The sequence below is a fragment of the Klebsiella scottii genome (assembly GCF_036561945.1).
Lineage (GTDB): Bacteria > Pseudomonadota > Gammaproteobacteria > Enterobacterales > Enterobacteriaceae > Klebsiella > Klebsiella scottii.
Map to the genome: position 1 here is coordinate 286,190 of NZ_JARXNI010000017.1, position 55,646 is coordinate 341,835.

59 protein-coding genes and 2 pseudogenes (2 of these 61 running past the window's edge) are annotated in these 55,646 nt (G+C 59.1%); 45 read left to right on the forward strand and 16 right to left on the reverse strand.

Annotated features, from left to right (window positions below; all coding sequences use genetic code 11):
* Positions 1-232 carry the 5' end (the start) of an N-acyl-D-amino-acid deacylase family protein gene (locus tag QFI97_RS01585; RefSeq protein ID WP_346430443.1) on the reverse strand. It extends 1,229 nt beyond the left edge of the window, so the window shows 232 of its 1,461 coding nt (coding positions 1-232); it begins with the start codon at positions 230-232; the stop codon falls past the left edge of the window.
* On the opposite strand from QFI97_RS01585, the pseudogene QFI97_RS01590 reads away from it, so the two are divergent.
* Together QFI97_RS01590 and QFI97_RS01595 are read left to right on the forward strand one after the other, a co-directional pair.
* Positions 201-354, forward strand: a pseudogene (locus QFI97_RS01590) (hypothetical protein). The gene QFI97_RS01585 and the pseudogene QFI97_RS01590 overlap by 32 nt on opposite strands.
* 79 nt (positions 355-433) lie before the next feature.
* The gene (locus QFI97_RS01595) at positions 434-1,654 is read left to right on the forward strand and encodes an amino acid deaminase (protein ID WP_346430444.1); all 1,221 of its coding nucleotides are present in this window, start codon (positions 434-436) and stop codon (positions 1,652-1,654) included.
* Between the two features lie 79 nt (positions 1,655-1,733).
* Here the strand turns inward: QFI97_RS01595 and QFI97_RS01600 are convergent, their stop codons facing one another.
* Positions 1,734-2,744, reverse strand: a complete 1,011-nt coding sequence (locus QFI97_RS01600) for an Ldh family oxidoreductase (RefSeq protein WP_346430445.1) — start codon at positions 2,742-2,744, stop codon at positions 1,734-1,736.
* A 79-nt stretch (positions 2,745-2,823) separates the two neighbouring features.
* Positions 2,824-3,273 carry a homoprotocatechuate degradation operon regulator HpaR gene (hpaR, locus tag QFI97_RS01605; protein WP_331834502.1) on the reverse strand — a complete coding sequence of 150 codons (450 nt, stop codon included), beginning with the start codon at positions 3,271-3,273 and terminating at the stop codon, positions 2,824-2,826.
* A 288-nt stretch (positions 3,274-3,561) separates the two neighbouring features.
* On the opposite strand from hpaR, the gene QFI97_RS01610 reads away from it, so the two are divergent.
* From QFI97_RS01610 to yjiA, 14 genes are all read left to right on the forward strand, one after another.
* On the forward strand, positions 3,562-4,194 hold the full coding sequence (locus QFI97_RS01610) for a fumarylacetoacetate hydrolase family protein (protein ID WP_331834501.1): 633 nt from the start codon (positions 3,562-3,564) through the stop codon (positions 4,192-4,194).
* Positions 4,191-4,955: a fumarylacetoacetate hydrolase family protein gene (locus QFI97_RS01615; RefSeq protein ID WP_331834500.1), complete on the forward strand. Its 765-nt coding sequence runs from the start codon at positions 4,191-4,193 to the stop codon at positions 4,953-4,955. Before QFI97_RS01610 ends, QFI97_RS01615 begins: the two co-directional genes overlap by 4 nt.
* Entirely contained in the window at positions 4,952-6,418 is a 1,467-nt protein-coding gene (gene hpaE, locus QFI97_RS01620; RefSeq protein WP_095103997.1) for a 5-carboxymethyl-2-hydroxymuconate semialdehyde dehydrogenase, read from the forward strand. The genes QFI97_RS01615 and hpaE overlap by 4 nt, the downstream gene beginning before the upstream one ends.
* Before the next feature lie 10 nt (positions 6,419-6,428).
* Entirely contained in the window at positions 6,429-7,286 is an 858-nt protein-coding gene (hpaD, locus tag QFI97_RS01625; protein ID WP_095103999.1) for a 3,4-dihydroxyphenylacetate 2,3-dioxygenase, read from the forward strand.
* Positions 7,287-7,296: 10 nt separating this feature from the next.
* Positions 7,297-7,677, forward strand: a complete 381-nt coding sequence (locus QFI97_RS01630) for a 5-carboxymethyl-2-hydroxymuconate Delta-isomerase (RefSeq protein WP_095104001.1) — start codon at positions 7,297-7,299, stop codon at positions 7,675-7,677.
* A 92-nt stretch (positions 7,678-7,769) separates the two neighbouring features.
* Positions 7,770-8,573, forward strand: coding sequence for a 2-oxo-hept-4-ene-1,7-dioate hydratase (hpaH, locus tag QFI97_RS01635; protein ID WP_346430446.1), 804 nt, complete (start codon positions 7,770-7,772; stop codon positions 8,571-8,573).
* Between the two features lie 13 nt (positions 8,574-8,586).
* Positions 8,587-9,375, forward strand: a complete 789-nt coding sequence (gene hpaI, locus QFI97_RS01640) for a 4-hydroxy-2-oxoheptanedioate aldolase (protein ID WP_346430447.1) — start codon at positions 8,587-8,589, stop codon at positions 9,373-9,375.
* 47 nt (positions 9,376-9,422) lie between these two features.
* A complete protein-coding gene (gene hpaX, locus QFI97_RS01645) occupies positions 9,423-10,799 on the forward strand; it encodes a 4-hydroxyphenylacetate permease (RefSeq protein ID WP_346430448.1) in 1,377 nt (458 codons plus the stop codon).
* Between the two features lie 9 nt (positions 10,800-10,808).
* A complete protein-coding gene (gene hpaA / locus QFI97_RS01650; RefSeq protein ID WP_346430449.1) occupies positions 10,809-11,699 on the forward strand; it encodes a 4-hydroxyphenylacetate catabolism regulatory protein HpaA in 891 nt (296 codons plus the stop codon).
* A gap of 299 nt (positions 11,700-11,998) precedes the next feature.
* Positions 11,999-13,561, forward strand: a complete 1,563-nt coding sequence (hpaB, locus tag QFI97_RS01655) for a 4-hydroxyphenylacetate 3-monooxygenase, oxygenase component (RefSeq protein ID WP_346430450.1) — start codon at positions 11,999-12,001, stop codon at positions 13,559-13,561.
* 19 nt (positions 13,562-13,580) lie between these two features.
* On the forward strand, positions 13,581-14,093 hold the full coding sequence (locus QFI97_RS01660) for a 4-hydroxyphenylacetate 3-monooxygenase reductase subunit (RefSeq protein ID WP_095104011.1): 513 nt from the start codon (positions 13,581-13,583) through the stop codon (positions 14,091-14,093).
* 263 nt (positions 14,094-14,356) lie between these two features.
* Positions 14,357-16,507, forward strand: a complete 2,151-nt coding sequence (locus QFI97_RS01665) for a carbon starvation CstA family protein (RefSeq protein WP_159237573.1) — start codon at positions 14,357-14,359, stop codon at positions 16,505-16,507.
* A 104-nt stretch (positions 16,508-16,611) separates the two neighbouring features.
* Complete coding sequence (locus QFI97_RS01670; protein WP_095104015.1) at positions 16,612-16,815, forward strand: YbdD/YjiX family protein; 204 nt, start codon at positions 16,612-16,614, stop codon at positions 16,813-16,815.
* Between the two features lie 11 nt (positions 16,816-16,826).
* On the forward strand, positions 16,827-17,783 hold the full coding sequence (gene yjiA / locus QFI97_RS01675) for a GTPase (RefSeq protein WP_041143902.1): 957 nt from the start codon (positions 16,827-16,829) through the stop codon (positions 17,781-17,783).
* Between the two features lie 48 nt (positions 17,784-17,831).
* Here the strand turns inward: yjiA and QFI97_RS01680 are convergent.
* Positions 17,832-17,942: pseudogene (locus QFI97_RS01680) on the reverse strand (type VI secretion system tube protein Hcp); the annotation flags it as partial.
* Positions 17,943-18,263: 321 nt separating this feature from the next.
* Here QFI97_RS01680 and QFI97_RS01685 point away from each other — a divergent pair.
* A complete protein-coding gene (locus tag QFI97_RS01685) occupies positions 18,264-18,809 on the forward strand; it encodes a YfaZ family outer membrane protein (RefSeq protein WP_032689621.1) in 546 nt (181 codons plus the stop codon).
* 63 nt (positions 18,810-18,872) lie between these two features.
* On the opposite strand, the gene QFI97_RS01690 is transcribed toward QFI97_RS01685, so the two are convergent.
* Both QFI97_RS01690 and QFI97_RS01695 read right to left on the reverse strand, forming a co-directional pair.
* Positions 18,873-20,243 (reverse strand): NAD-dependent succinate-semialdehyde dehydrogenase, encoded by a 1,371-nt coding sequence (locus QFI97_RS01690; protein ID WP_095104017.1) that lies wholly within the window; start codon positions 20,241-20,243, stop codon positions 18,873-18,875.
* A 212-nt stretch (positions 20,244-20,455) separates the two neighbouring features.
* Positions 20,456-21,385 carry an Rpn family recombination-promoting nuclease/putative transposase gene (locus tag QFI97_RS01695; RefSeq protein ID WP_346430451.1) on the reverse strand — a complete coding sequence of 310 codons (930 nt, stop codon included), beginning with the start codon at positions 21,383-21,385 and terminating at the stop codon, positions 20,456-20,458.
* A gap of 216 nt (positions 21,386-21,601) precedes the next feature.
* On the opposite strand from QFI97_RS01695, the gene QFI97_RS01700 reads away from it, so the two are divergent.
* Genes QFI97_RS01700 through QFI97_RS01710 form a run of 3 tightly spaced genes read left to right on the forward strand, consistent with a single transcriptional unit; the run spans position 21,602 to position 24,402 of the window.
* A complete protein-coding gene (locus QFI97_RS01700) occupies positions 21,602-22,417 on the forward strand; it encodes an AraC family transcriptional regulator (protein WP_331834495.1) in 816 nt (271 codons plus the stop codon).
* Positions 22,418-22,463: 46 nt separating this feature from the next.
* Entirely contained in the window at positions 22,464-23,126 is a 663-nt protein-coding gene (locus QFI97_RS01705; protein WP_095104023.1) for a LysE family translocator, read from the forward strand.
* Complete coding sequence (locus QFI97_RS01710) at positions 23,119-24,402, forward strand: DUF445 domain-containing protein (RefSeq protein ID WP_095104025.1); 1,284 nt, start codon at positions 23,119-23,121, stop codon at positions 24,400-24,402. Before QFI97_RS01705 ends, QFI97_RS01710 begins: the two co-directional genes overlap by 8 nt.
* A gap of 41 nt (positions 24,403-24,443) precedes the next feature.
* Here the strand turns inward: QFI97_RS01710 and metC are convergent, their stop codons facing one another.
* Positions 24,444-25,634: a cystathionine beta-lyase gene (gene metC, locus QFI97_RS01715; protein ID WP_346430452.1), complete on the reverse strand. Its 1,191-nt coding sequence runs from the start codon at positions 25,632-25,634 to the stop codon at positions 24,444-24,446.
* A gap of 37 nt (positions 25,635-25,671) precedes the next feature.
* Entirely contained in the window at positions 25,672-26,904 is a 1,233-nt protein-coding gene (locus tag QFI97_RS01720) for a dicarboxylate/amino acid:cation symporter (protein WP_331834491.1), read from the reverse strand.
* A gap of 223 nt (positions 26,905-27,127) precedes the next feature.
* Here QFI97_RS01720 and QFI97_RS01725 point away from each other — a divergent pair, with 223 nt between their 5' ends.
* The 5 genes from QFI97_RS01725 to QFI97_RS01745 all read left to right on the forward strand — a co-directional run bounded on the left by QFI97_RS01725 (position 27,128) and on the right by QFI97_RS01745 (position 30,615).
* On the forward strand, positions 27,128-28,054 hold the full coding sequence (locus tag QFI97_RS01725) for a LysR family transcriptional regulator (RefSeq protein ID WP_331834490.1): 927 nt from the start codon (positions 27,128-27,130) through the stop codon (positions 28,052-28,054).
* 38 nt (positions 28,055-28,092) lie between these two features.
* On the forward strand, positions 28,093-28,332 hold the full coding sequence (locus QFI97_RS01730) for a DUF2164 domain-containing protein (protein WP_095104033.1): 240 nt from the start codon (positions 28,093-28,095) through the stop codon (positions 28,330-28,332).
* A gap of 109 nt (positions 28,333-28,441) precedes the next feature.
* Positions 28,442-29,593, forward strand: coding sequence for a double-cubane-cluster-containing anaerobic reductase (locus tag QFI97_RS01735; protein WP_331834489.1), 1,152 nt, complete (start codon positions 28,442-28,444; stop codon positions 29,591-29,593).
* Positions 29,594-29,602: 9 nt separating this feature from the next.
* The gene (gene yjiL, locus QFI97_RS01740) at positions 29,603-30,370 is read left to right on the forward strand and encodes a putative 2-hydroxyacyl-CoA dehydratase activator YjiL (RefSeq protein ID WP_346430453.1); all 768 of its coding nucleotides are present in this window, start codon (positions 29,603-29,605) and stop codon (positions 30,368-30,370) included.
* On the forward strand, positions 30,367-30,615 hold the full coding sequence (locus tag QFI97_RS01745) for a putative Se/S carrier protein (protein ID WP_346430454.1): 249 nt from the start codon (positions 30,367-30,369) through the stop codon (positions 30,613-30,615). Before yjiL ends, QFI97_RS01745 begins: the two co-directional genes overlap by 4 nt.
* Before the next feature lie 2 nt (positions 30,616-30,617).
* Here the strand turns inward: QFI97_RS01745 and QFI97_RS01750 are convergent, their stop codons facing one another.
* The 4 genes from QFI97_RS01750 to QFI97_RS01765 all read right to left on the reverse strand — a co-directional run bounded on the left by QFI97_RS01750 (position 30,618) and on the right by QFI97_RS01765 (position 33,823).
* Positions 30,618-31,682, reverse strand: a complete 1,065-nt coding sequence (locus QFI97_RS01750; RefSeq protein ID WP_346430455.1) for a DUF2955 domain-containing protein — start codon at positions 31,680-31,682, stop codon at positions 30,618-30,620.
* Positions 31,672-32,739: an HlyD family secretion protein gene (locus QFI97_RS01755; protein ID WP_346430456.1), complete on the reverse strand. Its 1,068-nt coding sequence runs from the start codon at positions 32,737-32,739 to the stop codon at positions 31,672-31,674. Before QFI97_RS01755 ends, QFI97_RS01750 begins: the two co-directional genes overlap by 11 nt.
* A gap of 6 nt (positions 32,740-32,745) precedes the next feature.
* Entirely contained in the window at positions 32,746-33,210 is a 465-nt protein-coding gene (locus QFI97_RS01760; protein WP_331834486.1) for a MarR family winged helix-turn-helix transcriptional regulator, read from the reverse strand.
* A gap of 448 nt (positions 33,211-33,658) precedes the next feature.
* Positions 33,659-33,823 carry a DUF1127 domain-containing protein gene (locus QFI97_RS01765; RefSeq protein ID WP_095104047.1) on the reverse strand — a complete coding sequence of 55 codons (165 nt, stop codon included), beginning with the start codon at positions 33,821-33,823 and terminating at the stop codon, positions 33,659-33,661.
* Positions 33,824-34,000: 177 nt separating this feature from the next.
* On the opposite strand from QFI97_RS01765, the gene QFI97_RS01770 reads away from it, so the two are divergent.
* Positions 34,001-35,413 carry an aminotransferase-like domain-containing protein gene (locus tag QFI97_RS01770; protein WP_095104049.1) on the forward strand — a complete coding sequence of 471 codons (1,413 nt, stop codon included), beginning with the start codon at positions 34,001-34,003 and terminating at the stop codon, positions 35,411-35,413.
* A gap of 215 nt (positions 35,414-35,628) precedes the next feature.
* On the opposite strand, the gene QFI97_RS01775 is transcribed toward QFI97_RS01770, so the two are convergent.
* Together QFI97_RS01775 and QFI97_RS01780 are read right to left on the reverse strand one after the other, a co-directional pair.
* The gene (locus QFI97_RS01775) at positions 35,629-36,267 is read right to left on the reverse strand and encodes a hypothetical protein (protein WP_346430457.1); all 639 of its coding nucleotides are present in this window, start codon (positions 36,265-36,267) and stop codon (positions 35,629-35,631) included.
* A 51-nt stretch (positions 36,268-36,318) separates the two neighbouring features.
* Positions 36,319-36,627, reverse strand: a complete 309-nt coding sequence (locus QFI97_RS01780; protein ID WP_286141861.1) for an OmpA family protein — start codon at positions 36,625-36,627, stop codon at positions 36,319-36,321.
* 80 nt (positions 36,628-36,707) lie between these two features.
* On the opposite strand from QFI97_RS01780, the gene QFI97_RS01785 reads away from it, so the two are divergent.
* On the forward strand, positions 36,708-37,178 hold the full coding sequence (locus tag QFI97_RS01785) for a hypothetical protein (protein ID WP_223261815.1): 471 nt from the start codon (positions 36,708-36,710) through the stop codon (positions 37,176-37,178).
* A 118-nt stretch (positions 37,179-37,296) separates the two neighbouring features.
* On the opposite strand, the gene QFI97_RS01790 is transcribed toward QFI97_RS01785, so the two are convergent.
* The gene (locus QFI97_RS01790; protein ID WP_095104053.1) at positions 37,297-37,740 is read right to left on the reverse strand and encodes a FosA family fosfomycin resistance glutathione transferase; all 444 of its coding nucleotides are present in this window, start codon (positions 37,738-37,740) and stop codon (positions 37,297-37,299) included.
* Positions 37,734-38,642 (reverse strand): LysR family transcriptional regulator, encoded by a 909-nt coding sequence (locus QFI97_RS01795; protein WP_346430458.1) that lies wholly within the window; start codon positions 38,640-38,642, stop codon positions 37,734-37,736. The genes QFI97_RS01790 and QFI97_RS01795 overlap by 7 nt, the downstream gene beginning before the upstream one ends.
* Before the next feature lie 87 nt (positions 38,643-38,729).
* On the opposite strand from QFI97_RS01795, the gene QFI97_RS01800 reads away from it, so the two are divergent.
* The 18 genes from QFI97_RS01800 to cutC form a co-directional block, all read left to right on the forward strand.
* Entirely contained in the window at positions 38,730-39,512 is a 783-nt protein-coding gene (locus QFI97_RS01800; RefSeq protein WP_346430459.1) for an NAD(P)H-dependent oxidoreductase, read from the forward strand.
* 191 nt (positions 39,513-39,703) lie between these two features.
* Positions 39,704-42,505 carry a transcriptional regulator DagR gene (gene dagR, locus QFI97_RS01805; protein WP_346430473.1) on the forward strand — a complete coding sequence of 934 codons (2,802 nt, stop codon included), beginning with the start codon at positions 39,704-39,706 and terminating at the stop codon, positions 42,503-42,505.
* Positions 42,506-42,625: 120 nt separating this feature from the next.
* Positions 42,626-43,054 carry a PTS sugar transporter subunit IIA gene (locus tag QFI97_RS01810; protein ID WP_133600783.1) on the forward strand — a complete coding sequence of 143 codons (429 nt, stop codon included), beginning with the start codon at positions 42,626-42,628 and terminating at the stop codon, positions 43,052-43,054.
* Between the two features lie 10 nt (positions 43,055-43,064).
* Entirely contained in the window at positions 43,065-43,550 is a 486-nt protein-coding gene (locus QFI97_RS01815; RefSeq protein ID WP_004857506.1) for a PTS sugar transporter subunit IIB, read from the forward strand.
* Between the two features lie 24 nt (positions 43,551-43,574).
* Positions 43,575-44,324, forward strand: a complete 750-nt coding sequence (locus QFI97_RS01820; RefSeq protein WP_004857504.1) for a PTS mannose/fructose/sorbose/N-acetylgalactosamine transporter subunit IIC — start codon at positions 43,575-43,577, stop codon at positions 44,322-44,324.
* A complete protein-coding gene (locus tag QFI97_RS01825; protein WP_162098172.1) occupies positions 44,321-45,181 on the forward strand; it encodes a PTS system mannose/fructose/sorbose family transporter subunit IID in 861 nt (286 codons plus the stop codon). The genes QFI97_RS01820 and QFI97_RS01825 overlap by 4 nt, the downstream gene beginning before the upstream one ends.
* A 3-nt stretch (positions 45,182-45,184) precedes the next feature.
* Positions 45,185-46,294, forward strand: coding sequence for a D-glucosaminate-6-phosphate ammonia lyase (gene dgaE, locus QFI97_RS01830; RefSeq protein WP_346430460.1), 1,110 nt, complete (start codon positions 45,185-45,187; stop codon positions 46,292-46,294).
* Positions 46,281-47,027, forward strand: a complete 747-nt coding sequence (gene dagF / locus QFI97_RS01835; RefSeq protein ID WP_346430461.1) for a 2-dehydro-3-deoxy-phosphogluconate aldolase — start codon at positions 46,281-46,283, stop codon at positions 47,025-47,027. Before dgaE ends, dagF begins: the two co-directional genes overlap by 14 nt.
* 149 nt (positions 47,028-47,176) lie before the next feature.
* On the forward strand, positions 47,177-47,755 hold the full coding sequence (locus QFI97_RS01840) for a TetR/AcrR family transcriptional regulator (RefSeq protein ID WP_095104059.1): 579 nt from the start codon (positions 47,177-47,179) through the stop codon (positions 47,753-47,755).
* 44 nt (positions 47,756-47,799) lie between these two features.
* Positions 47,800-48,609 (forward strand): winged helix-turn-helix domain-containing protein, encoded by an 810-nt coding sequence (locus tag QFI97_RS01845; RefSeq protein WP_346430462.1) that lies wholly within the window; start codon positions 47,800-47,802, stop codon positions 48,607-48,609.
* Entirely contained in the window at positions 48,609-49,127 is a 519-nt protein-coding gene (locus QFI97_RS01850; RefSeq protein WP_346430463.1) for a FidL-like protein, read from the forward strand. Before QFI97_RS01845 ends, QFI97_RS01850 begins: the two co-directional genes overlap by 1 nt.
* Positions 49,128-49,552: 425 nt before the next feature.
* Positions 49,553-49,831, forward strand: coding sequence for a BMC domain-containing protein (locus tag QFI97_RS01855; protein WP_010634659.1), 279 nt, complete (start codon positions 49,553-49,555; stop codon positions 49,829-49,831).
* A 16-nt stretch (positions 49,832-49,847) separates the two neighbouring features.
* Positions 49,848-50,132, forward strand: coding sequence for a BMC domain-containing protein (locus QFI97_RS01860; RefSeq protein ID WP_041143877.1), 285 nt, complete (start codon positions 49,848-49,850; stop codon positions 50,130-50,132).
* Between the two features lie 14 nt (positions 50,133-50,146).
* A complete protein-coding gene (locus QFI97_RS01865; protein WP_015585230.1) occupies positions 50,147-50,425 on the forward strand; it encodes a BMC domain-containing protein in 279 nt (92 codons plus the stop codon).
* Positions 50,426-50,478: 53 nt separating this feature from the next.
* A complete protein-coding gene (locus QFI97_RS01870; protein WP_095104065.1) occupies positions 50,479-52,080 on the forward strand; it encodes an acetaldehyde dehydrogenase (acetylating) in 1,602 nt (533 codons plus the stop codon).
* A 26-nt stretch (positions 52,081-52,106) separates the two neighbouring features.
* Positions 52,107-52,364 (forward strand): EutN/CcmL family microcompartment protein, encoded by a 258-nt coding sequence (locus QFI97_RS01875; protein WP_095104067.1) that lies wholly within the window; start codon positions 52,107-52,109, stop codon positions 52,362-52,364.
* Positions 52,365-52,379: 15 nt separating this feature from the next.
* Positions 52,380-53,534, forward strand: coding sequence for a 1-propanol dehydrogenase PduQ (locus tag QFI97_RS01880; RefSeq protein ID WP_331834479.1), 1,155 nt, complete (start codon positions 52,380-52,382; stop codon positions 53,532-53,534).
* 25 nt (positions 53,535-53,559) lie between these two features.
* Positions 53,560-55,646, forward strand: the 5' portion of a protein-coding gene (gene cutC / locus QFI97_RS01885) for a choline trimethylamine-lyase (protein ID WP_346430464.1). 1,300 nt of this gene lie beyond the right edge of the window; only the first 2,087 of its 3,387 coding nucleotides appear in the window; it begins with the start codon at positions 53,560-53,562; the stop codon falls past the right edge of the window.

Below are 55,646 nucleotides of genomic sequence, written 5' to 3' on the forward strand. Positions count from 1 at the left end.
TGGGTAAATATTCCGGCATCCGGATGACGTTGATATCGTCATGGGTATGCACATCGATAAAGCCGGGCGCCAGCACGCGCCCCTGGCCTTCAATTTCGCGCTCTGCCGTCACCTGCAGCGCCGGAGCGATAGCCACAATGCGATCGCCCTTCACCGCCACGTCGGCGCGATACTGCGGCCCGCCGCTGCCGTCAATAACCGTGACGTTCTTAAAAAGCCAGTCAACCTTCATAGCAATTACTCCCTTTCGACTATGCCGACAAGTTAACCATTTACAAGGCGGAAAAACAGTGGAAAACTACGCAAAACCCAGATCGTTTTGTGATACTTTTATTCACAATGAATAATATTTAAGTATTAAAATAATATTTATCAAATAGTTATAACTGATACCCATTTAAAATCCGAAAGTAAAACCTGAAAGGATAGTGTTATGAAATACCACCACGCAACGCTTGTCCCGCATAAATCAGCGCCGATGACATCGCCGGCGAACCTGCTGGCGGAAGAGGTCTGCCTTCCCGCCGCGCTGCTGAAAAAAAGCGCGCTGGAAAACAATATCGCCTGGATGCAGCGCTACGCTGACGCCCGCGGCGTCTCGCTGGCGCCGCACGGCAAAACGACGATGACGCCGTGGATTTTTCAGGCCCAGCAGCGGGCCGGCGCCTGGGGAATCGGGGTCGGCAGCGCCTGGCAGGCGGCTGCGGCGATGGCCAGCGGCGTCCAGCGCGTATTGATGGTCAATCAGCTGGTGGGCAAGGCCAACATGCAGGCCGTTTCTCAGCTGAAAACCCACTACCGCAGCGTAGATTTCATCTGCTGCATAGATAGCCTCGCTAACGCCCGCGCGCTGTCGGCTTTTTTTGCCGAACGCCGGCAAACGCTGGACGTGCTGATTGAGCTTGGGGTGCCCGGCGGGCGCTGCGGCTGTCGCAGCCTGGAGGATGCGCTGGCGCTGGCACAGACCGCGGCCGAGCTACCGGGCCTGACGCTGCGCGGGCTGGAGCTGTATGAAGGAGTGCTGCACGGCGACGATCCGCAGCCGCAGGTTGAAGCGCTGCTGCGCCAGGCCGCGGACCTCGCCTGCCGAATGGAGCCGCTGGTCGACGGCGAGTTTATCCTGACCGGCGCCGGCACCGTGTGGTATGACGTGGTGTGTAACGTCTGGCTGGCGGCCAAAAAGCCGGCGCGCTGCCGAATAGCGATCCGCCCCGGCTGCTACATCACGCACGATATGGGGATCTACGATGTTGCCCAGCAGGAGCTGATCGCCCGGGATCCGATCGCCTGCGATCTGGCCGGCGATCTGACCTCGGCCCTCGAGCTGATGGCGATGGTGCAGTCGGTTCCGGAGGCGGATCGCGCGGTGGTCAACTTCGGCAAGCGCGACTGCGCTTTCGATGCCGGCCTGCCGCAGCCCATCGCCCACTATCGCGGCGGAGAGCCGCTGCCGCTGCGCGCGGAGGAGATCGTCAGCGTCGGGATCATGGATCAGCACTGCATGCTGCGCCTGGCGCCCGGCAGCGATGTGCAGGTCGGCGATATCCTGGTCTTTGGCACCTCGCACCCGTGTCTGACCTTCGACAAATGGAAAACGCTGCTGCTGGTCGACGACGACTACAACCTGCTGGAAGAGCTGGATACGCTGTTCTGATTCATCCCGCATGACGGCCCGCGCCGTCTCCGGGCTCCGCGTCCGGCCTCGCTAAGCGCCGGATCGCCGGAGAAATCGCCTAACGCCGCAGGGCGACAATCTCCTCATACAGCGAACGCCCGATCGTCACGCCCTGGCGTTCGCTGACCTGACGACAATCGAAGCGCCGCTCTCCGGGAAGACGGGCCCCCTGCGAGCGCATGGCATCAAACAGCGTCTCCGCCCGCGCCAGGTGTTCGTCCGCCTGCGGCCCGAGAAAACGCTGCGGATCGAGCGCCAGAATCAGCTCGCCGCCGTACGGTAGCCCGCCCGCGCCCTTATCCCACGCCAGCGACTCCGCACTGGTCATATCGCCAATCAGCGGCCCGGCGAGCAGCTCCACCATCGCCGCCAGCGCCGAACCCTTATGGCCGCCAAAGGTCAGCATCGCTCCGTCGAGAACGGCGGCGGCGTCGGTGGTGGGCTCTCCTTCGGCGTCGATTCCCCAGCCTTCCGGCAAGGCCTTCCCGGCACGCTGATGCAGCTGGATCTCGCCGCGCGCCGCCACGCTGGTTGCCATATCAAAAATAAACGGCGGCCTGTCGCCGCGCGGCCAGCCAAAGGCGATAGGGTTGGTGCCAAAGAGCGGACGGCTGCCGCCCGCCGGCGCGACCCACGCGTGGCCCGGCGTGCAGGCCAGCCCCACCAGCCCCGCCTCGGTGAGCGGCTCAACGTCGGCAAACAGGGCCGAGAAATGCACGCAGCGGTTAATCGCCAGCGCGGCAATACCGCTGTGGCGCGCCTTGGCGCACAAGAGCGGCAGCGCTCGCTCAAGCGCCAGCAGCGAAAAGGCGCCGTTAGCATCCACCCGCACAACCGCCGGCGCCCGGTCGTCAATCTGCGGCTCGGCGTCGGGCGAGACCTTCCCTTTGCGCAGGGTATCGACTATCCCCAGCAGCCGCCACAGGCCGTGGGAAGCGCAGCCGTCGCGCTCCCCGGCGGTCACGTTACGCGCCACGGCCGCCGCATGGCTCTCGCTGAAACCATTATCGCTGAGCACCTGGCGGGAAAGCGCTTCAGCCTCGGGCAACGTCAGCGTTACCGTCTCCATAATCTTCTCCTTTGCTCTTCTTCTACTCTTCTTCATCGCCATTAAAGTTAGCCTGAGGAAGGCAGCTGCGCGCGCTGATTTACTCCTCTTGCCGATCGTCGCGCGCGGCGCCGTTACGGTTGCCGAGCGCGATAAACTCCTCCAGCAGCGCGGTCAGCTGCTGCATTTTTTCGCTGGTAAACTCTTCTTCGATCAGGCGATAGGCCTCTTCAACCTGAGCCTGGGCGCTTTGATACAGCTTTGTTCCTTCCGCCGTCAGCGAAACGTACAGCTTGCGCTGATCGCTGACCGGCTTCAGACGCAGCACCAGGCCGTCACGTTCCATGCGGGTCAAAATACCGGTCAGGCTCGGGCGCAAAATGCAGGCGCGGAAGGCCAGGTCGTGGAAATCCATCGACGGGTTTTCGGCAAGGATGCGCACAATACGCCACTGCTGCTCGGTGAGATTATGGCGTTTGACGATCGGCCGAAAGTGGCCCATCGCCGCTTCCCGCGCCTGCAACAGCGCAATGGTTAACGAATCATGCATCACATACCTCTACATCGTATTTCAGAATCTATTAACAAGTTAATAATTAGCGTTTATTTGCCGATGACGCAACCGGTTTCTGCTGCTGAAAAGTACCAGTCTTTTCATGAAAAATAACTAACAATATGATTATAAACAATTAAGTTTCATTCATGTAAATTTATTGTTAATCCGATCACAAAACATTCACTTCTGTTTGCCAAACCCTTCCGCAAGGAATAAAAGGTAATCATTAACATATTAATGAAATCCATTAAGCTTCAGAAATCAGTACCAGAGGAGTGGTGAATGAAAGGTACCATCTTCGCCGTTGCGCTTAACCACGGCAGCCAGCTCGACGCCTGGCGGGAAGCGTTCCAACAGGCCCCGTACAAAACGCCGCCGCAAACTGCGGTCTGGTTTATCAAACCGCGCAATACCGTTATCGGCAGCGGCGACGCGATCCCTTACCCGCAGGGGGAAACCGTGCAGAGCGGCGCCACCGTGGCGCTGATCGTCGGTAAAACCGCACGCGGCGTCTCCGTCGAAGAGGCCGCCTCCTGCATCGCCGGCTACGCGCTGGCCAACGACGTCAGTCTGCCGGAAGAGAGCTTTTACCGCCCGGCGATTAAGGCGAAATGCCGCGACGGTTTCTGCCCGCTGGGCGACCTCGTCCCGGTACAGAACGTCGATAATCTGACCATCATCACCGAAATCAACGGTCGCGAAGCGGATAGCTGGAACACCGCCGACCTGCAGCGCAGCGCCGCCGAGCTGCTAAGCGCCCTGAGCGAGTTCGCCACCCTCAACCCCGGCGATGCCATTCTGATCGGCACTCCGCACGCCCGCGTAACGCTGCGCCCCGGCGATCGCGTACGCATTCTCGCCGAGGGTTTCCCGGCGCTGGAAAACCCGGTAGTCGCAGAAGGAGAGCCGGCATGAAACAGGCACGTATCGAGTGGCAGGGTCAGGTACGCAACGCGCAGGTCGACGATCGTGAGCAGGCGATCCTCGACGACGGCACGCGGCTGCAGGAGGGCGAATTCCGCTGGCTGCCGCCCGCCGAGGGCACCCTGTTCGCGCTGGGGCTGAACTACGCCGACCACGCCAGCGAGCTGGAATTCAAGCCGCCGGAAGAGCCGCTGGTGTTTATCAAAGCGCCGAACACCTTTATCGGCCACCGCCAGGAGTCGGTGCGTCCGGATAACGTCGAATATATGCATTACGAAGCCGAACTGGTGGTGGTGATTGGCAAAACCGCGCGCAAGGTCAGCGAGGCCGACGCCCTGGACTACGTCGCCGGCTATACCGTCTGCAATGACTACGCCATTCGCGACTATCTGGAAAACTACTACCGGCCGAATCTGCGGGTAAAAAGCCGCGACACCCTGACCCCCATCGGGCCGTGGATCGTGAGCAAAGAGACGGTCCCGGACCCGCACAACCTGACCCTGAGCACCTGGGTCAACGGCGAACTGCGCCAGCAGGGCACCACCGCCGATCTGATCTTCAGCATCCCGTACCTGATTGCCTGGCTGAGCGACTTTATGACCCTGCAACCGGGCGACATGATCGCCACCGGCACGCCGAAGGGGCTGTCTGACGTGGTGCCGGGTGACGAAGTGATCGTCGAAGTCGAAGGCGTGGGCCGCCTGGTCAACCGCATCATCAGCCAGCAAGCGTATGAGGAGAAGCTGTCATGAAAAAAATTAACCACTGGATCAACGGCGAAAGCGTGGCAAGCGCGGAGTATTTCCACACCACCAACCCGGCCACCGGCGAAGTGCTGGCGGAAGTCGCCTCCGGCGGCGAAGCCGAAGTGAATCAGGCGGTAGCGGCAGCCAAAGCGGCGTTCCCGAAATGGGCCAACCTGCCGATGAAGGAGCGCGCGCGCCTGATGCGCCGTCTGGGCGATCTGATAGACCAGAACGTTCCGCAGATCGCGGCGATGGAGACCGCCGATACCGGCCTGCCGATCCACCAGACCAAAAACGTGCTGATCCCGCGCGCTTCGCACAACTTCGAATTCTTCGCCGAAGTGTGCCAGCAGATGAACGGCAAAACCTATCCGGTTGACGACAAGATGCTCAACTACACCCTCGTGCAGCCGGTCGGCGTCTGCGCGCTGGTGTCGCCGTGGAACGTGCCGTTTATGACCGCGACCTGGAAGGTGGCGCCGTGCCTGGCGCTGGGCAACACCGCGGTGCTGAAAATGTCCGAGCTGTCGCCGCTCACCGCCGACCGTCTCGGCGAGCTGGCGCTGGAAGCCGGTATTCCGCCGGGCGTGCTGAACGTAGTACAGGGCTACGGCGCGAACGCCGGTGACGCGCTGGTGCGCCATCATGACGTGCGCGCGGTGTCGTTTACCGGCGGCACCGCCACCGGACGTAACATCATGAAAAACGCCGGACTGAAAAAGTACTCGATGGAGCTGGGGGGCAAATCGCCGGTGCTGATTTTTGAAGATGCCGATATCGAGCGCGCGCTGGATGCCGCCCTGTTCACCATCTTCTCAATCAACGGCGAACGCTGCACCGCCGGCTCGCGCATCTTCATTCAGCAGAGCATTTACCCGGAGTTCGTCAAGCGCTTCGCTGAACGCGCCAGCCGCCTGCGCGTCGGTGACCCGACCGATCCCAACACCCAGGTCGGGGCGCTGATAAGCCAGCAGCACTGGGAAAAAGTCTCCGGCTATATCCGCCTCGGCATCGAGGAAGGCGCCACGCTGCTGGCCGGCGGCCCGGATAAACCCACCGACCTGCCGGCGCATCTTCGCGGCGGCAACTTCCTGCGCCCGACGGTGCTGGCGGACGTCGATAACCGCATGCGGGTTGCCCAGGAAGAAATCTTTGGCCCGGTCGCCTGTCTGCTGCCGTTTAAAGACGAAGCCGAAGGTCTGCGCCTCGCCAACGATATCGAATACGGCCTCGCCTCCTATATCTGGACCCAGGACATCAGCAAGGTCCTGCGCCTCGCGCGCGGTATTGAAGCCGGCATGGTCTTCGTCAATACCCAGAACGTCCGCGACCTGCGCCAGCCGTTCGGCGGCGTGAAAGCCTCCGGCACCGGCCGCGAAGGCGGCGAGTACAGCTTCGAAGTGTTCGCCGAAATGAAAAACGTCTGTATTTCCATGGGTGACCATCCGATCCCGAAATGGGGTTTATAAGGAGCACAAGATGGGCAAATTAGCGTTAGCCGCCAAGATTACTCACGTACCGTCCATGTATCTCTCCGAGCTGCCGGGGAAAAACCACGGCTGCCGCCAGTCGGCGATCGACGGTCATAAGGAGATCGGTAAACGGTGCCGGGAGATGGGCGTCGATACGATTATCGTCTTTGATACCCACTGGCTGGTGAACAGCGCCTACCACATTAACTGCGCCGAGCATTTTAAGGGGATCTATACCAGCAACGAGCTGCCGCACTTTATTCGCGACATGACCTACGACTACGACGGTAACCCGGAGCTGGGCCAGCTGATTGCCGACGAAGCGGTCAAGCTGGGCGTCCGCGCCAAGGCGCACAACATCCCGAGCCTCAAGCTGGAGTACGGCACCCTGGTGCCGATGCGCTATATGAACAGCGATAAGCATTTCAAAGTGGTCTCGATCTCCGCTTTTTGCACCGTTCACGACTTCGCCGACAGCCGCAGGCTGGGGGAAGCTATCGTCAAGGCCATTGAAAAATATGACGGTACCGTAGCGGTCTTCGCCAGCGGCTCGCTGTCGCACCGCTTTATCGACGACCAGCGCGCCGAAGAGGGGATGAACAGCTACACCCGCGAGTTTGACCACCAGATGGATGAGCGGGTGGTAAAACTGTGGCGCGAAGGCAAATTCAAAGAGTTCTGCACCATGCTGCCGGAGTATGCCGACTACTGCTACGGCGAAGGCAATATGCACGATACGGTGATGCTGCTCGGCGTGCTCGGCTGGGATAAATACGACGGCAAGGTCGAGTTTATCACCGACCTGTTCGCCAGCTCCGGTACCGGCCAGGTCAACGCCGTCTTCCCGCTGCCGGCTCAGGCGTAAGGGGTCTGCGATGCCACATTTTATCGCCGAGTGCACGAACAACATCCGCGAACAGGCCGATCTGCCCGGCCTGTTCGCCGAGGTCAATCAGGCGCTGGCCGCCACCGGTATTTTCCCGATCGGCGGCATCCGCAGCCGCGCCATCTGGCTGGATACCTGGCAGATGGCCGACGGCAGGCACGATTACGCCTTCGTGCATATGACGCTGAAAATCGGCAGCGGGCGCAGTCTGGAAAGCCGCCAGCAAACGGGAGAGATGCTCTTTGCCCTGATCAAAGCGCATTTCGCCGCGCTGATGGAGAGCCGCTACCTGGCGCTGTCGTTCGAGATTGCGGAGCTGCACCCGACCCTGAATTACAAACAGAACAACGTCCACGCGCTGTTTAAATAATTGACGTTATCCGGACGCGGGCTCCCCGACCTCGGCGCTCTCGTCCGGGCAACCCGATGGTACCAATTGCAGGCAATGTCACAGGAATCCCTATGCTCGATAAACAGACCCGCACCCTGATCGCCCGGCGGCTGAACCAGGCCGAAAAGCAGCGTGAACAGATCCGCGCCATCTCTCTCGATTATCCCTCGATCACCATCGAGGACGCCTACGCCGTCCAGCGCGAGTGGGTCGAGCTGAAAATTGCCGAGGGCCGGGTGCTGAAGGGCCATAAGATTGGCCTGACCTCGAAGGCGATGCAGGCCAGCTCGCAGATTAGCGAACCGGACTACGGCGCGCTGCTCGACGATATGTTTTTTCACGACGGCGGCGATATTCCCACCGACCGCTTTATCGTTCCGCGCATCGAGGTCGAGCTGGCCTTCGTGCTGGCCAAACCGCTGCGCGGCCCGAACTGTACGCTGTTCGACGTCTATAACGCCACCGACTACGTGAGCCCGGCGCTGGAGCTGATCGACGCCCGCTGCCACAACGTCGATCCTGAAACCCAGCGTCCGCGTAAGGTGTTCGACACCATCTCCGATAACGCCGCCAACGCCGGGGTGATCCTCGGCGGCCGGCCGGTTAAGCCTGATGAGCTGGATCTGCGCTGGATCTCCGCCCTGCTATACCGCAACGGGGTCATCGAAGAGACCGGCGTCGCCGCCGGCGTGCTGAATCACCCGGCCAACGGCGTTGCCTGGCTGGCGAACAAGCTGGCGGCGCACGATGTGCAGCTGGAGGCCGGGCAAATTATCCTCGGCGGCTCGTTTACCCGTCCGGTCGCGGCGCGCAAAGGCGATACCTTCCACGTCGATTACGGCAACATGGGCGCGATTAGCTGCCGCTTTGTCTAGGGGAAAGAAGAAGATGAATAATGCCTTTAAAGATGCGCTGCAGGCCGGGCGCCCGCAAATCGGCCTGTGGCTGGGACTCTGCAGCAGCTACAGCGCCGAGCTGCTGGCCGGCGCCGGATTCGACTGGCTGCTGATTGACGGTGAACACGCGCCGAACAGCGTGCAGACGGTGCTGACCCAGCTGCAGGCGGTAGCGCCTTACGCCAGCCAGCCGGTCGTGCGCCCTTCGTGGAACGACCCGGTGCAGATTAAACAGCTGCTGGACGTCGGGGCGCAAACCCTGCTGGTGCCGATGGTGCAGAACGCCGACGAAGCGCGGCTGGCGGTGAAAGCCACGCGCTATCCGCCGGCCGGCATTCGCGGCGTCGGCAGCGCCCTGGCCCGCGCTTCGCGCTGGAACCGCATCCCGGATTATCTCCACCAGGCCAACGATGCCATGTGCGTGCTGGTGCAGATTGAGACCCGCGAGGCGCTGAAAAACCTGCCGCAGATCCTCGACGTTGAGGGGGTGGACGGCGTGTTTATCGGCCCGGCGGATCTCAGCGCCGATATGGGCTTCGGCGGCAATCCGCAGCATTCGGAAGTGCAGGCGGCGATCGAAAGCGCCATCGTGCAAATCCGGCGGGCGGGCAAAGCGCCGGGCATTCTGATGGCCAATGAGCAGCTGGCAAAACGCTACCTTGAGCTCGGCGCGCTGTTTGTCGCCGTCGGCGTCGACACCACCCTGCTCGCCCGCGCCGCCGAAGCCTTAGCCGGGCGCTTTGGCGCCGGCGGAACGACAGCCCAGCCCGGCGTCTATTAAGAACGCCACATCGCGACCCTACAAAAATTCCCATTAGAGGAAAGACCATGAGCGACACATCATCAGCCATTCCGGAGACGCGCGATCCCGCCAATCAGCACAAGCAGCTGACGGCGCAGCAGCAGTCGGTTATCAATAAGCTGTTTCGCCGCCTGATCGTATTTTTGTTCGTGCTGTTTATCTTTTCATTTCTCGACCGCATCAATATCGGCTTTGCCGGGCTGACGATGGGCCAGGATCTGGGGCTCAACGCCACCATGTTCGGCCTGGCTACCACGCTGTTCTACGCCACCTACGTTATCTTCGGTATTCCGAGCAATATCATGCTCAGCATCGTCGGCGCCCGCCGCTGGATAGCCACCATCATGGTGCTGTGGGGGATCGCCTCCACCGCCACGATGTTCGCCACCGGCCCCAAAAGCCTGTACGTGCTGCGTATGCTGGTCGGGATCACCGAGGCCGGCTTTCTGCCCGGCATTCTGCTCTATTTAACCTACTGGTTTCCGGCATTTTTCCGCGCCCGCGCCAACGCCCTGTTTATGATTGCCATGCCGGTGACCACCGCCATCGGTTCGATTGTTTCCGGCTATATTCTGTCGCTGGACGGCCTCTTCAACCTGCACGGCTGGCAGTGGCTGTTTTTGCTCGAAGGGTTCCCGTCGGTGCTGCTGGGCATCATGGTGTGGTACTGGCTGGATGACTCCCCGGCAAAAGCCAAATGGCTGACCGCAGAGGACAAAAAGTGTCTGCAGGAGATGATGGATAACGACCGGCTGACGCTGGTACAGCCGGAAGGCGCCGTCAGCCACCGCGCGATGCAGCAGCGCAGCCTGTGGCGCGAAGTCTTCACGCCGATCGTGCTGATGTACACCCTGGCCTATTTTTGCCTGACCAATACGCTCAGCGCGATCAGCATCTGGACGCCGCAGATCCTTAAAAGCTTTAACGAGGGAAGCAGCAATATCACCATCGGCCTGCTGGCGGCGATCCCGCAGATTTGTACCATTCTGGGCATGATTTACTGGAGCCGTCATTCTGATAAATGCCAGGAGCGCAGGCACCATACCGCCCTGCCGTATCTGTTTGCCGCCGCCGGCTGGATGCTGGCCTCGGCGACCGATCACAGCCTGATCCAGATGCTGGGGATCGTTATGGCCTCCACCGGATCGTTCAGCGCAATGGCCATTTTCTGGACCACGCCGGACCAGTCGATCAGCCTGCGCGCCAGGGCGATCGGTATCGCCGTGATCAACGCTACCGGCAATATTGGATCGGCGCTAAGCCCGTTTATGATCGGCTGGCTGAAGGATCTGACCGGCAGCTTTAACAGCGGCCTGTGGTTTGTCGCCAGCCTGCTGGTGATTGGCGCCGTGATTATCTGGGCTATTCCGATGAAAGCCTCGCGCCCGCGCGCCACGCCTTAAGGAGCGGCTATGCCCCAGCGTTCGATCGCCAATATCGATATCAATAAAGAGTACGATGAAAGCCTGGGCACGGAAGACGTGCACTACCAGTCGTTTGCCCGCATGGCGGCCTTCTTTGGCCGCGACATGCAGGCCCATCGCCACGACCAGTATTTTCAGATGCACTTTCTCGATACCGGGCAGATTGAGCTGCAGCTCGACGATCACCGCTACTCGGTGCAGGCGCCGCTGTTCGTCCTGACGCCGCCGTCGGTGCCGCACGCGTTTATCACCGGCTCCGAGAGCGATGGCCACGTGCTGACCGTGCGGGAGGATCTGATCTGGCCGCTGCTGGAGGCGCTCTATCCCGGCACCCGGGAGGCCTTTGGCCTGCCGGGGATGTGCCTGTCGCTGGCCGATAAGCCGGACGAGCTCGCGGCGCTGGCCCACTACTGGCGGCTGATTGAGCGCGAATCGACCTCGCAGCTGGCGGGGCGCGAGCATACGCTGATGCTGCTGGCGCAGGCGGTGTTCACCCTGCTGTTGCGCAACGCCAGGCTCGACGACCACGCCGGCAGCGGCATCCGCGGCGAGCTCAAGCTGTTCCAGCGCTTTAACCAGACTATCGACGGCCACTACCACCAGCACTGGACGGTGCCGGATTACGCCAATGAGCTGCACATTACCGAATCAAGGCTGACCGACATCTGCCGGCGCTTTGCCAACCGGCCGCCGAAGCGCCTGATTTTCGACCGGCAGCTGCGCGAGGCCAAGCGGCTGCTGCTGTTTTCCGATAGCGCGGTCAATGAAATCGCCTGGCAGCTGGGGTTTAAGGACCCGGCCTATTTTGCCCGTTTTTTTCATCGCCTGGTCGGCTGCTCGCCCAGCGCGTTCAGAACGCAAAAAGTACCGGTATCCTGAGTTTTTCCCGGCAGCGGCGCGCGGGCGCCAGGCGCGGCCGGGGAAATCCGCTGCCGCGATGCCCGGCGCGCGGCGGCAAAAAACGAAAAACCGACCCGGATCACAGAACGCCATCCTGCCTGAAAAGTACCCGCCGTTGACCTAAAAGTCTCTTCACGGAACCCGCCTGAACCGCTTCAATTAAACAACAAAAAGAAAACATAAATTTAACCTTTGTACCCTAAATAATTCGAGCCGCAGCCAGATGGACGCCGCCCGAAGCATGACGGGATATGCCAATTAATACTGAAGAGGTCCCGATGAAACCTGAAGATTTCCGCGCAGACGCTAAACGCCCGTTAACCGGGGAAGAGTACCTGAAGAGCCTGCAGGACGGCCGCGAAATTTATATCTACGGCGAGCGCGTCAAAGACGTCACCGCCCACCCGGCGTTCCGCAACGCCGCCGCCTCCGTCGGCCAGCTGTACGATGCGCTGCACAAACCGGCGCTGCAGGACTCCCTGTGCTGGAACACCGATACCGGCAGCGGCGGCTATACGCATAAATTCTTCCGCGTGGCGAAAAGCGCCGACGATCTGCGCCAGCAGCGCGACGCCATCGCCGAGTGGTCGCGCCTGAGCTACGGCTGGATGGGCCGCACCCCGGACTACAAAGCCGCCTTCGGCTGCGCGCTGGGCGCCAATCCGGCGTTTTACGGCCAGTTCGAACAGAACGCCCGCAGCTGGTACACCCGCATTCAGGAAACCGGCCTGTACTTTAACCACGCCATCGTCAACCCGCCGATCGACCGCCATAAGCCGGCCGATGAGGTGAAAGACGTCTACATCAAGCTGGAAAAAGAGACCGACGCCGGGATCATCGTCAGCGGGGCGAAAGTCGTCGCCACCAACTCGGCGCTGACCCACTACAACATGATTGGCTTCGGCTCCGCGCAGGTGATGGGGGAAAACCCGGACTTCGCGCTGATGTTCGTGGCCCCGATGGATGCCGAAGGGGTGAAGCTTATCTCCCGCGCCTCCTATGAAATGGTCGCCGGAGTGACCGGATCGCCGTATGACTACCCGCTCTCCAGCCGCTTCGACGAGAACGACGCGATCCTGGTGATGGATAAGGTGCTGATCCCGTGGGAAAACGTGCTGATCTATCGCGATTTCGATCGCTGTCGCCGCTGGACGATGGAAGGCGGCTTCGCCCGCATGTACCCGCTGCAGGCCTGCGTGCGTCTGGCGGTTAAGCTCGACTTTATCACCGCCCTGCTCAAGCGCTCGCTGGAGTGTACCGGCACCCTGGAGTTCCGCGGCGTGCAGGCGGATCTCGGCGAGGTGGTGGCCTGGCGCAATATGTTCTGGGCGCTGAGCGATTCGATGTGCTCCGAGGCGACGCCGTGGGTTAACGGCGCGTACCTGCCGGATCACGCTGCGCTGCAAACCTACCGCGTGATGGCGCCGATGGCCTACGCCAAAATCAAAAATATCATCGAGCGTAACGTCACCAGCGGCCTGATCTACCTCCCGTCCAGCGCGCGCGATCTCAATAATCCGCAGATCGACCAGTATCTGGCGAAATACGTGCGCGGATCGAACGGGATGGATCACGTCGAACGCATCAAGATCCTCAAGCTGATGTGGGACGCGATCGGCAGCGAATTCGGCGGCCGTCACGAGCTGTATGAAATCAACTACTCCGGTAGCCAGGATGAAATCCGCCTGCAGTGTCTGCGCCAGGCGCAGAGCTCCGGCAACATGGACAAAATGATGGCGATGGTCGATCGCTGCCTTTCTGAGTACGACCAGCACGGCTGGACGGTGCCGCATCTGCACAATAACTCTGATATCAATATGTTGGATAAGCTGCTGAAGTAATTCACAGCGGGAGGTCACAATGCAATTAGATGAACAACGCCTGCGCTTTCGCGATGCCATGTCCAGCCTGTCGGCTGCGGTGAACGTTATCACCACCGAAGGCGATGCCGGCCGCTGCGGCATCACCGCCACCGCGGTGTGCTCGGTAACCGATACGCCGCCGTCGGTGATGGTGTGTATCAACGCCAACAGCGCAATGAACCCGGTATTCCAGGGCAACGGCAGGCTGTGCATTAACGTCCTGAACCACGAGCAGGAGGTGATGGCGCGCCACTTCGCCGGAATGACCGGGGTGACGATGGAGGAGCGCTTCAGCCTCTCGTGCTGGCAAAAAGGCGTACTGGGGCAGCCGGTGCTGAAGGATTCGCTGGCCAGCCTCGAAGGCGATATCAGCCAGGTGCAGGCCATCGGCAGCCACCTGGTCTACCTGGTCGAGATTAAGAACATCACCCTAAGCCAGGAAGGCCACGGGCTGATTTACTTTAAACGTCGCTTCCATCCGGTGATGATGGCGATGGAAGCCGCGGTCTAGCCAGGCTCATTCTCCTCCCTGCCGCCAGGGGGGAGAAATTCTTGTGATCTCAATCACATATTACCCCACTGTTCATTTCCTGCCCAACCGCTTAGCCCGGCACGTGACCGCTTAACCCGTCATACAACCACTCATAGACTTACCCAACTTTACGCGCGCAAAGTTCTGGCAAGATCGTCCCCAGCATAGTGACTCAATACCTCCTCAAAATTACGTTCAGACGGCTTCGGCCAATTATTCAACTCATAACGCCAGGTTTTACTATGGATACTAAAAAACTATTCAAGCACATACCCTGGGTGATTCTTGGAATCATCGGGGCATTTTGCCTCTCGGTCGTCGCCCTCCGTCGCGGGGAGCACGTCAGCGCCCTGTGGATTGTCGTCGCATCGGTATCGGTCTATCTGGTGGCCTACCGCTACTACAGCCTGTACATCGCCCAAAAGGTGATGAAGCTCGACCCAACCCGCGCGACGCCGGCGGTCATTAACAACGATGGCCTGAACTACGTGCCGACCAACCGCTACGTGCTGTTCGGCCACCACTTTGCCGCTATTGCCGGCGCGGGCCCGCTGGTCGGCCCGGTACTGGCCGCGCAGATGGGCTACCTGCCCGGTACGCTGTGGCTGCTGGCAGGCGTGGTTCTGGCGGGGGCGGTGCAGGACTTTATGGTGCTGTTTATCTCCTCGCGCCGTAACGGTTCATCGCTGGGTGAAATGATCAAAGAAGAGATGGGCCCGATTCCGGGGTCGATTGCCCTGTTCGGCTGCTTCCTGATTATGATAATCATCCTTGCGGTGCTGGCGCTGATCGTCGTGAAGGCGCTGGCGGAAAGCCCGTGGGGCGTCTTTACCGTCTGTTCAACCGTACCGATCGCGCTGTTTATGGGGATCTACATGCGCTTCCTGCGCCCGGGACGCGTGGGCGAAATTTCGGTTATCGGTATCGTGCTGCTGGTGGCTTCCATCTACTTCGGCGGCGTGATTGCCCACGACCCGTACTGGGGCCCGGCGCTGACCTTTAAAGACACCACCATCACCTTCACCCTGATCGGCTACGCGTTTATCTCCGCGCTGCTGCCGGTATGGCTGATTCTGGCGCCGCGCGACTACCTGGCGACGTTCCTGAAAATCGGCGTTATCGTCGGCCTGGCGCTGGGCATCGTTATCCTTAATCCGGATCTGAAAATGCCGGCGGTCACCCAGTACATCGACGGTACCGGCCCGCTGTGGAAAGGTGCCCTGTTCCCGTTCCTGTTTATCACCATCGCCTGCGGCGCGGTCTCCGGCTTCCATGCGCTGATCGCTTCCGGCACCACGCCGAAGCTGCTGGCTAACGAAACCGACGCGCGCTTTATCGGCTATGGCGCAATGCTGATGGAGTCCTTCGTGGCGGTCATGGCGCTGGTGGCAGCGTCTATCATCGAACCGGGCCTCTATTTTGCGATGAACACCCCGCCGGCCGGCCTCGGTATCGTGATGCCGAACCTGCATGAAATGGGCGGCGAAAACGCCGCGATGATTGCCGCGCAGCTGAAAGAAGTCACCGTACACGCGGCGGCTACCGTCAGCTCCTGGGGCTTTGTGATTTCGCCTGAGCAGATCCTGCAAACGGCAAAAGATATCGGTGAACCGTCGGTGCTGAACCGCGCGGGCGGCGCCCCGACCCTGGCCGTCGGTATCGCACACGTGTTCCACAAAATCATCCCGATGGCGGATATGGGCTTCTGGTACCACTTCGGTATTCTGTTTGAGGCGCTGTTTATCCTTACCGCCCTCGATGCCGGTACCCGCGCAGGCCGCTTTATGCTCCAGGATCTGCTGGGCAACTTCGTGCCGTTCCTGAAGAAAACCGATTCGCTGGTTGCCGGTATCGTGGGGACCGCGGGCTGCGTAGGCCTGTGGGGCTACCTGCTGTATCAGGGCGTGGTCGACCCGCTGGGCGGCGTGAAGAGCCTGTGGCCGCTGTTCGGCATCTCTAACCAGATGCTGGCCGCCGTGGCGCTGGTTCTTGGCACCGTGGTGCTGGTCAAAATGCAGCGTACCAAATACATCTGGGTCACCGTGATCCCGGCCGCATGGCTGCTGCTGTGCACCACCTGGGCGCTGGGTCTGAAACTGTTCAGCACCAACCCGCAGATGGAAGGCTTCTTCTTTATGGCCCAGCAGTACAAAGAGAAGATTGCCGCCGGCGGTGAGCTTAGCGCGCAGCAGATTGCCAACATGAACCATATCGTGGTGAACAACTACACCAACGCCGGTTTAAGCATTCTGTTCCTGGTGGTGGTCTACAGCATCATCTTCTACGGCATCAAAACGTGGCTCAACGTGCGTAACAATAAGATACGTACCGACAAAGAGACCCCGTATGTGCCGGTGCCGGAAGGCGGCGTGAAGACCTCTTCACACCACTAATCCAGCTCCGTTCAGCCCCGCTTCGGCGGGGCTTTTCCGTAAATGACGCAACCCGGCATTAAAATAGCCCACTCGACGGGCTCAACACATATCTGGAACGAGCAATGTTTGGTAACTTAGGTCAGGCTAAAAAGTACCTGGGTCAGGCGGCGAAGATGCTGATTGGCATTCCGGACTACGACAATTACGTCGAACATATGCAGACCAACCATCCGGATAAACCGTATATGACCTACAACGAATTCTTCCGCGAGCGCCAGGAAGCGCGCTACGGCGGGAGCGGCGAAGGCGGCGTACGCTGCTGTTAATGGAGGCACGCATGACACCGATTGCAGTTACCCTGCTGACCGGTTTTCTTGGCGCAGGCAAAACCACCCTGCTGCGGCACATTCTCAATGCGCAGCACGGCTTTAAAATCGCGGTGATCGAAAACGAATTTGGTGAAGTCTCCGTTGATGACCAGCTGATTGGCGATCGCGCCACCCAGATCAAAACCCTGACCAACGGCTGCATCTGCTGCACCCGTTCCAACGAGCTGGAAGATGCTCTGCTCGACCTGCTCGACAGCCGCGATCGCGGTGAGATTGCCTTCGACCGGCTGGTGATTGAGTGCACCGGCATGGCCGATCCCGGTCCGATTATTCAGACCTTTTTCTCCCATGAGATCCTCTGCGAACGCTACCTGCTGGATGGGGTGATTGCGCTGGTTGATGCGGTCCACGCCGACCAGCAGATGAACCAGTTCACCATCGCCCAGTCGCAGGTGGGTTACGCCGACCGTATTCTGCTGACCAAAACCGACGTCGCGGGCAGCAGCGAAGCGCTGCGCGAACGGCTGGCGCGCATCAACGCCCGCGCGCCGATTTACGCCGTCACCCACGGCGATATCGATCTGAGCCAGCTGTTTAATACCGGCGGCTTTATGCTGGAGGAGCGGGTGGTAAGCGCTAAGCCGCGCTTCCATTTTATTGCCGACCAGCAAAACGACGTTTCGTCGATTGTGGTGGAGCTGGACTACCCGGTCGATATCAGCGAGGTGTCGCGGGTTATGGAAAACCTGCTGCTCTCATTCGCCGAGCAGCTGATGCGCTACAAAGGGATGCTGTGGATTGACGGCGAGCCTAACCGCCTGCTGTTCCAGGGCGTCCAGCGCCTGTACAGCGCCGACTGGGACCGCCCGTGGGGCGACGACCAGCCGCACAGCACGCTGGTGTTTATCGGCATTAACCTGCCGGAAGAGGAGATTCGGGCGGCGTTTGCCGGATTGCGGAAGTAACGGTTCGCAGGAGCCCTCTTCCCGTGGAAGAGGGACAAAGCGAAGGCATCAGGCGCTATATCGTTCATTCCATGTATCACGATAGATAACGTTTCCTTCGGTGTACTTCCAGACGATCGCCTCATAGCGCAGTTCGAGCGTTTCTCTTAAGGTATTAGAGTCATTTTTAATCACAAAAATGTAAATTTAAGTTTTTGCTTGTTACTGTAGAAACATTTTCGGAAATTATTAGAAAGCGAATTAGTTTAGCCCCAATCGATATCTCCCGCCCCGTTCAATTGCTGTTTAGGCAAAAAATTAAACTTACCCTAAACGGCAAAACGTTAATCATTGACGCTGCGACAAGGTAACCAATTCACAACATCAAAAGAGCGTTTTAATAACAGTTCCGGCATAAAACCTCGACCCATATCAAATTTGCAGTCGTAAATATCACCTGTTAGGGTGTCCTCAGATTAATTTGATGACGAGGCATAAACCATGAAAAAGCTCAATATCCTTATCCTTTCTGCGCTGACCGCGGTTTCCGGCTCCGCAATGGCGATGGGCTTTACCGTCGAGCAGGGAAAAAACTTTACCAACCTCAATATGGAACTGGGTAAATCCTCCTCCGGTCTTTATGCCGAAAGCAACTGGCTCAAAAATACCGACGACGGTACCCAGACCGGCGGCGTTGGCGCGGGTTATAACCTGGAAGTTGGCCCGGTGATGCTGAATGCCGGCGCAAAAGCCATCTACCTTGGGCCGAAAAAAGGCGATAACGGCGTGGCGTTCCCAATCGGCGGCGGCGTTAACGTTGCGCTGACCGACAGCATCCACGTATTCGGCGAAGGTTATGCCGCGCCCGAAGGCCTGAACAATAGCGTGAAAAACTACGTTGAAGCCAACGGCGGCGTGAGCTGGACTCCGATTACTCCGGTGACGCTGAAAGTAGGTTACCGTCACGTGAGCGTCGACGGGAAAGACGGTCGTCCGAACCACACCCTGATTGACGGCGCCTATATTGGCGGTGGGGTCACCTTCTGACAACGTCGATAACAGTAAAAAAAACCTGCCGGGCGGCAGGTTTTTTCTTTTAGCGTTCTGAGCTTACCGGCGAATCACCACCAGCTTCTGGTTCACAAACTCTCTAATCCCCAGATCCGCCAGCTCGCGGCCAAAACCGGAACGCTTCACGCCGCCAAACGGCAGCTCCGGTGCGGTATCGGTCAGCCAGTTAATATAGACCATCCCGGTCTCAATTCTTGATGCCATCCGTTTCGCCCGCTCGGTATCCTGGCTGAATATCGCCCCGCCGAGCCCATAGTGCGAATCGTTCGCCAGGCTGACAGCTTCATCGTCGTCCTTGACCACATAAATTTGCGCCACCGGGCCGAAGAACTCTTCAAAGTACGCCGGGTTATCGCGGGTGATGCCGGTCAGAATGGTCGGGGCAAAATAGTTGCCCTCGCACTGCGCCGGCTTGCCGCCAAGATGCAGCCTGGCGCCATGCTTCACCGCCTCATCGACCTGTTTAGTCAGCGTCCCGAGCGCATCTTTGGAGGAGAGCGGCCCCAGCGTGGTGCTCTCATCCAGCGGATCGCCGATTTTCACCTGACGGAACGCCTCGGTAAACAGGCTCAGGAAGCGCTCGGCGATTTTCTCATGCAGGATAAAACGCTTCGCCGCGGTACAAACCTGACCGGCGTTGTTGAGCCGCGCCTGCACGCCAGTCTTCACCGCCTTGTCGAGGCTGGCATCATCCAGCACCACAAAGACATCGTTGCCGCCCAGCTCGAGGGTCGATTTCTTGATGTGCTTCGCCGCCTGCGCTGCGACGACGCCCCCCGCTTTTTCCGAGCCGGTCAGCGCCACTCCCCGCACGCGATCGTCGGCAATAATCTTCGCCACCTGATCCTGGGAGATAAACAGATTGGTCCACGCCCCCTCCGGCGCGCCGGCCTCACGCACCAGATGGGCAAAGGTTTCCGCGCAGTGCGGAACGATGCTGGCATGCTTGGCAAGCACCGGATTCCCCGCCGCCAGGTTTGGCGCCAGAACGCGCATCAGCTGGTAATAGGGGAAGTTCCACGGCTCCACCGCCATCAGCACGCCGATCGGATGGTGTTCAACCCACGCCTCGCCGAGCTCGGACGGATACTTCACCGGAGCCAGGAACCGCTCGGCGTTATCGGCGTAATAGCGGGCGATCTGCGCGCAGAGCTTCACCTCACCGCGGCTTTGCGCAATAAGCTTACCCATCTCCTGGCTGGCAATTTTCGCCAGCTCCTCAGTCCGGCTATCGATAAGATCCGCCAGCTTGTGCAGGATCGGCAGGCGCCGGGCAATATCGCCCTTCGACCATGCGGAGTGGTAAAGCGCATCCGCCTGCTGCAGCGCCGCCTCCACGTCGGCATCGCTGTGCGGGGCGTACTCTTTAATAAGCCGATTATTTGCAGGATTCACCGTCTGATAGGCCATGTCGCATGTCTCCTTAGTATCGTCATTAATGCAGTCATAAATACCGCTCAGGACATTAAGGTTAGTAGAGCTGGCTGGACATGAAGGTAAAGTTAGGTATTTACGGAGGATTCCGGCCGGAGATCGTCAGACGATATCCGGCGGGGAACAGGCTTAACGAGGAAATAAATAATAGCGGCCAGGCCGCCTGATAAGGCCATGTGGCGACACAATCAACGCTTAGCGGCGGTAATATCCTCTTCTGACAGACCGGTAATTCGCAGCACCGTCTCCAGAGCGATGCCGTCCGCCAGCATCGTACGGGCAATACGCAGCCCTTCGGCTCGCTGGCCCGCAATCTGGCCTTCGCGGCGCCCTTCAAGCTTACCTTTTCTACGCCCAACTTCCTGGAGTCTTTCCGCAATAGTCATCAGCCCCTCCTTATGATGCTGCGGCGCCCGCCGGGCAAGCTCACGAATAAACCTGCCAAAACGGGGGGCATCGCCGGAATATACCAGGTAATTAAACAACGTTTTTAGCTGGCCGTCATTAGTATATTCCTTAACCAAAATGACAATTAGCTGCTCAACCAGCCCCGTCAAATCGCGCTGGCGGATATGCTTTTGCATGAACTCCAGCAACGCTACGCGCCGGTGCTGGACGATCTCATCATCCGGGATCGCCGTAATATCCACCAGCGGAAAAGCGGTCGCATATAATCCGCGGGCATGAGCCGGGTGGGTAAAGCCATCCAGCCAGCACAACGAATAAGGGTAAGGCGTGGCGATACCGTGATAGAACAGCATGGGTACCACCAGCGGCAGGCGTTTATGTCCGGCATCCAGATGACGCTGCATCGCCGCAATGGCATAGCGCATCAGCCTGAAGGCCATATGGGCATCCGGCGAGCTTTGGTGCTCAATAACGACGTAAATATAGCCCTCGCCGGCGGTGGTTTTTAGCGACCAAAGCACATCGGAGTAGCAGGCGCGTAGGTCCTCCTCAATAAAACTTGCGGATTCAAGCCGTAGCGTCTCCAGGTCGCAAAGCTGGCGTAGCGAGGACGGCAGATGGATATCCAAAAAATCTCGCGCGGTATCCGTATGCCGGAGAAACTTTTTGAAAACCGCATCATGCGGCGTCGACGTTGAGCCTTTATGCATGGTAAATGGCCTGCGCGGAGGGACACTAAAACGACTCTACCCGCCGGTAGCCCAGCGCACACGCCGCCGCTTATCTCTTTGCGCGCCGGGACGGAAGATATTTTTATCCGGCGGTAATAACGACAATTTTTTGCCTGCCCGCTCGCAGAACGCCCCCGGAGACAGGCGTCAGCGGGCGTGCTATAAATTCTTAATCCCTTCGCCGCAGGAGCTTTCGTGAACCACACGCGCGATATCCCACAAACCTTCTGGCGCGACGCAACGCTCCCCTGGCTGGAGCTGCGCAGCACCTGGCGCAGCCGCCAGGCGTATAAGCGCCACAGCCACCCGCAGCTTTCTCTGGGGGCAATTATTGCAGGTGAAACGCGCTGCATCTGCAACGGACGGGAGTACCTGCTGCGCCCCGGCGACCTGATAGCGATCCCGCCCGGCGCGCCGCACAGCTGTAATCCCCTCTCGGGACGGCCGCGCAGCTATCATATGCTCTATCTCGACGTTGACTGGTGCCTGGCGCAGCTTCCTGCCCTTTCCGGCGCCGTGCGGCTTGCCGCGCCGCAGCCGATGCTTCGCAGCGCCGATCTTTTCCTTCAATATCAGCATATTGTTCAGCTTACGCAGCAGCAGCGGATCGCCGAGCTGCCCACGGCAATCGCGCGGCTGCTGCGGGAGCTGCCGCTATGCCCGACGCCGCCGGAAATCCTTCATAGCAGCAGCGCACGGCTGCTCGACAGAGTGACGGCGAGCCTGCCGGTACCGCTTTCTCTGGATACGCTGGCCGACGAATTTGCGCTGCGCAAAGAGACCCTGATTCGCACCTTTAAGCAGGACACCGGCCTGACGCCGGCCAGCTTTATCAACATGGCGCGGATCGAGTACGCCAGGCGCCGCCTGCGCGCCGGGGATGAGATAGCCGACGTCGGCTATCAGGCCGGGTTTGCCGATCAGAGCCACTTCCATAAAACCTTCGTCAGCTACACCGCCGCCACGCCGCGCCAGTACGCCCTTGGTCGATCAATATCAGACAATAATTAGCGCCCGGCCTGACGTAGGGTGATCTCAGATTAATTCCGAGGTCACTATGGACATGTTTACTGCGCTTTTCCCGGCCGCGTTTCCCGCGCTGGCGCTCTCCCACTTCGTTGCCCTGCTCAGTCCCGGGCCAGATTTCTTTCTCCTGATGGGTTACGCCATTCGCTATCGCCTGCGCGGTAGCGCCGGCCTGTGCGTTGGCATTGCGCTGGGCAACGGGCTGTATATTGCGATCGCCATCGTCGGCTGGAGCATGGTGCGCCACGCCCCGCTGCTGTTTAGCGCGATCGCGCTGCTGGGAGCGGCCTGGCTGCTGTGGCTCGGCAGCCAGCTGTGGCGGAGCCGGCCCGGCACGTTCACCCTGGAGGCGGCTGCGGCCCGGCGGCCTTCGCTTGCCAGACAGCTGCTGCTGGGGCTGGCTTCGGCGCTGCTTAATCCCAAAAATGCCCTGTTTTATCTCGCGCTGATGACCACCCTGCTTGGCCCGCAGGTGACCCTCGCCCAGCAGATAACCTGCGGAGTCTGGATGACCAGCGTCGTGCTGCTGTGGGATTTACTGCTGGTATCGCTGATCGCCCTGCCGCAGGTGCAGCGCCGCCTCGGCGCCGTCATCTGGCGGGTTGAACGGGCGGCGGGCGCGATACTGATGGGCTTTGGCGGCTGGATTATCTGGCAGTTTTTGCATGAGTTAGCCGTCAGGTTATATGCTTAAGGCTATGGAAAAACTTGCTGAACTAAAACGGGCCAAACTGCTGGCCCTGTCGCTGCTGCTCGTGGCGGCCGCGATTTTTGTCACTACCCTGCTGCTGCCGCCGACGCCGTGGGTCAGCGCGCTGAAGGCTATCTCCGAAGCGGCGATGGTCGGCGCGCTGGCGGATTGGTTTGCGGTGGTGGCGCTGTTTCGCCGCATACCGCTGCCGTTTGTCTCCCGGCATACGGCGATTATCCCGCGTAATAAGGATCGAATTGCCGACAATCTCGGCTATTTCGTGCAGGAAAAATTTCTCGATACCCCCTCGCTGGTCGCGCTGATCCGCCGCTACGAACCGGCGCTGATGCTCGGCAACTGGTTTAGCCAGCCGGCGAACGCCCGGCGGGTGGGCCAGCATCTGCTGCAGGTGATGAGCGGCTTCCTCGAACTCACCGACGATGCGCGCATTCAGCGCCTGCTGCGCCGCGCGGTGCACAAAGCCATCGATAAGGTCGACCTGACGCAAACCAGCGCCATGATGCTCGAAGGATTAACCCGCGATAACCGACACCAAAAGCTGCTGGATTCTCTTATCAGCCAGCTTATCGCCCTGCTGCAGCGCGACAGTTCCCGCGCCTTTATTGCCCGCGGCATCATCCGCTGGCTGGAGACCGAGCATCCGCTCAAGGCCAAAATTCTCCCCACCGAATGGCTGGGCGAACACAGCGCCGAAATGGTCACCGATGCGGTCAATACGCTTCTTGACGAGGTGAGCCAGGATCGCACCCATCAGATCCGCCAGGCCTTCGATCGCGCGGCGCAAAAGCTGATCGATAGCCTGAAAACCGATCCGCTGATGGCGGAAAAAGCGGACAACATGAAGGCATATCTGAAAAACGACGAGACGTTTAACCGCTATCTTGGCGAGGTGTGGGCTGACCTGCGCGGATGGATTAAAAATGACGTTAACAGCGACGATTCGCGGATTAAGCAGCGGATCGCCGAGGCCGGGCAGTGGTTTGGGGAAACGCTGGTCCACGATGAAGCCCTTCGCGAGTCGCTGAATGAGCATCTGGAGCAGGCGGCGCACCGGGTGGCTCCGGAGTTTGCCAACTTCCTGACCCGTCATATTAGCGATACGGTGAAGAGCTGGGACTCCCGCGATATGTCGCGGCAGATCGAGCTGAATATCGGTAAGGATCTGCAGTTTATCCGTATTAACGGTACGCTGGTCGGGGGCACTATCGGCCTGCTGCTGTGGCTGCTCTCGCAGATCCCGTCGCTGTTTTTACATTAGGCCGCAGACAGCGGCCCCGCGCTTGCGGCGGGGCCCTGCGGTTAGCCTATCCGGGTAAAGCCGGCCTCCAGATCGGCAATTAAATCGCCGACATCTTCCAGCCCGATATGCACCCTGACCAGCGTCCCGCTGAAATCAACCTTGCCGGCGGGGCGAATGCCGTTCAGCTCCTCGGGCTGATTCGCCAGAATCAGCGACTCAAACCCGCCCCACGAGTAGGCCATGTGGAACAACGAGAAGTTATCGAGAAATGCCGCCAGCAGCTCATCCGTCAGGCGCTTTTTCAGCACGAAGGAGAACAGACCGGAGCTGCCCGAAAAATCGCGCTGAAAATACTCATGCCCCGGGCATTCCGCTAAGGCCGGATGGTTCACCCGCGCCACCTCCGGCCTTGCCGACAGCCAGCGGGCAATGTGAATACTGCTCTCTTCGTGCTGTTTCAGACGAACCGCCAGCGTACGCAGCCCGCGGCTGCCGTTATAAGCGGTATCGGCATCCAGCGTCTGCCCCATCAGATAGGAGTTCTCCCGCAGACGATCCCAGCAGCGGGCGTTAGACACCGCCGTGCCCAGCATGGCGTCCGAATGGCCGATGGTGTATTTAGTCCCCGCCTGAACGGAGATATCCACCCCATAATCCAGCGCCTTAAACAGCACGCCCGCCGCCCAGGTGTTGTCGATCATGATGACGATCTGCGGATTCACGGCGCGGATCGCCTTCACCATCCCGGGAACGTCCTGCACTTCCATAGTGATCGAGCTGGGGGATTCGAGGAATACCACTTTGGTTTCCGGGCGAAGCAGCCCGACAATACCGGCGCCAATCAGCGGATCGTAATACGTGGTCTCTACCTTGAATTTGCTGAGGATCTTATTGCAAAAATCCTGCGTCGGCTCATAGGCCGCGCCGGTCATCAGGATATGGTCCCCGCTTTCGACAAAGGCCAGAATCGCGTTGGTTACCGCCGCCGCGCCGCAAGGATAGAGCGCACAGCCCGCTCCACCCTCCAGTTCGCTCATCGCCTGCTGAAAAGCAAAATGGGTGTAGGTCCCGCGACGACCGTAGAACAGCTCGCCGTTGGCGCGATTGGCGGTGGCGAATTTTTTATCCTTCACCGTCTCAAACACCAGCGACGAAGCGCGCTGGATCACCGGGTTGACCGCCCCCTGGGTGTAGCATTTGTCACGTCCGGCGATGATTAACTGCGTTTCGAGCTTGAGTGAATTTTTCATAACCTCTCCTGTAACATCCTTTTATCGATGCGAAAATTTATACGGTTGCGGCCCCAGGCTTCAGTTCAGCATGCCCCTGCTTTTTTCCGGCGAATCGCTCCACAATCTGCGCCGCGTTCAAGTCATGAATCACGTTTATCAGCGTGGCCGGGGCGTCGGTGATGGTGCCCAGCACCACCAGCATCGGGATCGCCTCCATCGGCAGACCGAGGGTGGTGACGATAAAGATTTCCCCAAGGAACGCGCCGCCCGGTACGCCGCCAACGATGATGGCGGAGAGCACGGCGATCAGCATCGTCAGGAAAAAGGTCTCGGTGGTGAACTCCATACCCAGCACCGAATAGATAAAAACGATCTTCAGCGCGGCAATCATCGCCACGCCGCCTTTATTCAGGTTGACCAGCAGCGGAATGGAAACATCGACGATTTCCGGGTTAATCCCCATCGCCTTACCCGCCCGCAGCGTCACCGGCAGCGTCCCGAGCGAGGAGCAGGTCCCCAGCGCGGTGGCCGACGGCTCTACCGCATGGCGCCAGAAGGCCTTCACCGCCGGCATGCCGCCGCCGATCCAGGAATAGAGAATGGAGCCGAAGATGAAGTAGACCAGCGTGGCGACCATAAACAGGCCAATGGCGCGGGCAAAAGTCAGCAGCAGCGCGGAGTCCTGGCTGGCCATCGTTGCGGCGAAGTAGCAGCCAAGGCCAAGCGGGGCGACTTTCATCACGATCGAGACGATCTTCATGATCACGGTATTGGCATCTTCCAGCAGCGAGGCTATGCGTTTGCCCGCCAGTTCCGATTGCCCAATGGCGATCCCGGCGATAATGGCCATCACGATCAGCGCCAGAATATTGGACTTAGAGAACAGCCCGATAAAATCGCTGGTGGTGATCATGCTGACAAAATCCATCTTGCCGCTGCCCGCCTGCACCGACTGCGAGAGATCGATAGTCACGCCCTGCGCCGGATTGAACCATAATGCGAGGGCGACGATGCCGGCGGCCGGAATAAAGGCCATAGCGATCGAAACAATAAAGATAATCGCCATAATACGCCCCAGCCTTTTCAGGTCAGTCATTCTGGCGATAGACGACATCACGCTGATTCCCACCAGCGGAACGATAATCATAAATAACAGGTTGAGAAATATCTGTCCGATTGGCTGCAGCGTACTGGCGAAGCCCGGAGCATAAATACCGGCCAGGCCGCCAATCGCCAGGGCGCTTAATAAAACAAGAGAGGATTTGTAGGGTTCGAGTCGTGACCACATAATGGGTACCTTTTAATTAAAATTATATTAAATGAGATAAAATTCACAATTCGATGACTTCTGGCCGCGTCTCATTTTATTTTGTGACGCAACTCACTAAGTTGTTATTATTTCATTTTGCCAGCAAGTAATTTCCTGTGATTCAATAGTTGCATGTTTCAAATGCGAATGTAACGGCCAATTCGTACCGTTTTTGCAAATCACTTGTGAATTAAAGGAAACAATGAGTGCACCAGTTTCATTAAAACATCTGGAGTTTTTTATCAAAATCGTCGACTGCGGGGGATTATCGGAAGCCGCAGCCCAGCTCAACGTCTCACCCTCTGCGGTCAGTAAAAGCCTCGCCGCGATGGAGGATACGCTGGGTACAACCTTAATTAAGCGCACCACCCGCAGTATTACCCTGACCGATGCCGGGCAATATCTATTTAATCGCGCCAATAAATTACTAAAAGAGTTTGATGACACCCTAAATACCACCTCAGGCTATTATCACAGCCCGCAGGGTGAATTACGCATTACCTGCTCAATTGCCTTTGGCTACTCCCGACTGGTCAACCTGGTGGATAAATATCGCAACCAGTACCCGGACGTGAATCTTTATATCGATTTAAACGATAATTTCGTTAACCTGAATGAAACCGATTTCGATATCGCGCTGCGTATTTCCGCCGCGCCGCCGCAAAACTACGCGATGCGCAAACTGGTATCGATTCGCTGGGCATACTGCGCTTCACCGGGATATCTCGCTAAAAAGGGCATGCCCGTGCGGCGCAGCGATCTGGTGAATCACGACTGTCTGGTCTATCCCGGTCTGACGCCGGCGATCAGGGTCGCAGACGAGCAGGACCGTCTGCATCAGCTGAAGCTGCATATGCCCATCCAGGCCAACAGCAGCCTGGTGCTGTTGAAATCGGTATTAGAGGATCAGGGCGTGGCCTATCTGCCCACCTATTTAATCGGCGATCATATTCGCAAAGAAGAGATCACGCCGCTGATCCTCGACGGCACGATCGCCTGTGAAACGCATGCGCTGTATGCGCTCTATTTTCCCAGCAAATACAGCAATCCTAAGGTACGATCGTTTATCGACTTTCTGGTGGCAGAGTTAGGCCCGTTACCGGCCTGGGATAGCTGGATCCCCAGCTGAGTTTGCCGTCAATCCAGAGCACTTTTTAAGGAGTAAAAATGGCTGAAATTAACCTGACCCCCGGCGAGCGCGAGCAGCTTCGCGAAAAGCTATGTACCTACTGCGAAAGAAATTTTGACCTTGAGCTTGAGCAGTTCGATGCCGAGTTCTTCGTTGATTTTATCGCCGAACAGCTGGGGCCCCTGTTTTATAACGCCGGGATTGAGGAAGCTATTCGCACCCACGTGGCCTACAGCGAGCGGATCCAGGAAGAGATGGATGCGAAGAAAGTGTTCTGATTGCGCCCCGCAATATGTCGCTATCGGCGGGAGATCAATAAACACACACTATTGACATGGTTATAATGCGGGCTCTTTCATTATCTCCCGTGTACGGGGAAGGAAAACCATGTCGCTGATTACCGATCTACCCGCCATTTTTGACCAGTTCTCCGAGGCCCGCCAGAAGGGCTTTCTCACGGTGATGGACCTGAAAGAGCAAAATATCCCCCTGGTCGGAACCTACTGCACCTTTATGCCGCAGGAGATCCCGATGGCGGCAGGCGCGGTGGTCGTCTCGCTGTGTTCAACCTCCGATGAAACCATCGAAGAGGCGGAAAAAGACCTGCCGCGCAACCTCTGCCCGCTCATTAAAAGCAGCTACGGGTTTGGCAAAACGGATAAATGCCCCTACTTCTATTTTTCCGACCTGGTGGTGGGTGAAACCACCTGCGACGGCAAAAAGAAAATGTATGAATACATGGCCGAATTCAAGCCGGTTCACGTAATGCAGCTGCCGAACAGCGCCAGCGACGATGCTTCCCGCGCGCTGTGGAAAACCGAGATCCTGCGCCTGCAGCGGGTGATCGAAGCCCGCTTTGGCCACAAAATCACCGAAGCCGCGCTGCGCGACGCCGTTCGCCTCAAGAACCGCGAGCGGCGGGCGCTGGCGAACTTCTATCGCGTCGGGCAGCTCAATCCTCCCGCGCTCAGCGGCAGCGATATCCTGAAAGTGGTGTACGGCGCGACCTTCCGCTTTGATAAAGCCGCGCTAAGCGACGAGCTCAACGCGATGGCCGATCGCGTGCGCCAGCAGTGGCAGGATGGCCAGCGGCTGGCGGCTCGCCCGCGCATTCTGATCACCGGCTGCCCGATTGGCGGCGCGGCGGAAAAAGTCGTGCGCGCCATTGAAGAGAACGGCGGCTGGGTGGTGGGCTTTGAAAACTGCACCGGCGCCAAGGCGACCGAGCGCTGCGTGGAGGAGACGGGCGACGTCTACGATGCGCTGACCGATAAGTATCTCGCCATCGGCTGCTCGTGCATCTCGCCAAACGACCAGCGCTTAGCCCTGCTTAGCCAGATGGTTGACGAGTATCAGGCCGACGGCGTGGTGGATGTCATCCTGCAGGCCTGTCATACCTATGCGGTTGAATCAATGGCGATCAAGCGCCACGTTCGCCAGCGGCATAACCTCCCCTATATCGCGATTGAGACCGACTATTCGACGGCGGACATCGGCCAGCTCAGCACCCGCGTCGCGGCCTTTATTGAAATGCTGTAAGGAGCGCGCGTGACTTTTACGGTAGGCATTGATTCCGGCTCCACCGCCACGAAAGGCATCCTGCTGAAAGAGGGCGTTATCCAGCGACGTTTTCTCTGCCCGACGCCCTTTCGCCCCGCCGACGCCATCAACGAGGCGTGGCAAATCCTCAGCGCCGGCCTTGCCGAGCGGCCATTTTTAACCTTAACCGGCTACGGCCGCCAGCTGGTGGATTTTGCCGATAAGCAGGTGACGGAGATCTCCTGCCACGGTCTCGGCGCGCGTCTTCTGGCGCCCGCCACCCGCATGGTTATCGATATTGGCGGTCAGGATAGCAAGGTTATCCAGCTCGACGACGACGGCAATCTCACCGACTTCCTGATGAACGATAAATGCGCGGCGGGAACCGGGCGCTTTCTGGAGGTTATCTCGCGCACCCTCGGCGCCAGCGTCGGGGAGCTGGATAGCATCACCGAAGGCGTCGAACCGCATGCGATCACCAGTATGTGCACGGTATTTGCCGAATCCGAAGTGATTAGCCTGCGCTCGGCGGGCGTCGCGCCGGAAGCGATTCTGGCCGGCGTGATCAACGCCATGGCCCGCCGCAGCGCCAACTTTATCGCCCGTCTTTCAGCCCAGGGGCCGCTGCTGTTTACCGGCGGCGTCAGCCGCTGCACGGCCTTTGCGCGCATGCTCGAAGGCCACGCGGGGATCGCGGTGCACACCCATCCTGATGCCCAGTTTGCCGGCGCGGTTGGCGCGGCGCTGATTGGCCTGCGCCAGAGGCGCCGCGAATGACGGAGTATCTGTTTTTATTTCACTCGACGCCGGGCGTCGTGCGTACCCGCAAGGCCATGCAGGCGGCAGGGATCGCCTGCCAGGTGAAAGATATTCCGCGCCAGCTGCGCGGCGGCTGCGGCCTGTGCATCCATCTCAGCTGCCTGCCAGGAGAGGAGCAGCGATGGGTTATTCCCGGCGCCACGGAGGCGATTTATCGCTACGTTGCCGCAGAGTGGCGCCTTATCGCCTCCTTTCCGGCCTGAGCCTATTCGGTAATAACGAACCGCGTCGGCGCAAAACAGTTCAGGATGCGGTGGACGAGAAACACCAGCGTCAGGGTGACGATAAGCGCGATGGTAACCGAGCTAATACGGTACAGATCGCTGAAGATCAGATCCTGATCCGGGTGCAGGTTCTGGCCAAACATAATGCCGATGGTGGTGATACTGGCGAAGCCCACGCCGGCCCCCACTTTCTCCATCACGTGGAGGCGCGCGCTAAAGGCCAGGCCGAGCGCAATCAGCGGCATCATCAGCACCATATGGTTGCTGAAATCATAAATAAGCAGCTGCACCACCAGAATATAGAGACAGGCCAGCACCACGCCCACCACCCGCCAGATGGAGCTGATCACCGCGCCGCGGTAGTGCATCGGGAAGAGGATCAGGATCCCGGCCATCAGCGCTGACAGGGAATCGCTCAGATCGCAGATCTGGAAAACCACGAAAATCATTGTCGCGACGGTGCCGGAAAGCAGAGATTCATGGCGAATGCGGGCGGCATCCTTCTCAATCCGCGGCGGCGGCCGGCGCGGCTCAACGTCCGGGATCAGATAGTTCAGCAGCGCGCTGAGAGCCACCGCCATCACGCAGGCTTCGAGATTGGAAAACATCAGCGTATGCCAGTTGCTGGTGGGATAGCTCATAAAGTTGAGCATCGTGCTTTGACAGACCACGCCCATTGAGCCCAGCAGAAACAGCGGCCCCTGACTCATAAAGCGAAAACGCATCACGTAGAGGCCGAAGACCACCAGCGTCATAATCACCGGCCACTGCGACAGATAGCCGACGATCAGCACCATTTCAACGCAGTTTACCGCCGCGCTGAACAGAAACTGCCGCGCGACGTGGCGGTTAAACACCGGCACCAGCGACAGCAGCATCAGCGGATAGACCACAAAGAAGACCCCGTACTGCACGTCGTAGAAGGTCGAAATGCTCAGGGCGATCGTTCCGGCGACGGCGATGCGCAGCGTCTGGCGAAAATCATTCGCCGTATAGACAATATTGTCGTGCGGCGTAAAAACCCGGGCCAGCGTATTAATAGACATAGTGCAGCAGGCTCACCAGATGGATCTGCACGCCGGCAAAGGTACGGGCAAAGGGACCGTCGCTGTTGTACAGCTGTACCGTGGCGCGGGCGCCGGTCGGCAGCGGTTTGTCCAGCGGCTCATCAAGCGCGACGTGAATGCGCATCCGCTGGGCGTCACGCACCCAGCGCGTGGACTGCTCCGGCTGCGACAGCTGGCCGTTTACCTGCTCCTGGCCGGCCAAAATCCCGGCGTCGCTGCTGGTGACGTGCGCCGGATAAACCTTACCCGGCAGCGCATCAAAGACCACCGCGGCGTCGGTGTTCACGCCGGTATGGCGCAGGCTCTTTTCGCGAAAATCGGCGACGATATCCGTATGGTTGCTCACCAGCGCCAGCAGCGGCGTGGCGGCGGTGGCATACAGGCCGGGGCTAAGCTGGAGGTTGCTGACCATGCCGTCGGTTTCGGCATAGATCCGGCTCCAGGCGAGGTTCAGCTGCGCCTCTTCCAGGGCGTTGCGGTACTTTTGCAGCGTGACGTTACGCGCATCGTCGCGCTCCCCGCGCTGGATCAGCAGATTCTGGATGCTGGCGTTGAGGGCGCTAACCGACTGCTCGCTGGTCTGCCAGGTGGTGCGCACCTTATCCAGATCCGACTGCGAGACGTTCTGCATCGCGCTCAGGCGCTGATAGCGATCGAGAGTGACTTTGTCGTTACGGGCGGTGAACTGCGCCGTGCGCAGGTTAGCGCGAGCGGCGGCGATCTGCGCGTCCAGCTGCTGGTTGCTCAGCTTCGCCTGCTCAAAGGCGATTTGCGCCGCCTGCACTTTATTGGTAAACGGCGTCGGGTCCAGCTCGTAGAGCAGATCCCCTTTCTTCACCTGGCTGTTGTTGTGCACATAGACCTGTGCGACATAGCCGGAAACGCGCGGCGATACCGGCGTCACCACGCGCATCACCGTGGAGTCCGGCGTGAGCGGGATCCAGATATCGGCAACGATAAACCAGGCGAAGATCGCCAGGAAAGCGGCAATACTCACCCTTACCCAGCGGGCAAATTTTTGTTCTGGCGTCATCATAGTTTTTTAGATCTTGTTATCTTCTTCGCGGATTGTCCGCAAATTGCAGGCGATTTGATTTAAGGTGGCGCTGAAGGTGGCGAGCTCTGCTTCCGGGATGGTCCGGGTGACGCGGGTTTGATAAGTTTCAATCACGCGGTTCAGCTCCTCCAGTTTCGACAGGCCTTCCGCCGTCAGCGTCAGCAGGCGTATGCGTTTGTCATATGGCGATGTGGAACGCAGTAGATAGCCCTGCTTTTCCAGCTGAGTGAGGGTGCGCATCAGCGGCGGCAGTTCAATACCCTGCACCTCCGCCAGTTCGCTAACCGAGACGTTGTCCCCCAGCTGATGCAGCTGCATCAACACCGTCCAGCTTGACTGGGTCATACCGGTATCGTTGATGGCGGCGTCGATCGTCGCGCGCCACTGGCGTACCACCATCGCCATCCGCATCCCCATCGGACGGCGGGCAAACAGTTCGTCTTCGGTCATCTTTCTTTCCTCATTTAGCGCCTATCCCACCAGGCGTTATCGGCACAGGCAGTTTGAACACGGACAGCGCGGAGAAACCGGAACGTACAGATAGTACGTGAGGATTGACTCGCTACGCTCACCCTCCGGGCCGCCCTGAAGGGCGTTCAAAAGACTTTCGTATTTTGTCGAGCGCTGCCCAGGTTCAAAATGACAAGCAAAATAGCCCTGGTGGCCTGGCTGTGAGGAAAATAATACTTATCAGGATAAGTATCAAGAAACGAGGGGGAGAAGAAGCATTAATTGATAAATACGGTGAATATAACGATCCCGGATGACGCCAGCTACCCCGGTCGCGTCGGGCCTGGCGAACTGCTGGCCCGAACGGGCACGACTCGCAGCCTGCGGAGGTGCAGGCCGGGAGCCCGAACAGAACGTTTATGCCGCAGTCCGGGGAAAAGCGCATTTTTTAATTTATCTGATCCCGCCGCAGCCCGACATCTTTCAGCTGTTCGTCGCTCATTCGCTGCAAAACCCGCCGCGTTTGCCTCCGCAGCCACCATTTTTTGAACGCTCTGCCTGCCAATACGAAACCAATAAACGGCTGCCTAACCCGGTTCTCATGAAATTCCATACTCCACCTCCTCACCTTGCCAGAGGCTTTATCTTCGCGGATCCGAGGGTGAACAATACAGATTCAAAAAACCCTTTTCTTTAACATACAGATTGGCTAAAACAGTATCTGCGTGGGATTTTCCCCGCCCATCTGTACTGGTTTATCCATCTGTATGGCGACAATAAGGGATACAGCATGACGCGTTACCAACATCTGGCCAGCCTGCTGGCGGAGCGTATTGAGCAAGGGCTGTATCGCCACGGGGAGAAGCTGCCTTCGGTTCGCAGCCTGAGTCAGGAGCACGGGGTGAGCATCAGCACCGTGCAGCAGGCCTATCAGACGCTGGAACAGCAGCAGATGATCGTCCCCCAGCCGCGTTCCGGCTACTTTGTCGCCCCGCGTAAAGCTCAGCCGCCGGTACCGCCGATGTCGCGCCCGGTGCAGCGCCCGGTGGAAATCACCCAGTGGGATCAGGTGCTGACCATGCTCGACGCGCGCAATGATAAAAGCATTATCCCCTTCGGCGGCGGCTCGCCTGACGTCACCCAGCCGAGCCTGAAGCCCATCTGGCGCGAGCTGAGCCGGGTGATCCAGCATAATCTCAGCGAGGTGCTGAACTACGACGAGCTGGCCGGGCGCCGCGAGCTGCGTGAACAAATCGCCCGCCTGATGCTCGACGGCGGCTCGGTGGTCACCGCCGATGACCTGATCATCACCAGCGGCTGCCACAGCGCTCTATCGCTGGCGCTGCTGTCGGTGTGCCAACCCGGCGATATCGTCGCCGTCGAATCCCCGTCCTATTATGGCACCATGCAGCTGCTGCGCGGTTTGGGGCTGAAGGCCATCGAGATCCCCACCGATCCGGACAGCGGGATCAGCGTAGAAGCCCTGGAGCTGGCGCTGGAGCAGTGGCCGATCAAGGGCGTTATCCTGGTGCCGAACTGCAATAATCCGCAGGGCTTTATCATGCCTGACGCCCGCAAGCGCGCGGTGCTGACTCTTGCCCAGCGCCACGATATCGTCATTTTCGAAGATGATATTTACGGCGAGCTGGCCACCGACTACCCGCGCCCGCGCACCATTCATTCGTGGGATATCGACGGCCGGGTGATGCTCTGCAGCTCGTTTACCAAAACTATCGCGCCGGGCCTGCGCATCGGCTGGATCGCGCCAGGCCGCTACTACGACCGCCTGCTGCAGATGAAATATGCCGCCAGCGGGACCAACGTTCCCTCCACGCAGCTGGCGGCGTCGGTATTTATTCGCGAAGGCCACTACCACCGCCACGTGCGGCGGATGCGGCAGATCTACCAGCGCAATATGGAAATTTACACCTGCTGGCTGCGGGAATACTTCCCCTGCGGCATCTGCGTTACCCGGCCGAAGGGCGGCTATATGCTGTGGGTCGAGCTCCCCGAGCACGTCGATATGGTCTGCGTCGCGAAGCAGCTGTGCCGCCTGAAAATCCAGGTCGCGCCGGGCTCGCTGTTTTCAGCCTCGGGGAAATACCGCAACTGCTTAAGGATCAACTGCGCCCTGCCGCCGATCGACAAGCACCGGGAGGTGATGGTGAAGCTGGGGGATGCGGTGAAGGTGGCGATGGAGTGAGTTTTTCGCCGGGGCGAACTGACTTGTCCCCCGGCGGAGCTGCGCTGACCGGGGCTGCGGGCTGATAGGCGTCTGCGGGATGGGAGCGGGCAAGGCGTGGCAAGCGCCTCCTTCGCGAAACATCCGTCATACGGCTTGAGGGCATTTCCCAACGCCCACGCTGCGCTTCTCGGAACTACGAGTTCACTGCGATTTGTAATCTTTGTCGTTACCTATCACTGACCATCAAGTAATGACTGCATCGTGCGACATTCGCTAATGGTAGGGAATGAATTATAAAAAGCCAGTCCAATGACAAACATTATGATTGATATTCCCCACAGAAATATATGTCTCCATGTTGCAAGGACCTCCCCTTGGTATAATGATAGCGTTATAAATAATACTCCAATCATCAGGTACAGAAACACCAACAGTATGGTTAATATTTTGGGGAACCAAAACCCCAAACCTTTTTCAAAAATAACCTTCCCATCAGCAACTTTCAAAATCCCTTTGAATTTTTTAAAAAATATTGGCCTGACATCATTCTTAACGCAAATTTTCAATACCAGGACTTGCAATGTTGTATCACGTAACCCGCAGAGCCGGTACGAGACTAGCCTGGCAATCTCTCTTTTGAGGATCTTTTGTAAGTCTGGTGGTAAGCCATACTCCTTAAGCTGATGCTGGTAGTTCTCTAATTCTGCCTCTTTGATTGCCCGAATGAACTCAACAATAGATTTTATTTTCCATACTGCGATAAACGTCAACACCGTAAAGAGATACATAAAAAATTGCTGCATTGGAGTTATTTCACCCCGTTCAACCATTCCGCCAAAAAATTGAGAAAAGAAATTTAATATTGTTTCCATACCGTCCCTCTATTTACTATTGAAAACACACTTCATTTTTCTGGGTAGCCATTATATGCAAGATATACCACACACATAATTTACACATGCAAAAAAGGTTTTATTTTTATTACTGATTATATTTTTAGAATTATTGTGTGCAATATGGATAGATACAAGAAGAATGCTCGCGCCGCTCGTCCTACGCTGATAGCAGAGTACAGAAAAACCATATTGGGTAATATTACTTAGCCGTTTTTTCGGCAACACAAAATCGACGCAACGGTTTTTCGCCCTGCCCTCATCGGTATCATTACTGGACATCGGTTGGCCTTCACCTTTGCCTTCCTCGCTCAGGCGCGATGGTTCAACTCCGTGCACTATTAGCCATTTCGCCGCTGAACGGGCACGATGCAGGAAAAGATCGAGGTTGTACTTTTATTACTGCCCATTGAATCGGCGTGCCCTTCAATCGTCACCACGCCACCAGGATCGTCAACGAGCAACTGAGCCATCTGACTGAGAGTATGTTCGACGTGTCTGGCGATCGCATCGCTGTCGGAGGCAAAGCGCTGCGCCAGTTCCGCCGCTTTGTTCAACAGATTCAGTACGGCGCCTCCGGTATCGGAAGGGAAGCCCTTGAGATCGAGGATGACTGGCGGAGTCTAAGCTGGAACTTCTTGCGCATTGACGATGGCGCAACAGATCGCCAGAGCACCGAAAGAGAAATTTTTCACCAGGTCGCTCATCGTTTAACGATCCGTAATGGTGATAGGCCCGAGTGGATCAACATTTCATTCATTAAATGGACCTCTTCACATCCTTCGGCGGTGCTGGAAAACTTCCGTACGACGAACCGATGTAAAGCGCGCCTGCCCTGGAGCAGAATATCACGCTTTACGGCGCAAGAAGGGCGCCATTGCTGTCAGTAAGCAACAGATATTCTTTGTTGCCCACCTGCAGCCAGTAGCTCGAACAAGACACAGCGCGCCTTCGGGAAACAGCCACCATTCGGCTTGAACTCCCCCGCTCGCACAGCGCTTACCGGGGCTACGGGTTCCCGACCGCCTGCGGATCCTCACCATAAAACACCATCCCCTTATACGGCTGCTCGCGACATGCCGCCAGGCGCCGGGCGAGGCTGCCGACGTGCAGCTCCAGCTTGTGGCCGTCGGGGTCGAGGAAATAATACGACGCCCCTTCGCTGCGGTTCACCTTCCACACCGCCACGCCGGCCGTTTCCAGCCGCGCGCTGAGCCCGGCGAAATCGGCTTCGGCGACGCTAAAAGCGTAGTGGGTGTAGTCGCTCTCCTCCGGCGGGGTAATGCGCCGCTGCGGATCGAGGGACAGGCACAGCCACAGATCGCCGCAGGAGAGATAGGCGCCGTTATCCCAGCGCGCGTGCAGCGTCATTCCCAGCAGCTGCTGATAAAACGCCACGCTCGGCGCCAGGCTGCTGACCGCCAGGGTCAGGTGATTCAATCCGCTTAACATGGCTTCTCCTCCAGTGAACTCACAATTTGCTGGCGCAGCCAGCGGTGCGCCGGGTCGCGGTGCCAGCGCTCGTGCCACAGCATCAGCATATCAAACCCGGCAATCGCCAGCGGCGGCTCGATAACCGTCAGTCCGCTCATCCCGCGCAGCAGCCTCTCCGGCAGCATGGCGACCAAATCGCTGCTACGCAGCGTTTCCAGCATAAACAGGAAATGTGGCACTGAGAGGACAACCCGCCGCGAAAGCCCAAGGTTGGCCAGCGCGGTATCGGTCGCGGCGCTGAAACCGCCGCCGTCCGGGGAGACAATAACCTGATCCAGCTGGCAAAACTGCGCCAGACTCAACGACGTCTGCAGCGCCGGATGCCCCGCTCTGCCCGCCAGCACGTAGCGCTCGCTGAACAGCAGCCGCTGATGCAGCTCCTGCGGAGCGCCGTCGCGGGTATGAAAGAACAGATCGACCTCGTCCCTCTCCGCCTGCTGCACCAGGCGAGAAGGCTGGAGATCGAAGACCGCCATCCGGCTCGACGGTGAAGCCCGGCGCAGAATATTCAGCGCCGGCAGCACAATAGCCGAGGCCATATAGTCCGTCGCCGCCATTCGCCAGGTCTGCGTCGCCGTTAACGGATCGAAGCTGTCGGCGGGTGCGACCGCCAGCTCCAGCGCCAGCAGGGCATCACGCAGCGGCCCGCGCAGCGCATCGGCGCGGGCGGTGGGCAACATCCCGCGCGGCCCGGGCAGCAGCAGCGGGTCGGCAAAAATTTCCCGCAGGCGCGCCAGCTGGATGCTGACCGACGGCTGCGACAGGTTGAGCCGCTGCGCCGCTCGCGTGACGTTATTCTCGCTCAGCAACACGTCGAGGGTGCGCAGCAGGTTGAGATCCAGACGATGTAAATTAATCACGGCTATACCTGGGATTTAAGTAATTAATTTCTACTATAGCGGCCAGCCGCCTACTCTGCAGCTCTCCATAACTCAGAGGTGATTCTCATGAAAGTACTGCTGATTTACGCCCATCCGGAACCTCGCTCCCTGAACGGCACGCTAAAAGATTTTGCCGTCCAGCATCTGCACGATGCCGGCCATGAGGTGCAGGTTTCCGATCTCTACGCCATGCGCTGGAAAGCGGGCTTTGATGCTGACGACAGCAGCGCCCCGCCGGTCGGCGAGTTCTGGCGCTCGACGCTCGATTCAAAGCAGGCTTTTGAACAGGGCACCCAAAGCGCGGATATCGTTGCGGAACAGGAGAAGCTGCTGTGGGCGGATACGGTGATTTTCCAGTTTCCGCTGTGGTGGTTCTCCATGCCCGCCATTATGAAGGGCTGGATCGACCGGGTTTACGCCTATGGTTTTGCCTACGGCGTCGGCGAGCACAGCGACCGCCACTGGGGCGACCGCTACGGCGAAGGCACACTGGCGGGCAAACGAGCGATGCTGGTTGTCACTACCGGCGGCTGGGAGGAGCATTACGCCCCGCGCGGAATTAACGGACCGATTAACGATATCCTGTTTCCGATCCAGCACGGAATGCTGTTTTATCCCGGCTTTGCGGTGCTGCCGCCGCTGGTGTTCTACCGCACGGAGAAAACGGACGAGCAGCGCTTTGCGCAGCACTGCCGCGAGCTGGGGCAGCGGCTGGATACGCTGGCAAGCACCGCGCCAATCCCGTTCCGCCGGCAAAATCACGGCGACTATCTGATCCCCTCCCTGACGCTGCGCCCGGAGCTGGCGGTCGGGGAAAGCGGGCTGGCAATCCATCAGCGGGTGGATTAAGCGCAGCAAGGCGATGCCTGGCCGCCCGGCGTCGCCGTTCAAATACGCTGATTTAGTCCCTGACACGCTTATTTATCCCGAAACGGCTATTTGTTGTAGTCAGACGCCCGCAACTTCGTTTCCCGTCTCTTTCTCATCGGCCAGGATGGTGTATGTTCTCAAGCATCACCTTTAAGCAATCCGGTAACGAGATGAGACGTATTGAGGTAGTACTGCGTGAACTGGAGCGGCTGACGCAGACCATAAGCCGGGACGACCTGTCCCTTGGCACCAGCGCCTTCACCGCAGAGCAAATCGGTTTTAACCTCGGCCTGGCGCGCAACTCCGTCAGCAAGGATTTAAACCAGCTGTGGAGCGACGGGCTGGTTATCAAAACCCGCGGACGCCCGGTATTCTTTCTGCATCTGCAGGCTACTCAAACCCTGCTTGATAGGCCGCTGGCTGAATCGGAGCGCGAGATCGGCGCCATTAGAGACCTGCTGCCTGAGCGGGATCTGCCGTCGGTTAGCGATCCGTTCTCGCTGCTAATCGGCCACGATCGCAGCCTGCGGGATGCGGTGGAAAAAGGTAAAGCGGCGGTGCTCTATCCGCATGGGCTGCACGTGCTGCTGACCGGCCCCTCCGGCGTCGGGAAGACTTTTTTCGCCGAACTGATGCACCGCTATGCCTGCGAGCATAGCGACGATAGCCCTCCGCCTCTCGTCTACTTTAACTGCGCCGAGTACGCCAACAACCCGGAGCTACTCTCTTCCCATCTCTTTGGTCATCGACAGGGGGCGTTTACCGGCGCAACGGAGAGCAAGACCGGCCTGATTGAACAGGCCGACGGCGGCTATCTGCTGCTCGACGAAGTCCATCGCCTGCCCTATGAAGGCCAGGAAAAACTCTTCTCGCTGCTGGATAAAGGCGAGTATCGCCCGCTGGGCGCCAGCGGCCCGGCGCGAAGCATCACCGTACGCCTTATCTGCGCCACCACCGAGCCGGTGAGCTCGTCGCTGCTGCGGACTTTTCAACGCCGCATTCAGGTCGCCATCGATCTTCCCGGCATCCGCCAGCGCTCGCTGGAGGAGCAGATCGAACTGATTATCGGCTTCCTGCAGCGGGAGAGCCGCAAGATTGAGCGCTCGGTAAGCATCGATAAAACGCTGCTGCTGTGGCTGCTGAATAAGCCGCTGGAAGGCAATATTGGCCAGCTAAAAAGCGATATCCAGTTTTTATGCGCCCAGGCCTGGGCATCGGGGATGGCGGCGCAGCACGATGTTCTACTGCTGGATGGCAAGCTGGCGGACGGTTCCACTAACCCCACCCAGGAGCAGCGGATACTGGTCGACGCGCTGTTCAATGGTAAAACCCTGCTCAGTATTGACGCCCGCACGCTGCCGCAGCTTAAAAGCCCGGCGGGCGGCGATGGCGGCATCGAAGAGAGCGATCTGTTCTATAGCTTCCTGACCCGCGAATACGTCAATCTGCGCAACAGTAACGTTCCGCCCGCAGAGACGCTGGCCATTCTCAAAAACAAGCTCAGCTCCATTTTCGAATATGGCCTCTACAGCCGCGACAGCGGCACGCGTTCGCCGCGCTATGGCGACCAGATTGAAGAGCGCGTCGCCCTGCTGATCGGCTATGTAGAACAGATCCTGGGCTTTTCCCTGCCGGAAAATCTGGTCAATCCCCTGCGCAAGCACCTGCTGGCGCTGATCGGCTACGTCCAGCGGGGGCTGATCCCGCAGCTCTACTCCTCCAGTTTAATTCTCGATCGCTGTAAAGATGAATATGAGAATGCCACCCAGCTATGCAGGAAAATCAACGACCTGCTGAATATTCAGTGCCCGGCGACGGAGGTGGTCTGGCTGTGCCTGTTCCTCAAAGAGTGCCGCCATTACCGCCAGCGGATCGGCGTCAGCCCCGACTGCGGAGTGATACTGATCGCCCACGGCGCCACCACCGCCACCAGCATGGCGCAGTACGTCAATCGGGTGCTGGAGCGCGAGCTGTTCAGCGCTATCGATATGCCGTTCGAACAGTCGGTGCACGACACCCTGGATGCGTTAATCCGGCTGATGCAGGCGCGGCGCTGGCAACGGCTGATCCTGATCGTCGATATCGGCTCGCTGGTGCATTTCGGCAGCACCATCAGCAAGCTGTTCCAGATAGACGTCCTGCTGCTGCCGGATATCACCCTGACCAGCCTGCTGGAGATTGGCCTCGATCTGAGCTACGAGACCAGCGACCTGCCGCGGCTGGCAGCGCTTATGCAGGAAAAAGGCATCCCCAGCCAGCTATGCACCCCGCAGCAGGAAAACGTCGGCAAAGTGCTGGTCATCTCCTGCATTACCGGCATGGGCACGGCGGAGAAAATCAAAACCGTGCTGGAGGAGAGCTTCGGCGAGCTGATGTCGCAGGATACCCGCATGGTGATCCTCGACTATAACGAAGTGCGCAGCCCGGAGCGCGTGCAGCAGGCCATTAACGCCCACGAGCGGCTGGCGGGGATTGTCGGGACCTTCCAGCCCGGGCTGCCGGATATTCCGTTTATCTCGCTGGAGGAGCTGTTTTCCGAGCAGGGCCCGGAGCTGGTGTTAAGCCTGCTGACTCCCGATCTCTCCAGCGCCGAACGGCGGCTGGAGATGGAACGCAGCGCGTCCCGGTTTATCAGCGCGCTGACGATGGAAAGCATCATCAACCATATTTCGGTGCTCAACCCGCAGCGCATCCTCAAAGAGATGGAAGGCGTCCTCAGCCAGCTGCGCGCGACCCTGGCGATCGCCCCCAGCCGCCAGGTGACACTACGCTTCCTGATCCACTGCTGCTGTATGGTCGAGCGTATCGTGATTAACCGCAAACCGTTACAGATGGCGCTGGAAATGAAGCCCGATATGGATACTCACGCCTTTAGTGTCATTAAATCCGCCTTCCACCCGGTGGAGGAGGCCTACGCCATCCGCTTATCGGATGCGGAATATATTTATATCTACGAATTATTGTATAGCTAATCCCTTTGCTGGCGCGGCCCATCGGCCCGCCAGCCCCCCTCATCTCCCGCAGATGACACTAATGCTGGCACGGCCTTTGCTCTATCAATAGCGTCTATAAAACGGCGCCAGGAGGCCACCTTGTCATCTACTGTACCTGCACACCCATTACCGCAAATTCTGCTGCTGACGCACGGCGGCTGGGGCACGCCGCTTTGCAACAGCCTGCGCATGGTCACGGGCGAAATTGAAGGCGTGACGGAAATCGCCCTGATGCCCGTCGATACCCTCGGCGAGTATTACCAGCGCGTTGAGGCGACGGTGAAGTCGATGCCGGAAGGCTCGCTGATCCTCACCGACTTTATTGGCGGCACCACCTCTAACGTCGCCGCCCGCCTGAGCGCCGACTATCCGATCGCCGTGATTTGCGGCCTCAACGCTTCGCTACTGCTGGAAGCGCTGGATAAACGCGAACAGGGACCGCTGACCCGCTGCGTCAACGAGCTTGTGGAAGCCGGACGCAGCAGCTGTCGCGACGTCGTCGCCCACGTGAACCAGTTAAATCATTAAGGAGCCCTTCATGGCAAAAATCGTTTTATGTCGTATCGATAGCCGTCTGATTCACGGCCAGGTTGTCACCAAGTGGGTCGGCCAGTCGCAGGCTAACCGTATCGCCGTGGTCAGCGACGAGCTCGACGCCGATCCGTTTATGAAAAATATCTACCTGATGGCGGCGCCGCCGAATATCAAAGTCGACTGTTTCAGCAATGCCAGCTTTACCGCGGCCTGGCGGGAGAACCAGCTCGGCGAGGGGAACGTGCTGGTGCTGTTTCCATCCCTCAGCGCAATCCAGCAGGCCGTGCAGCAGGGTTTCGACGTCACCTCGATTCAGGTCGGCGGACTTGGCGGCGGGCCAAACCGGAAAGCCGTATTTCAGAACATCACCCTCGATGAAAAAGACGTCGGGATCCTCGGTGAGCTGAAAAACAGCGGAATTCAGGTGTTCTTCCAGACGATCCCGGAAGATAAACCCCAGTCACTGGACGACATCCTGAAAAAATTCTAACCAGTTGATAAGCAGGTAAAAACTATGGACACATTGCTTTTTGCGAGCCTGATGGGACTCTATTACTGGTTCGCTCGATTACGTTTAGGCTATACCTTCTCCGCCATGCTGCTGCAGCCCGTCGTGGTTGCCGTTTTCGTCGGCTTACTGCTGGGCGATATGAAGACCGCGATGATCATCGGCGCAGGTATGCAGCTGGTGTATCTGGGCGTCACCTCCACGCCGGGCGGTAACGTCCCGTCGGATCCGGCGCTGGCCGCCTGTATCGCCATACCTATTGCCGTGAAGGCGGGGATGGAGCCGAACCTGGCGATCGCGCTGGCGATTCCGTTTGGCGTGATCGGGGTATTCCTCGATCAGCTGCGCCGGACGCTGAACGCGGCGTGGGTGCATATGGCCGATAAACATGCCGAGAGCGCCAACATGACGGGGATCATGCGTTGCGCCTTTATCTACCCTGCCCTGCTTGGGCTGCTGCTGCGCTTCCCGGTGGTCTTTGCCGCCAACTACTTCGGACAAAGCGTGGTCGAGAAGTTCCTCAAGCTGATGCCGCACTGGCTGACCCACTCGTTTGAAATTATGGGCGGCATCCTGCCCGCGCTGGGCTTCGCCATCACCATCATGGTGATTGGTAAGAAGAGCCTGCTGCCGTGGTTTATCGGCGGATTCTTTGCGGTGCTCTACCTGAAGGTGGACATCATGGCGATGGCGATTTTCGGTACCTGCGTGGCCTTCCTGATTAAAGGCCTCGCCAAAAATGAAGGGGCGGCATAATGAGTAGCGATGTCATGCAACATGAGCTGGTTGAACGGGCCCGTGAAAGCCGGGCGCTGAGCAAAGCCGATATCACCAAGGCCTGGCTGATTTACTGGCTGGGGGCGGAAGTATCCAGCTCCTACGAGCGTCTGCAAAGCCTGGTGTTCTGCGCCTCGATGACGCCGATTATCAAAAAGCTGTATCCGGAGAAAGAAGAGCAGGCCGAGGCCCTGAAGCGCCACCTCAACTTTTTTAACTCCGAGCAAACTTTCGGCTCGGTTATCCAGGGTATCTCTATCGCCATGGAAGAGCAGAAAACCCGCGGCGAACCGATTAGCGACGCCTCCATTACCGGGATCAAAACCGGCCTGATGGGGCCGCTGGCCGGGATGGGCGATTCGATAATCTGGGCCGCGGTCATGCCGCTGCTGATCGCGATCTTTATCCCCTTCGCCGCCGGCGGCAGCGCCTTCGGCGGTATCGCGCCGCTGATCCTCTACCCGGCGATCACCATGGCGATAAGCTACGGGCTGGTGCATAAAGGCTACACCCTCGGGCGGGATTCGATAATCGGCCTGCTGCAAGGGGGGCGCATCAAGGAGCTGATCTACGGCGCCAACGTGCTGGGTCTGATCATGATGGGCGCGCTTTCGGCAAGCTACGTCAAAATCACCACGCCGCTGAAAATCAGCGCGCTGAAAGGCTCCGAGGTGGTGGTGCAGCAGATCCTCGACTCTATTGCTCCGGGCCTGCTGCCGCTGGCGGCGGTCTTTGCCGTCTACTTCTATCTGCTGAAAAAGGGTCCGCGCTACACCACGATTTTACTGTCGATTGTCGCGATCAGCATCGTTTGCTCGCTGACGGGAGTGCTGTAGGCCATGAACGATAATATTTATCAACGGCTTGGGCTAAAGCGGGTGATTAACGCCTGCGGTAAAATGACGATCCTCGGCGTATCATCCGTTGACCCGGAGGTGATGCAGGCCGCTGCCGAAGCCGCCAGCGCGTTCGTTGAAATCGATAAGCTCACCGACCGCACCGGGGAGCTTATCTCCACCCACACCGGCGCCGAGGATAGCTACCTGACGTCGTGCGCCTCGGCGGGAATTGCCATCGCGGTGGCCGCGGCGATCACCCGCGGCGAGCCGGATAAGGTCGCGCAGATGCCGGACAGCAGCGGCATGGCCAACGAAATCATTATCCTGCGCGGTCACAACGTCGATTACGGCGCGCCGATAACCAGCGCGATTCGCCTCGGCGGAGGACGGGTTGTCGAGGTCGGGTCCAGCAATCTCGCCGCGCGCTGGCAGCTGGAGAGCGCCGTCAGCGAGCGTACGGCGGCGCTGCTGTTTGTTAAATCGCACCACTGCGTGCAAAAAGGGATGCCCGGCATCGATGACTTTCTGCAGGTCGCCCACCGGCACAACCTGCCGCTGATTGTCGATGCCGCCGCCGAAGAGGATCTTCGTCGATGGGTCGCGACCGGCGCAGATATGGTGATTTACAGCGGCGCCAAAGCCTTCAATGCCCCAACCTCCGGCTTTGTTAGCGGAAAACGAGCCTGGATCGCGGCCTGCAAGGCGCAGCATAACGGCATCGCCAGGGCGATGAAGGTTGGCAAAGAAAATATGGTCGGCCTGGTATACGCCCTCAACCGCTATCAGGCGGCCGCTCCGGCTCCCGATGCGGCCGCTCTGCGTCCCTTCGCCGAAGCGATATCCGCCTTACGCGGGCTGAAGGCGGATATCGAACAGGACGAGGCCGGGCGGGCCATCTGGCGCATCCGGGTCAGGGTCGATAAAGAAGCCCTGGGCCTCAACGCCGGCGAAGTCGAAGCCCGACTGCGCGGCGGCGAAATCGCAATTTATGCCCGCCGCTACGCTTTGCATCAGGGCGTGTTTAGCCTCGATCCGCGGACCATTGCCGAAGGTGAGATGGCGCTTATTATCGCGCGACTCAAGGAGATTACCGAACATGCAGCAGATTAACTTTTATCGCCAGCGGATCGCGATTAACGTTCTGGCAAAAGATATCGCCAACGCCCGGGAGATTTACGATGCCGCCGAAGGCCATGCGGTGATTGGCGTTTTATCCGCACAGTTTTCTACCGTGGATGAAGGCGTAGCGGAAGTGCGCCGCTGGATGACGGAAATTCCCGCTATTTCCGTCGGCCTGGGAGCAGGCGATCCGGCCCAGTTCTATAAGGCGGCGATGATTTCGGCGAAGCTTCATCCCGCCCATGTTAATCAGACCTTTACCGGCTGCGGCTTTGCGGCAGGCGCGCTGGCCGCCACCGGCGGGCAAAACACGCGGATCAATGCGCTGATAAGCCCCACCGGCAGGCCCGGAGAGGTGCTTATCTCCACCGGAGTCAGCAGCGCGCACGGAACGCCGGCCAGGGTATCCAGCGATGCGGCGGTGAGGATGATTCAGGATATGGGCGCGCACGCCGCTAAGTTCTTTCCCATGGGCGGCGAACGCTCGCTGGATGAGCTAAAGGTTCTCGCCCAAAGCGCCGCGCACAACGGCATGACGCTTATTGAACCCACCGGCGGTATCGACCTGAATAACTTCGCCGTCATTCTGCAAGCCTGTCTGCAGGCCGGCGTTGCGCAGGTGATGCCGCATATCTACAGCTCAATCATCGATCCGCAAAGCGGTAATACCCGCCCGGAAGATATTCGCCTGCTGATGAGTATCGTGAAGGATCTTGTCGATTAAAGACCCGGCCTCGTGCGGCAGCTACTGCCGCACGCCACGCGCTGATTTCTATGACGAATTGTGAGCCTCCGCGCAATAACGGCATTCCACCGCCGCACACTCCCCCTCACATTGATAGCGATCAAGAATAATCATACCGTCTGGTCGGTATGATTCAGGCCATGAACATGGAAGCCCAACACCGAAAAAAAGACCCCGTCCGTTTACATCAGCAACTGCTGGAATCCGCGGCGATGATCGCCGGCAGAGACGGTATCGCCTCGCTGTCGCTGAATGCCGTGGCGCGCGAAGCCGGGGTGAGCAAAGGGGGTCTTTTGCACCACTTCCCCAACAAGCAGGCGCTGATTTTTGCCCTGTTCGCCCGCCTGCTGGCGATTATGGAGGACGCGATTTCGGCGCTGATGGCCGCCGACAATGTCTCTTATGGCCGCTTTACCCGCGCCTACCTGCACTATTTATCCGACCTGACCGATACCCATGAAAGTCGGCAGCTGATGGTGCTGTCGCTGGCGATGCCGGATGAGCCGGTGCTGCGAAAATGCTGGCGCGACTGGATGCTGGATCACCTCGCGCAGGGCGATGCGCTGGATAACGGCCACACCGGCACCCTGGTACGCTACGCGGCGGACGGCATCTGGCTATCGGAGTTAACCGAGGGGCGCACCATGAGCGCCGAACACCGGCGGTCGCTGGTCAGCGATCTGACGAGAATGACGCTTCCCGCGTGAAGCACGTTGAGCCTGACAGGTCAGGCGATTAGATTGAGGCCGCGATGCGCTACAACATCAATGGCCGTCTCATTTATGATGCAACGGACGGCACACTAATCCTACCGGGAAGCGATGAGGCGGACAGCCAGCTGTCGATCACCGCCAGCGCGCTGCTGTGGTTTTTTCTGCGTCATCCGGAGATTGTCAGCCGCGATGAAGTGCTCAAAAAGGTCTGGGATGACAACGGATTAACCTCCTCGAACAGCAACCTGAATCAGTATCTGAGCATGCTGCGCAAAACCTTCCGCCACTATGAGATCGACAATATTATCGTCACCGTCTCGCGCGGACTGCTGCAGCTGAACCCCGAAATAACCGTTCATCAGCTGGACGCTCCCGTGCCGTCGGAGCCGCAGGCGGAACCGCCGTCGCTGCCGCCCGCAGAGCCGGACGCCGTGCCGCCGGCCGCGGCGCAGAGTCCGAAACCAACCCGGCACGCCCGCGGCACCTGCTGGTATATCGCCGGCGTCTGCCTGCTGACCATCGCCCTGCTGCTGGTGCTTTTCAGCTTTTTCGGCAGCGGCGAATCACGCCCCATTACCCTGACGCAGATGACCCACAGCCAGTGCGAACTGCTGGCCAGCGACGAGATGCTGCGTTCCGTGGCCGGAACCGCCTACGGCAACAACTTTGACGCCGTGCGCCAGCGGCTGAAGCTGGAGTGCAAACCCGGCGAACGTTTTGTCTTCTTCTATGGCGATCGGCTGGAGACTAACGGCCTGGGCCGCGTCTTCCTCGCCCACTGCGCGATGCATGAAGACAATCCTTTCAGCTATTGCGATAACTATTTCTACTACTCCTGGAAACCGTAATGAGACTCGCACCCCGGCCTTTTTTCGCCCTCTCCGTCCTGGCGTTCATCACCGCGGCCGGGCTCAGCGCCTGGAAGCTGCTGCCGGCTGAAAACGACGGGGCGATGAGCTGCTCGACCAAAGCCATCATGCGCTTTGAAAACATGGATAAAGAGAACGTCAACGGCAATATTCACTTCAATTTCGCCGCCAGCGGCAAAGGCTCGATGGTCGTCGAAGGCTATACCGACTCCGCGGCCGGCTGGCTCTACCTGCAGCGCTACGTCAAATTCAGCTACACCAGTAAACGCATCTCCTCAACCGAGCGCCACTACCGCATCAGCCGGTGGGAATCCAGCGCCTCATCGATCGACGAATCCCCGGACGTCATCTTCGCCTACTTTATGCGCGAGATGTCCGACAGCCACGACGGGCTGTTTCTCAACGCCCAGAAGCTCAACGAGAAGGCGATTCTGCTCAGCTCGATCAATTCGCCGCTCTACGTTTGCACCCTGAAGTCCGGCAGCAAGCTTGACTAACGGCCGGCCCCACCGGCTTCAGCCTTACCCCGCGTTTTTCCCGCTCCGCCTCATACCCTAAAAGCGCACTTTTTGCGTTTAGCTCCCGACTAAAAACATGACCATAACCACACTTAATGGATGGATATATTACCCTGCCCCAGCAATAAATTAGCAACTCATTAACATTCACTGCCGCCCGTCCGGGTGGCGTAAAACTCGCCGCATCCACAGCCAATTCCATCGGCCCGGATCAGCATAAAGAGATAAATACAGGCCCTTAAAACGCTAAATCACAGAGCAAAAAACTAAAAACATAACTCACGCGGATTTAAATTTCACTTAACTCGCCATTCCCTATAGTGAACCTCGAACGCCGCTACCGCGTGTTGACGCCGTTACGCGGACGGTTTTCCCGAATCACAAACCTGTCTGGAGGAAAAACCATGGGTGATGCATTGGGGCTTATTGAAACCAAAGGCCTGGTGGCCTGCATTGAAGCAGCGGATGCGATGTGCAAATCCGCCAACGTCGAGCTGATTAGCTATGAAAACATCGGCTCCGGGCTGGTCACCGTGATGGTGAAAGGCGACGTCGGGGCAGTAAAAGCGGCGGTGGATTCCGGCGTGGAATCAGCGCAGCGCATCGGCGAGGTGGTGACCTCGTTGGTTATCGCTCGTCCGCATAACGACATCAACAAAATTGTTATTAAACACAAGGCTTAAGGCCAGGAGAACGCAAATGGGTGATGCATTAGGTCTGATCGAAACCAAAGGTCTGGTGGCCTGCATTGAAGCGGCGGACGCGATGTGTAAAGCCGCCAACGTCGAGCTGATTGGCTATGAAAACGTCGGCTCCGGGCTGGTCACCGCGATGGTGAAAGGCGACGTCGGCGCGGTGAAAGCGGCGGTGGATTCCGGCGTGGAATCGGCGCAGCGCATCGGGGAAGTGGTGACCTCGCTGGTTATCGCGCGTCCGCATAACGACATCAACAAAATCGTCGCACATTACAAAGTCGCGGAATAACGGGAGACAACATGATGAAAGAAGCGCTTGGTCTGATCGAAACCAAAGGTCTGGTGGCCTGTATTGAAGCCGCCGATGCGATGTGTAAAGCCGCCAACGTCGAGCTGATTGGCTATGAAAACGTCGGCTCCGGGCTGGTCACCGCGATGGTGAAAGGCGACGTCGGCGCGGTGAACGCGGCGGTGGACTCCGGCGTTGAAGCGGCGAAACGCATCGGCGAAGTCGTCACCTCTCGCGTCATTGCGCGACCGCATAACGATATCGAGAAAATCGCGTCGCAGCACAAAGCATGACCTGACAGGGTGCGCCCCGTCTCCACTCTTTTAGTCTGATGAAGGATAGACTCATGATTGAACTGGATAACGATTTGCAGTCCCGCCAGAACGCGCGGGAACTGGTGCGCAGCGCCAAAAAGGCCCAGGCGATTCTGGCCACCTTTTCGCAGCAGCAAATCGACGCCATCGTGAAAAACGTGGCCCAGGAAGCGGCGCACCACGCCGAAGCGCTGGCGAAAATGGCCTCGGAAGAGACCGGATTTGGCAACTGGCAGGATAAGGTGCTGAAGAACCGTTTTGCCTCGCTGCGCGTCTACGACGCCATCAAAGATATGAAGACCGTCGGCATCATTCATGACGATCCGCTAAAAAAAGTGATGGACGTGGGCGTGCCGCTGGGGGTGATTTGCGCGCTGGTGCCGTCAACCAACCCGACCTCGACCGTTATCTATAAAACGCTGATTGCCCTGAAGGCCGGCAACGCGATTATCTTTTCGCCGCATCCCGGCGCACGCGAGTGCAGCTGGAAAGCGATAGAGATCGTTAAGCGCGCCGCCGAAGCCGCAGGCGCCCCGGCAGGCAGCGTCAGCGCTATCACCCAGCTGACCCTTGAAGCCACCTCCGAACTGATGCACAGCAAAGAGGTCTCGCTGATCCTCGCCACCGGCGGCGAAGGGATGGTGCGCGCGGCGTATGCCTCCGGCACCCCGACCATCAGCGGCGGCCCGGGTAACGGCCCGGCGTTTATCGAACGCAGCGCCGATATCCACCACGCGGTGAAAGATATCATCACCAGCAAAACCTTCGATAACGGGGTGATCTGCGCCTCCGAGCAGTCGATCATCGTCGAACGCTGCATTTACGACGAAGTCCATCGCGAGCTGGAAGCCCAGGGCGCGTACTTTATGAACGAGGGCGAAGCGGCGAAAATGGCGGCCCTGCTGCTGCGCGCCAACGGCACCATCAACCCGAAAGTGGTTGGCAAAACCGCGCTGTATCTGAGCCAGATGGCCGGCTTCAGCGTCCCGGCCAGCACCCGGGTGCTGATCGCCGAGCAAACCACCGTCTCGCACAAAAACCCCTATTCTCGCGAAAAGCTGTGTCCGGTACTCGGCCTGTACGTGGAAGAAGACTGGAAGGCGGCCTGCAACCGGGTGATGGAGCTGCTGACCAACGAAGGCCTCGGCCACACCCTGGTGATCCACACCCGTAACCAGGACGTCATTCGCCAGTTCTGCCTCGAAAAACCGGTTAACCGCATTCTGATCAACACTCCGGCGGCGCTGGGCGGCATCGGGGCGACCACCAATATCACTCCGGCATTAACCCTTGGCTGCGGCGCCGTCGGCGGCGGTTCCAGCTCCGATAACGTCGGGCCAATGAACCTGCTCAACATCCGCAGAGTGGGCTACGGCGTGCGCTCCATTGATGAACTGCGCGCTCCGGGCAGCCGCCCTGAACCGCAGCCCACCATCGTCGCCCCGGTCGATAACCCGCACCGCAGCATTTTTGACGACCAGCGCTTCACCGCGCCTGCCGCTGCTGCTGTGACCCACAGCGCGACGGCGGACGATCGTTTTGCGGTCCGCGCGGCCGTCGAGGCGGAAGGCGACATCAACGAGCAAAACGTGGAGCGCATTATTCGCCAGGTGCTGGAGCGCCTCGGTAAGTAATGCATTGAGATAAGGCGATAAAAACGATGATTCTCGCAAAGGTAGTCGGACATGTCGTCGCCACGCAGAAATGCGCTGAGCTACGCGGCAGCAACCTGCTGTTAATCACCAAATTAGACGATGAGCAGCGGCCAATGAAGGACCAGACCTGGGTCGCCGTCGATAGCGTCGGTGCAGGCATGCACGACATCGTGCTGGCCGAAGAGTATTTCGCGCTCAACCGGGACCGCTACAAGGCCATGTCGGTGGTTGCCATTGTCGAGAACGTGTTTCGGGACGCTTAAGGAGTGAATAGTCCAATGAGTGAATTTTTGCTGAAACCTCGGATCCGCTTTGGTCAGGACGCGCTTGCGGTCCTGACCGAGCTTCCCGCCCGCAGCGTCCTGCTGGTCACCGATAAGGCGATGGTGAAATTTGGTCTCGCCGAACGCGTGACCCGGATCCTGCACCAGCGCGGCATCACCTTCCAGGTCTGGGACGACGTGGTGGCCGACCCGGATATCGCCACTATCGTGCGCGGTATGAAGCTGATGGACGACAGCTACCCGGATCTGGTTATCGCCCTGGGCGGCGGTTCGGTGATTGATGCAGCCAAAGCGGTTATTTTCGCCCTGGCGCAAACCCGCCCGGACGCCCGCCGCGAGCGCCCCTGCTTCGTGGCGATCCCCACCACCAGCGGCACCGGCTCTGAAGTGACCGCCTTTTCGGTGGTGAAAGCCCACGCCGAAAAACTGGTGCTGGTGGACCCGTCCCTGCTGCCGGATATCGCCATTCTCGACCCGGCGCTGGTGGCCTCGGTGCCGCCAGCGATCACCGCCGATACCGGGATGGACGTTCTGTGCCACGCGCTGGAAGCCTACGTCTCTCTTGATGCCAGCGACTTTTCCGATGCGCTGGCGGAAAAAGTGGTGCAGCAGGTGTTTCGCTACCTGCCGACCTGCTGGCGCAGCGGCGACAACCTGCTGGCGCGGGAAAAGATGCACAACGCCTCCTGCATGGCGGGAATGGCCTTTACCAACGCCTCGCTCGGCATCACCCACAGCCTCGCCCACGCGCTTGGCGGCGTCTTCCGCGTCCCGCACGGCCGCGCCAACGCGCTGCTGATGGCGGAGGTCGTGGCGTGGAACGCGGATTATCAGGGGCAGTGTGATACCGATGCCGCGCGCAAATACGCTCGTCTGGCTCATCTGCTGGATCTGCCGGCCGCCAGCCCCCGCCAGGGCGTCGCCAGCCTGCTGATCGCCATTCAGGCATTAAAAGACGAAATGACCATGCCGGCCGGCATCCGCGATACCGGCGTCGATGCCGCTGATTTTGATCGGCGACTGGCGGAAATGGTTGGTCAGGCGCTGCGCGATAGCTGTACCCCCACCAACCCGCGCACGCCGGACGCTCACGCTTTAACCGAACTCTATCGCCGGGCGTGGACCGGCGGCGCCGTTCAGGGCCACTGATAACAAGAACTGGAGAACCTTACCCATGGCACACTACAGCTTAACGCCGCGCGTCAACGTGTTGGCAGAACGTTTACTCTCACAAAAAAGCACCCTGTGCACCGAACATGCCACGACGCTGAACGCCCTTGATGGCGATATCGCGGGCGTCCCCGCCGCCGTTAAACCGGCGCGCCGCTTCTATGAACTGATGCGCCAGCTGCCGGTGTGCATCAGCGCCGACGAGCTGATCGTCGGCAACCAGACCCGCAAACCGCACGGGGCAATTTTTCACGATGAAAGCGCGGCCCATCGCCCGTCGGCGTTCCAGTTTCTCAATCTGAACAGCGACCTCGACTCTCCGGACTATAAGCTGGTCATCGAGAAAGGCGTGCTGGCGATCAGGCACCAGCTCGAAGAGAAAACCCGCAGCCTGGGCAGCGCCGTCAGCCGCAGCGGCATGGATGAAGTCAACGGCTGCCGCGCGGCGATTTACGCCTGCGACGGGCTGCTGACCCTGGCACAAAACCTGGCTAACAGCGCGGAAACCCTGGCCGCCGGCGAAAGCAACGCTTATCGCCAGAGCGAGCTGCGCGACAGCGCCGCCATCCTGCACCACGTTCCGGCCCACCCGGCGCGTAGTTTTAAAGAAGCCTGCCAGGCCTTTTATCTGTTCCAGCTCGCGCTGCAGCTCGATAACGGCAGCTATGCGGTGAACCCGGAAGGCGCCGATAAGGCCCTGCTGCCGTGGTATCAGCGCGATATCGACAGCGGCGCCCTGACGCCGCAGCAGGCCTATGAAATCGTCGAATGCCTGTGGTTCAAGCTGGCGGAGCTGAGTGAAGTCCGCGCCGCCTGCGCCATCGACGGCTACCCGATGTTTGACGCGCTGCTGCACGGCGCGAGCCTCGAGAACGCCAGCATCAATGCGCTCTCCGACATGTTCCTCAGCGCGCAGCGCAACCTCAGCGCGCGGAATCTACCGGTGCGCCTGTTCCGCGGCGCGCAACAGGTCTCTACCGCGCCGTTTGCCGCCTGCGGCGATACGCCGGTGATGGAAGGGCTAACCCCGCGCATGCAGCGCCTGCGTAATCACTATCTGACCGTGCGTCCGAGCGTCTCTATCTACCGCGCGCTGGCCTTTACCGAGGTGGTCAAAGCCAACCCGGGCATGCCAACCATTCTGCTGCGCGCCAAAGCGTTCCGTCACGCCTGCGAAACCGCGCCGATCCTGATTCAGGATGACGAACTGATCGTCGGCCATCCGTGCGGCAAACCGCGCGCGGGCGCCTTCTCGCCGGATATCGCCTGGCGCTGGGTGCGCGACGAGCTCGACACCATGAGCACCCGCCCGCAGGATCCGTTTGAGATCAGCGAAGAAGATAAAAAAACCATTCGCGAAGAGATCGTGCCGTTCTGGGAAGGCCGTTCGCTGGATGAGATTTGCGAAGCGCAGTATCGCGAAGCCGGCGTCTGGGCGTTCAGCGGCGAGACCTTCGTCAGCGACCTCTCCTATCACCAGATCAACGGCGGCGGCGATACCTGCCCGGGCTACGACGTCCTGCTGTTCACCAAAGGGATGAACGGCATTAAGGCCGATGCGCAGGCCCGCCTCGATCGGCTGAGCATGGAAAACCCGGAAGATATCGACCGTATTTATTACTACAAAGCGGCGATCGAAACCTGCGAAGGCGTCATTAACTACTCCCACCGCATCGCCGCGCATGCCCGCGAACTGGCGGCCACGGAGCAGAACGCCCAGCGTCGCGCCGAGCTGCTGACCATCGCCGAGGTTAACCAGAACGTGCCGGCCAACCCGCCGAAAACCCTGCAGGAAGCGCTGCAGAGCATCTGGACCGTGGAGTCGCTGTTCGAAGTCGAAGAGAACCAGACCGGCCTCTCCCTCGGCCGCGTTGACCAGTACTGCTACCCGATGTTTGAGGCCGATATTCGCGAAGGCCGCCTGACCCACGAGTCCGCGCTGGAGATGATGCAGGCCTTTATCATCAAGTGCGCCGAGCTGATGTGGATGTCCAGCGAGCTGGGGGCGAAATACTTCGCCGGCTATCAGCCGTTTATCAACCTGACCGTCGGCGGCCAGAAGCGCTCCGGCGGCGATGCCTGCAACGATCT

What these genes read in the sequence shown, in the direction of transcription:
- QFI97_RS01850 (WP_346430463.1), top strand. Translation starts at nt 48,609, where the DNA reads ATGAGACTCGCACCCCGGCCTTTTTTCGCCCTCTCCGTCCTGGCGTTC.
- hpaE (WP_095103997.1), top strand. Translation starts at nt 4,952, where the DNA reads ATGAAAAAAATTAACCACTGGATCAACGGCGAAAGCGTGGCAAGCGCG.
- QFI97_RS01610 (WP_331834501.1), top strand. Translation starts at nt 3,562, where the DNA reads ATGAAAGGTACCATCTTCGCCGTTGCGCTTAACCACGGCAGCCAGCTC.
- QFI97_RS01670 (WP_095104015.1), top strand. Translation starts at nt 16,612, where the DNA reads ATGTTTGGTAACTTAGGTCAGGCTAAAAAGTACCTGGGTCAGGCGGCG.
- dgaE (WP_346430460.1), top strand. Translation starts at nt 45,185, where the DNA reads ATGAACGATAATATTTATCAACGGCTTGGGCTAAAGCGGGTGATTAAC.
- yjiA (WP_041143902.1), top strand. Translation starts at nt 16,827, where the DNA reads ATGACACCGATTGCAGTTACCCTGCTGACCGGTTTTCTTGGCGCAGGC.
- QFI97_RS01600 (WP_346430445.1), bottom strand. Translation starts at nt 2,744, where the DNA reads ATGGAGACGGTAACGCTGACGTTGCCCGAGGCTGAAGCGCTTTCCCGC.
- QFI97_RS01695 (WP_346430451.1), bottom strand. Translation starts at nt 21,385, where the DNA reads ATGCATAAAGGCTCAACGTCGACGCCGCATGATGCGGTTTTCAAAAAG.
- QFI97_RS01845 (WP_346430462.1), top strand. Translation starts at nt 47,800, where the DNA reads ATGCGCTACAACATCAATGGCCGTCTCATTTATGATGCAACGGACGGC.
- QFI97_RS01730 (WP_095104033.1), top strand. Translation starts at nt 28,093, where the DNA reads ATGGCTGAAATTAACCTGACCCCCGGCGAGCGCGAGCAGCTTCGCGAA.
- metC (WP_346430452.1), bottom strand. Translation starts at nt 25,634, where the DNA reads ATGAAAAATTCACTCAAGCTCGAAACGCAGTTAATCATCGCCGGACGT.
- hpaB (WP_346430450.1), top strand. Translation starts at nt 11,999, where the DNA reads ATGAAACCTGAAGATTTCCGCGCAGACGCTAAACGCCCGTTAACCGGG.
- QFI97_RS01710 (WP_095104025.1), top strand. Translation starts at nt 23,119, where the DNA reads ATGCTTAAGGCTATGGAAAAACTTGCTGAACTAAAACGGGCCAAACTG.
- hpaH (WP_346430446.1), top strand. Translation starts at nt 7,770, where the DNA reads ATGCTCGATAAACAGACCCGCACCCTGATCGCCCGGCGGCTGAACCAG.
- QFI97_RS01875 (WP_095104067.1), top strand. Translation starts at nt 52,107, where the DNA reads ATGATTCTCGCAAAGGTAGTCGGACATGTCGTCGCCACGCAGAAATGC.
- QFI97_RS01690 (WP_095104017.1), bottom strand. Translation starts at nt 20,243, where the DNA reads ATGGCCTATCAGACGGTGAATCCTGCAAATAATCGGCTTATTAAAGAG.
- QFI97_RS01705 (WP_095104023.1), top strand. Translation starts at nt 22,464, where the DNA reads ATGGACATGTTTACTGCGCTTTTCCCGGCCGCGTTTCCCGCGCTGGCG.
- QFI97_RS01870 (WP_095104065.1), top strand. Translation starts at nt 50,479, where the DNA reads ATGATTGAACTGGATAACGATTTGCAGTCCCGCCAGAACGCGCGGGAA.
- QFI97_RS01775 (WP_346430457.1), bottom strand. Translation starts at nt 36,267, where the DNA reads ATGGAAACAATATTAAATTTCTTTTCTCAATTTTTTGGCGGAATGGTT.
- QFI97_RS01615 (WP_331834500.1), top strand. Translation starts at nt 4,191, where the DNA reads ATGAAACAGGCACGTATCGAGTGGCAGGGTCAGGTACGCAACGCGCAG.
- hpaX (WP_346430448.1), top strand. Translation starts at nt 9,423, where the DNA reads ATGAGCGACACATCATCAGCCATTCCGGAGACGCGCGATCCCGCCAAT.
- QFI97_RS01595 (WP_346430444.1), top strand. Translation starts at nt 434, where the DNA reads ATGAAATACCACCACGCAACGCTTGTCCCGCATAAATCAGCGCCGATG.
- QFI97_RS01685 (WP_032689621.1), top strand. Translation starts at nt 18,264, where the DNA reads ATGAAAAAGCTCAATATCCTTATCCTTTCTGCGCTGACCGCGGTTTCC.
- QFI97_RS01720 (WP_331834491.1), bottom strand. Translation starts at nt 26,904, where the DNA reads ATGTGGTCACGACTCGAACCCTACAAATCCTCTCTTGTTTTATTAAGC.
- hpaD (WP_095103999.1), top strand. Translation starts at nt 6,429, where the DNA reads ATGGGCAAATTAGCGTTAGCCGCCAAGATTACTCACGTACCGTCCATG.
- QFI97_RS01770 (WP_095104049.1), top strand. Translation starts at nt 34,001, where the DNA reads ATGACGCGTTACCAACATCTGGCCAGCCTGCTGGCGGAGCGTATTGAG.
- QFI97_RS01660 (WP_095104011.1), top strand. Translation starts at nt 13,581, where the DNA reads ATGCAATTAGATGAACAACGCCTGCGCTTTCGCGATGCCATGTCCAGC.
- QFI97_RS01755 (WP_346430456.1), bottom strand. Translation starts at nt 32,739, where the DNA reads ATGATGACGCCAGAACAAAAATTTGCCCGCTGGGTAAGGGTGAGTATT.
- hpaR (WP_331834502.1), bottom strand. Translation starts at nt 3,273, where the DNA reads ATGCATGATTCGTTAACCATTGCGCTGTTGCAGGCGCGGGAAGCGGCG.
- QFI97_RS01865 (WP_015585230.1), top strand. Translation starts at nt 50,147, where the DNA reads ATGAAAGAAGCGCTTGGTCTGATCGAAACCAAAGGTCTGGTGGCCTGT.
- QFI97_RS01855 (WP_010634659.1), top strand. Translation starts at nt 49,553, where the DNA reads ATGGGTGATGCATTGGGGCTTATTGAAACCAAAGGCCTGGTGGCCTGC.
- QFI97_RS01735 (WP_331834489.1), top strand. Translation starts at nt 28,442, where the DNA reads ATGTCGCTGATTACCGATCTACCCGCCATTTTTGACCAGTTCTCCGAG.
- QFI97_RS01745 (WP_346430454.1), top strand. Translation starts at nt 30,367, where the DNA reads ATGACGGAGTATCTGTTTTTATTTCACTCGACGCCGGGCGTCGTGCGT.
- QFI97_RS01790 (WP_095104053.1), bottom strand. Translation starts at nt 37,740, where the DNA reads ATGTTAAGCGGATTGAATCACCTGACCCTGGCGGTCAGCAGCCTGGCG.
- QFI97_RS01800 (WP_346430459.1), top strand. Translation starts at nt 38,730, where the DNA reads ATGAAAGTACTGCTGATTTACGCCCATCCGGAACCTCGCTCCCTGAAC.
- QFI97_RS01880 (WP_331834479.1), top strand. Translation starts at nt 52,380, where the DNA reads ATGAGTGAATTTTTGCTGAAACCTCGGATCCGCTTTGGTCAGGACGCG.
- dagR (WP_346430473.1), top strand. Translation starts at nt 39,704, where the DNA reads ATGAGACGTATTGAGGTAGTACTGCGTGAACTGGAGCGGCTGACGCAG.
- QFI97_RS01630 (WP_095104001.1), top strand. Translation starts at nt 7,297, where the DNA reads ATGCCACATTTTATCGCCGAGTGCACGAACAACATCCGCGAACAGGCC.
- QFI97_RS01765 (WP_095104047.1), bottom strand. Translation starts at nt 33,823, where the DNA reads ATGGAATTTCATGAGAACCGGGTTAGGCAGCCGTTTATTGGTTTCGTA.
- QFI97_RS01860 (WP_041143877.1), top strand. Translation starts at nt 49,848, where the DNA reads ATGGGTGATGCATTAGGTCTGATCGAAACCAAAGGTCTGGTGGCCTGC.
- QFI97_RS01725 (WP_331834490.1), top strand. Translation starts at nt 27,128, where the DNA reads ATGAGTGCACCAGTTTCATTAAAACATCTGGAGTTTTTTATCAAAATC.
- hpaA (WP_346430449.1), top strand. Translation starts at nt 10,809, where the DNA reads ATGCCCCAGCGTTCGATCGCCAATATCGATATCAATAAAGAGTACGAT.
- QFI97_RS01820 (WP_004857504.1), top strand. Translation starts at nt 43,575, where the DNA reads ATGGACACATTGCTTTTTGCGAGCCTGATGGGACTCTATTACTGGTTC.
- dagF (WP_346430461.1), top strand. Translation starts at nt 46,281, where the DNA reads ATGCAGCAGATTAACTTTTATCGCCAGCGGATCGCGATTAACGTTCTG.
- QFI97_RS01840 (WP_095104059.1), top strand. Translation starts at nt 47,177, where the DNA reads ATGATTCAGGCCATGAACATGGAAGCCCAACACCGAAAAAAAGACCCC.
- QFI97_RS01750 (WP_346430455.1), bottom strand. Translation starts at nt 31,682, where the DNA reads ATGTCTATTAATACGCTGGCCCGGGTTTTTACGCCGCACGACAATATT.
- QFI97_RS01665 (WP_159237573.1), top strand. Translation starts at nt 14,357, where the DNA reads ATGGATACTAAAAAACTATTCAAGCACATACCCTGGGTGATTCTTGGA.
- QFI97_RS01815 (WP_004857506.1), top strand. Translation starts at nt 43,065, where the DNA reads ATGGCAAAAATCGTTTTATGTCGTATCGATAGCCGTCTGATTCACGGC.
- QFI97_RS01760 (WP_331834486.1), bottom strand. Translation starts at nt 33,210, where the DNA reads ATGACCGAAGACGAACTGTTTGCCCGCCGTCCGATGGGGATGCGGATG.
- hpaI (WP_346430447.1), top strand. Translation starts at nt 8,587, where the DNA reads ATGAATAATGCCTTTAAAGATGCGCTGCAGGCCGGGCGCCCGCAAATC.